Genomic DNA, 55,858 nt, shown 5'->3' with positions numbered 1-55,858 from the left:
GATCCTGACCCTGTCGGGCACCACCAACGGCGAGCTCGCCACCCAGGGTTTCCGGACCCTGGAGCGGCGGGTCGGCAAGCCCCTCGCCGACCTGGCCGAGGGCTCGGAGGAGAAGCGGATCACCTTCGCCCAGACCCAGGCCGCGCCGGTCCCCGTGATCACCTCGCCGGAGTGGTCGGGCTCGGAGACCGGCGGACGCCGCTACGCGCCGTTCACCGTCAACATCGAGCGCCAGAAGCCGTTCCACACCCTGACCGGTCGGATGCACTTCTTCCTCGACCACGACTGGATGCGCGACCTCGGCGAGGCGCTGCCGATCTACCGACCACCCCTCGACATGAACCGCCTCTTCGGGGAGCCACGGCTCGGCGCCGACGGGTCGAGCGAGATCACGGTGCGCTACCTGACGCCGCACTCGAAGTGGTCGATCCACAGCGAGTACCAGGACAACCTGTTCATGCTCTCGCTCTCCCGCGGCGGCACCTCCGCCTGGCTCAGCCCCGCCGATGCGGCGGCGATCTCGGTCGAGGACAACGACTGGATCGAGTGCACCAGCGCCAACGGCGTCTTCGTCGCCCGGGCCATCGTCAGCCACCGGATCCCGGCCGGCGTCACCTTCGTCCACCATGCGCAGGAGCGGACCATCGACGTGCCGAAGTCGGAGGCCACCGGCCGGCGCGGTGGCATCCACAACAGCGTGACGCGGGTGCTGGTCAAGCCCACCCACCTGATCGGCGGGTACGCGCAGCTCTCCTACGCGTTCAACTACCTCGGTCCCACCGGCAACCAGCGCGACGTCGTCGCCACCATCCGGCGCCGCTCGCAGGAGGTGACGTACTGATGAGAGTCATGGCCCAGATGGGCATGGTGATGAACCTCGACAAGTGCATCGGGTGCCACACCTGCTCGGTGACCTGCAAGCAGGCGTGGACCAACCGTGCGGGCACCGAGTACGTCTGGTTCAACAACGTCGAGACCCGGCCCGGGCTGGGCTACCCGCGCCGGCACGAGGACCAGGAGAGGTGGCGCGGCGGCTGGGAGGTCGACAAGTCCGGCCGGCTGCGGCTCAAGGCCGGCGGCCGGCTGAGGAAGCTGCTGACCATCTTCTCCTCCCCGGTCCAGCCCGAGCTCGCCGACTACTACGAACCGTGGACCTACGACTACGCGACGCTCATCGACGCACCGCTCGGCGACGACTTCCCGGTGGCCCGGCCCAAGTCCCTGATCACCGGCGAGGACACGAAGGTCACCTGGTCGGCCAACTGGGACGACAACCTCGGCGGCGCCACCGAGCACGGGCCGAACGACCCGATCGTGCAGAAGCTCCGGGCGGAGTCGAACGAGAGGATCAAGTTCGAGTTCGAGAAGACGTTCATGTTCTACCTGCCGCGGATCTGCGAGCACTGCCTCAACCCCGCGTGCATGGCCTCCTGCCCCTCCGGTGCGATCTACAAGCGCTCGGAGGACGGGATCGTGCTCGTGGACCAGGACAGGTGCCGCGGGTGGCGCCAGTGCATCACCGGCTGCCCGTACAAGAAGATCTACTTCAACCACAAGTCGGGCAAGGCCGAGAAGTGCACCTTCTGCTACCCCCGCGTCGAGGTGGGTCTGCCGACGGTCTGCTCCGAGACCTGCGTGGGCCGCCTCCGCTACCTGGGTCTGTTCCTCTACGACGCCGACGCGGTCACCACGGCCGCGTCCGTGCCCGACGACCGGGACCTCTACGAGGCCCAGATGGACCTGCTGCTCGACCCCGAGGACCCGGCGGTCCTCGCCGCGGCGCGGGAACAGGGGATCCCCGAGGACTGGCTGGACGCCGCCCGGCGTTCACCCGTCTACGCGCTGGCCAAGAAGTACCGGGTGGCCCTGCCGCTGCATCCGGAGTACCGCACGATGCCCATGGTCTGGTACGTCCCGCCGCTCTCGCCGGTCACCGACCTGTTGCGCGACCAGGGCCACGACGCGGAGGGCGTCGACACGCTGTTCGGCGCGATCGAGGCGCTCCGGATCCCGGTGGAGTACCTGGCCGAGCTCTTCACCGCCGGCGACACCGCGGTCGTGGACGGGGTGCTGCGCAAGCTGGCCGCGATGCGCGCCTACCTGCGCGACATCACGCTGGGGCGCGACCCGGACCCGGAGATCCCGGCCCTGGTGGGGATGAGCGGCGAGGACCTGTACGAGATGTACCGGCTGATGGCCCTCGCGAAGTACGACGAGCGCTACGTGATCCCGAAGGCACACGTCGAGCAGGCCCACGACCTGGAGGAGATCGGCTGCTCCCTCGACTACGACGAGGGGCCCGGCATGTACAGCGGCCCGCTCGGCGAGGCGAGCGGACGTCCGGCACCGGTGGCGGTGGAGACCTTCCACGCGCTCAAGCAGCGCCAGGCCAGCGACCAGCCGACGTCGGAGGAGAGCCTGCGGGGTCGGGTGAACCTGCTCAACTGGGACGGGCAGGGCACTCCGGACGGCCTCTTCCCGGAGCACCGGTCATGAGGTCGCGGCGCCCGTCCCGGCGTTCGGATCCGAGGGTCATCCACCAGGCGGCGGCATGGTGCCTGGGCTACCCCGATGCCGCCCTGCTCGAGAGGGTGCCGATGCTGCGCGGTGCGCTCGCCGAACAGCCCGGTGACGACGCCGCCCTGGCGCTGATGCGGTTCGTCGAGCACCTCGCCGCCACGGCCCCCGTCGCGCTGGTCCGCGACTACGTCGACGTCTTCGACCTGTCCAGCAAGCACACGCTCTACCTCTCCTACTGGACCGACGGCGACACGCGCCGGCGCGGGGAGACCCTGGCCGGGTTCAAGCAGCGCTACCGCGATGCCGGGCTGCTGGTGAACACCCACGGCGAGCTGCCCGACTACCTGCCGATGGTGCTGGAGTACGCCGCCCTCGCCGATCCGGAGGCAGGTCGCGCCCTGCTCCAGGAGTACCGGGCCAGCCTCGAGCTGATCCGGCTCTCCCTGGTCGACCGCGGATCGCCGTACGGGGACGTGCTGACCGCGGTCTGCGCGACGCTGCCCGGCGCCTCCCCGCGGGACCGTGCCGCCGCGATGGCGCTGGCCCGCACCGGCCCCCCGACCGAGACGGTCGGTCTCGAGCCGCTCCCCTACCCGGTCCCGCGCGCGGAAGGGGCGATCTGATGGACATCGTGCTCTGGGGCGTGCTGCCCTACCTGGCGTTCGCGGTGCTGGTCACCGGGACGATCTGGCGCTACCGCTACGACCGGTTCGGGTGGACCACCCGGTCCTCCCAGCTCTACGAGTCCCGGCTGCTGCGGATCGGCTCGCCGCTCTTCCACTTCGGGATCCTGGTCGTGATCGTCGGTCACATCGGCGGCCTGGTGATCCCCAAGTCGTGGACCGAGGCGGTCGGGGTGAACGAGGACCTCTACCACTTCAACGCGCTCTTCTTCGGCACCATCGCGGGCATCGCGACGCTGGCCGGGATCGTGATCCTGGTCTTCCGGCGGAGGACGACCGGCCCGGTCTTCATGGCCACCACGAACAACGACAAGCTGATGTACGTCCTGCTGGTCGGCGCGATCGTGCTCGGCCTCTGGACCACGCTGGTCGCGGTCGGTGCCGGCCACGACGCCCACGACTACCGGGAGACCGTCTCCCCCTGGTTCCGATCGCTGTTCCTCCTGCAGCCCGACGTGGACGCGATGGCCGCGGCACCGTTCCAGTTCCACATCCACGTCCTCGTGGCGCTGCTGCTCTTCACGCTGTGGCCCTTCACCCGCCTCGTGCACGCGTTCACCGCGCCGCTGCACTACCTGTTCCGCCCCTACATCGTCTACCGCAGCCGGGACCTCCCCGCCGGCACCGGCGCGCGCGCACCGCGCCGGGGCTGGTCGCCCGTCGGCACCCACCGCGACCAGTGAGCGAGGTACCCATGTCCACCACGAACACCGAGGTCGATCTCTCCGGACAGACGAAGAACCTGATCCTGGCCACGTGGGCCTTCGCGATCAGCTTCTGGGCCTGGAACATGATCGCCCCGCTCGGCGTCCGCTACACCGAGATCCTCGGCCTCTCCTCGACCGAGAAGTCGGTGCTGGTCGCGGTGCCGGTGATCGTCGGCTCGGTCGGCCGGATCGTCACCGGCGCGATGACCGACCGCTACGGCGGGCGGATCATGTTCCCCGCCCTGCTCGTCGTGTCGGCGCCGTTCGTGGTGCTGGTGGCCGTCGCCGGCAAGATGGAGTCGTTCGCGCTGCTGCTGGTCTTCGGCTTCTTCCTCGGCATCGCCGGCACCACGTTCGCGGTCGGCATCCCCTTCGCCAACGCCTGGTACGAGAGGAGCCGCCGCGGGTTCGCCACCGGCGTCTTCGGCGCCGGCATGGGCGGCACGGCGCTGTCGGCGTTCTTCACCCCGAGGATGGTGAACTGGTGGGGCTACACCACCACCCACGTGGTGATCGCGGTCGCGCTGGTCCTGACCGCTGTGCTCGTGTGGTTCACGATGGAGGACTCGCCGGCGTGGACCCCCAACCACGCGCCGGTCGTGCCCAAGCTGGTGGCCGCCAGCAAGCTGGCCGTCACCTGGCAGATGTCCTTCCTCTACGCCGTCGCGTTCGGCGGGTTCGTGGCGTTCTCCACCTACCTGCCGACGTACCTCAAGGACGTGTACGACTACGGGCTGACCGAGGCCGGCACCCGGACGTCGGGCTTCGCGATCGCGGCCGTGGTCTGCCGTCCGCTCGGCGGCGTGCTCGCCGACCGCGTGGGACCGCGCCTGATGGCGGCGATCGCCTTCGCCGGCGCTGCGGTGATGGCCGTCGTGCTCACCTTCCAGCCGCCCACAGAGGTGCCGGCCGGCGTGTCGTTCGTACTGATGGCCGGCTTCCTCGGCATCGGCACCGGTGCTGTGTTCACCTGGGTCGCCCAGCTGTCGCCGCCGGAACGGGTCGGCTCGGTGACCGGCATCGTCGGCGCCTGCGGTGGCCTTGGCGGGTTCTTCCCGCCGCTGGTGATGGGCGCGACCTACAACGAGGCCGACCACTCCTACACCGTCGGTCTGTCGCTGCTGGTGGTCGTGGCAGCGGCCGCGCTGGTCTTCACCCTGTTCGGCATCAAGGGCCGGCGGGCCCCAGCGGCCAGGTCAACCTGACCTCGGCTCCCCCTCCGGGGGCGTCGTCGATCACGACGTCGCCCCCGTGGGCGCGCACCAGGCCGTTGACGATGTAGAGGCCGAGCCCGGAGCCGCCGCCGGTGGCGGAGGTCCAGAACTTCGTGAACGCGCGGGCGCGCAGCGGCTCGGGGATCCCCTCCCCCTCATCGGTGACCACCACCTCGGCCCGGGTGGCGCACTCGGACGACGCGACCCGGACGCGGACGGTGCCCTCACCGTGCCGGACGGCGTTCTCGACGACGTTGGTGATCACCTGGATCACCTTGTCGGGGTCGGCCTCGATGAGCGGCCGATCCTCGACGGTCAGCTCGAGCGTGCGGGAGGTGGCCACGCCGATGGAGGCGACGACGCCCTCGGCCTTCTGGGCCAGGTCGGTCGTGCGGCGGTTCAGCCGGAGGCGCCCGGTGTCGAGCCGGGCGACGTCCAGCAGCTCGGCGATCAGCCTGCTCAACCGGTCCGCGTCGACGCTGGCCGTGGTGAGCATCAGCTTCTTCTGGTCGTCGTTGAGCTTGTCCCAACGGTTCAGCAGGGCGTGCACGAACCCCTTCACACCGGTCAACGGCGAGCGCAGCTCGTGCGCGACCGTGGCGACCAGGTCGGAGCGCTCGCGGTCGAGCCGCTCCCGGCCACGAGCGGAGCGCAGCGCGACGCCGACGGAGGTCACCGGGCCGCCGCGCCGCTCGCGGTGCAGCCGGGCGTTCACCAGCACCTCGGTCCCGTCGGCGAGCAGCCACCGCTGCTCGGGGACCGCCGTGCGGATGGCCAGGCCGCCGAAGGGATCGTGGATCTCGACCCAGCCGTGCCCGCCCTGGTCGGTCAGCGTCAGCGCGGCGGCCAGCGACCGCCCGACGAGCTCGTCGGCGGGCCGACCCAGCATCGCCGCGGCGACGGCGTTGACCGCCCGGACACCCGCGCGGTCGGCGATCACCACGCCGTCGGGCAGCAGGTCGAGTGCGGCGGCGTCCATGTCCGGGATGCTAGCCGCCGCCGCTGGTCGAGGTGCGAGCGCAGCGAGCCTCGGGACCGAGGCGGCCACCGGGACCAGCGACCTCAGGCGCGCTGGGCGCGCGCGCTGGCGTAGAGGCAGACGGCGGCCGCTGTGGCCAGGTTGAGGCTCTCCGCGCGGCCGTGGATCGGGATCCGCACCCGGTGGTCGGCCAGCTCGGCCAGCTCGGGCGGCAGGCCCCAGGCCTCGTTGCCGAACAGCCAGGCGGTGGGCCGGGCCAGCAGCTCGTCGGCCTCGAAGAGGTCCACCTCGCCGGCGCCGTCCGCGGCGAGGACGACCAGGCCGGCCTCGCGGGCGGCGGCAACCGCGGCGGCGGCGTCGCGCTCGATGGCGACGGGCAGGTGGAACAGGCTGCCGACGCTGGCGCGCACCGTCTTGGCGTTATAGGCGTCGACCGAGTCACCGGCCAGCACCACGCCCGCTGCGCCGGCGGCGTCGGCGCAACGGATCACCGTGCCGGCGTTGCCGGGGTCGCGTACGTCGGCACAGATGGCCACCAGTCGCGCCGCCTCGGGCTCGTCCCGGTCGCCAGCGTCCAGCGCGTCGACGCCGGCGCCGAGTGCGACCGGGAGCGGGCGATCCAGGAACCGGCACACCGCGACCACGCCGGCCGGCGTGACGCTGTCGGAGAGGGCGTCCATCGCCCGGTCCTCGACCAGGCTCACGGGCGTGCCGTCAGGTGCGCCGCCGAGCAGGTCGGCGTACTGCCGCGCTGCGTCGACGGTCGCGAAGACCTCGACCACGCAGCCCTCGTGGGCGAGCGCCGACTCGACGGCCTTGGGACCGTCGGCAATGAAACACCGCCGCTCGGCGCGGGCCGAGCGGCGGTGCAGCTTCACCGCGTCCTTGACCCGCGCGTTGGAGCGGGCCAGGACGGTGTGGTCAGGCGTGGGGTTCAGGCCGAGACCTTGGGCGCGTTGACGTCCTCGGGCAGGGCGGCCTTGGCCTGGGCGACCAGCGCGGAGAACGCGGCGGGCTCGTTGACGGCGAGGTCCGCGAGGATCTTGCGGTCGACCTCGACACCGGCCAGGTTCAGGCCCTGGATGAACCGGTTGTAGGTCATGCCCTCGGCGCGGGCGGCCGCGTTGATCCGCTGGATCCACAGGCGGCGGAAGTTGCCCTTGTTCTTCTTGCGGTCGTTGTAGCTGTAGACCAGCGAGTGGGTGACCTGCTCCTTGGCCTTGCGGTACAGACGCGACCGCTGGCCGCGGTAGCCGCTGGCCCGCTCCAGGGTGGTCCGACGCTTCTTCGCAGCGTTCACTGCGCGCTTGACGCGTGCCATTTTCTACTCCTCGAAACTCTGATGCCGAAAGTGGTGCGGGCGCGTCAGCGACCGAGCAGCTTCTTCGCGCGGGGGACGTCGTTCTTCGCAACCTCGGTGGTGCCGGTCATGCGCCGGGTCACCTTCGAGGCCTTCTTCTCCAGGTTGTGGCGCTTGCCGGCCTTCTCCCGAAGGATCTTGCCGGAGCCCGTGACGCGGAAGCGCTTGCTGGCACCGGAGTGGGTCTTGTTCTTCGGCATCTCTACAACTCTCTCGTCTCGCGCACCACCGGGCGCAGCAGCGCCCGGCGGTGTCACGGGGGGTTTCTCTTACAGGTCGATGTCGGGGTCGAGGGCCTCGTTGGCCCGCTTCGCCTTCTTCGTCGCGGCGGGCTGGACCGCGGTGCGCTCGGCGCGCTCCTCGGCCTGCTCGGCAGCCTTCTCGGCGGCGGCCTCCTGCTTGGCGGCCTTCACCTCGGCCTTCGCCTCGGCCTTCTTCTTGTGCGGCCCCAGGACCATGATCATGTTGCGGCCGTCCTGCTTCGGGTTCGACTCCACGAACCCGAGGTCAGCGACGTCCTCGGCCAGCTTCTGCAGCAGCCGGAACCCCAGCTCGGGGCGGTGCTGCTCGCGGCCGCGGAACATGATCGTGATCTTGACCTTGTCGCCGGCCTTGAGGAAGCGAACGACGTGACCCTTCTTGGTCTCGTAGTCGTGCGCGTCGATCTTCGGCCGGAGCTTCATCTCCTTGATGATGACGTTGGTCTGGTTCCGTCGCGCTTCACGGGCCTTCTGGGCGTTCTCGTACTTGAACTTCCCGTAGTCCATGAGCTTGCAGACGGGGGGACGCGCCATCGGCGCGACCTCGACCAGGTCCAGGTCGGCCTCCTGGGCCAGCTTGAGCGCCTGGTCGGTGGGGACGATGCCGACGGTCTCGCCGTTGGGTCCCACGAGCCGGACCTCGGGTACCCGGATCCGCTCGTTGATGCGCAGCTCGGTGCTGATGTGTCCTCCCAACTCGTTCGGTCGGAGGCTCCTGATCGCCGGCTGCGACACCGGCGGAAAAACTGAGAAGGCCTCCGCTGTTCAAGCGGAGGCCAGTCGGGACACCTCGTCGCGCACGCTTCGCGCGCTCCTGTGTGCCAGGGACCGGACCCGACGACCTGGAACTGCTGCGGTCGGTGCGGGTGGGAGTCGATATCTCGCTGACTCCGCTTGTGGATGCGTGCTCCACTCACGTGGATCACTGCATCAGTCAACCAAGATGGTACCGGAGTTGTTCCGCTGCGGGCGAATCCACGACGGGCGCCACGGCACGGCCGTCGCCCTAGGGGGCCTCCTCGGACTGGGCGCCCAGCCAGCCCCAGGTCCCGTCCTCCAGCCGCACCGGTTGCCAGCCGGCGGCGATCCGGGTCAGGTCGTCGCCCTCGAGCACGAAAGGCGACGGTCCGGCGATGTCGACCACGAGCGCAGCGGCGCCCTCCTGGACGGCCGTCGCGGCGGCCAGCGCGGTCGCGACCGGTACCGGTCGCGCCTCCGGGTCCCAGGCCGTCAGCGTCGCAGTGCTGGAGAAGGAGAGCAGCGCCGTTCGCCCGTCGCTCCCGGTCATCAGCACCGCGGCCATGTCGCTGGACTTGTCGCGCGCCAGCCCGTCCTCGCCGTACTCGACCTCGCCGAGGACCGCCACCACCGGCACCAACAGGCGGGCGCCGGCCAGCGCGGCCAGCACCCTCGGGTACGACGCGGAGCTGTCGCCCCAGGCCGCCAGCGCCCGCTCCAGTGCCGGGTCGGCCGACCCGTCGTCGTCCACGTAGGCCGATCCCTGCAGCTGCCGGCCCTCGCCCCGCGGTTCGCTCACCCGCACATCATCGCATCCGTGGAACCATGTCCCCGTGCACCAGGCCCGTCCCCCCGCTCGCCCCGCGGTCGCCGGCCGCGGAACCTCGGTCCCCCCCACCAGCCTCGTGGCGCGCAACCGCCTCGCCGACCGGCTCCGCACCGCGGTCGCCGCCGCCGGCGAGCCGCTGCCGACGCCCGTCTTCGTGGTCGACCTCGACGCCTTCGACGCCAACGCCGACGACCTGGCACGCCGCGCCGCCGGTACCCCGATCCGGGTCGCCTCGAAGTCACTGCGCGTGCCGGCGCTGATCACCCGGGCGCTCGAGCACCCCGGCTTCGCAGGCGTCCTCTGCTACACGCTGGCCGAGGCGCTCTGGCTGGAGGAGCACGACGTCAGCGACGACCTGGTCGTCGCCTACCCCAGCGTCGATCGTGCGGCGCTCGCGCGCCTGGTCGCCTCGCCCCGCGCGGCCTCCCGGATCACGCTGATGATCGACGACCCCGCCCACCTCGACGCCGTCGACGCGCTGCGGGCCTCCACAGCGGTGCCGATCCGGATCGCGATCGACGTCGACGCCGGCCTGCGCTGGGCCGGCCGGGCGATCGGCCCCCAGCGCTCACCCCTCTTCGACCTCGGGTCGGTCGTGGCACTGGCCCGCGCGGTCGTCGACCGCAAGGGCTTCCACCTGGTCGGGCTGATGACCTACGAGGGCCAGGTCGCCGGCGTCCCGGACGCGGTGCCGACGCAGCGCGCGAGGTCCGCGATCGTGCGCCGGATCAAGGAGCGCTCGATCGCCCAGCTCGGTGACCGGCGTGCCGCCGTCGCCGAGGCGCTGGCGGGCCTCGGGGAGCCGCTGGAGTTCTTCAACGCCGGCGGCTCGGGGTCCCTGGAGTCCTCCGCGGCGGACCCGGTCGTCACCGAGGTGACCGCCGGCTCCGGCCTGCTGGTGCCGACGCTGTTCGACCACTACCGAGCCTTCGAGCCGCGCCCCGCCGCCTTCTTCGGGCTGCCGGTCACCCGGATCCCCGGCCCCGGCGTGGTCACCGTCCACGGCGGTGGCCTGATCGCCTCCGGCCCGACCGGCGGCGACCGGGCCCCGACCCCGTGGGCGCCGTCCGGGCTGGAGCTGACCGGCTTCGAGGGCGCCGGCGAGGTGCAGACTCCGCTGACCGGACCGGGCACCGCGCGGCTGGGGATCGGCGACCTGGTCTGGTTCCGGCACGCGAAGTCGGGCGAGCCGTTCGAGCACGGGCTCCACGCCCACCTGCTGCAGGGGGCGGAGCTCGTCGAGGCGGCGCCCACCTACCGGGGGCATGGCCTCGCCTTCTGAGCCCGCCGAGCTCGCCGCCGAGGTCCTGGCGCTCGCCGCCGCGCGGCCGGCGACGCTGGGCCGGGGACGACTGATCTGCCTCGACGGGCTGGCCGGCGCCGGGAAGTCCACCCTCGCCGGCGAGATCGCCCGTCTGCGGCCGGACGCGGCCGTGCTCGCCACCGACGAGATGCTCGCGGGATGGCACGGGCTGCCCGGCCTCGGCGGGACGCTGGACGCGCTGCTGCGCCCCCTGGCGCTCGGGCGGGCGGGTCGCTGGCGGCGGTGGGACTGGCACGCGTCGGACTGGGCGGAGGTCCGCGTCCAGGAACCCGTCGACCTCCTGGTGCTCGAGGGCGTCGGCTCCGCGTCGACGCCGATCGACGACCTGATCACCGTGCGCGTCTGGGTGGAGGCCGACCGCGGCGAACGACTGGAGCGCGGGCTGATCCGCGACGGCGAGGCGATGCGCGCACACTGGCTCACCTGGATGGCCGACGAGGCCGACCACCACCGCGGTCACCGCACGCGGCAGCGCGCCGACCTGCGGTACGACACCGGAACCGCGCGGCGCCCGCGCGACCCGTCCTGGGCCCAGCCTCCTAGCCTGACCCCTGTGATCGCACCCACCGGCACCCAGTACGAGATCGCGGCGGCCGGCTACCGGGCCGTGGTCACCGAGAGCGGGGCCGCGCTGCGCTGCCTGGCCCACGACGGCCGCGCCCTCATCGATGGCTTCGAGGAGTCGGCGATGCCGACGGCCGGCTCGGGCCAGGTGCTGGTGCCGTGGCCCAACCGGATCCGCGACGGCAGGTACGACTTCGACGGCCGCACCCACCAGCTGCCGCTGAGCGAGCCCGCTCGTGCCAACGCCTCCCACGGCCTGGTCCGCTGGGCGGCCTGGAGGCCGAGCGAGCACACCGCCGACGCGATCACGATGGCCTACCGGCTGCCCGCCCAGAGCGGCTACCCGTGGCTGCTCGACCTGACCATCAGCTACGCCCTCGACGGCGACGGTCTCACCGTCACCCAGACGGCCACCAACCGCGGCGACCGCCCGGCGCCGTACGCCGCCGGGCACCACCCCTACCTCCGGGTCGACGGCGAGGGGTGCGACGGCTGGACGCTCGGCCTGCCCGCCGCGACCCGCCTGGAGCGCGACGCCGAGCGCCTGCTGCCGACGGGCCGCAGCGACGTGGCCGAGATCGGCGTCGACTTCCGCGAGCCGCGGCCGATCGGCGACACGGTGCTGGACCACGCCTTCACCGACCTCGAACGCGACGACGCCGGCGTGGCGACGACGACCCTGACCGGGGCCGACGGCCGCGGCGTCGCGCTGTGGGTCGACCACCGGCACCCGTGGCTCCAGGTCTTCACGGCCGACGGCACACCGAAGGACCGCCGCTGCCTCGCGGTGGAGCCGATGACCTCTCCCCCGGACGCCTTCAACTCCGGCGAGGACCTGGTGCGGATCGAGCCGGGCGCCACCTTCGCGGCGGCCTGGGGCATCCGCGCCCTCTGAACGGACCCGGCGGCCTCGGCTCCGAGGCCCGCTGCACTCGCGCCTCAACCAGCGGCCCGCCGCTGGTTGAGGCGCGAGGCCGCCTGCGGCCGAGCCTCGAAACCGAGGCGGCGGGTCAGGCTGACTGCTGCGCGACCACGGCCTTGAGCTCGCGGACCGCGGTCCGTGCCCGGGCGCCGTCGGAGCCGTGGATGCCGAGCATCGAGATCGTGCTGCCGTCGTCGAGGTCCAGCGTCGGCCACGGCGCGCCCTGCGGCATCCGCACCAGCACCACCTGGGCCCAGTCGAAGTGGCGCCGCCGGTAGCCGTTGACCACCGTCAGGCCGTCCTCGTCGGCGGTCACCCGCGAGCGGGCCATCGCGAAGAGCAGGGCCACGCCGGTCAGCACGATGCCGATGACGGTCGCCCGCTCCAGCACGTTGATGGCGTCCTTGGTCTGCTGGTCGAAGCTCAGCCAGAGCCAGACGAACGCTGCGACGAGCACCGTCCCGAAGACGACGGCGGCGATGCGCGGCCCGAAGGGCCGCCAGGTCCGCGGCAACTCGATCGCCCCGCCCTCAGATGCGGGAGGCATGGAGGTCGGTGGTGATGATGCCGCGCGCGCCGATCACGAAGAGCTCGTCCATCACCTTCTGGGCTCGCTTGCGAGGGACCATCGAGCGCACCGCGACCCAGCCCTCGCGATGCAACGGGGAGACGGTCGGGCTCTCGATGCCCGGCGTCAGCGCGACGGCCTCCTCGACCCGCTCGGCGCGGATGTCGTAGTCCATCATCACGTAGGTCCGGGCGACCATGACTCCCTTGAGCCGGCGGGCGAAGACCTCGAAGCCGGGCGGGTCCTCGCCGGGACGGGTGATCATCACGCCCTCGGACTCCGCGATCACCTCTCCGAAGACCTCCAGCCCGGCCGCGCGCAGGGTGCTGCCGGTCTCCACGACGTCGGCGACCACGTCGGCGACGCCCAGCTGGATGCTGATCTCCACGGCGCCGTCGAGCTTGACCACCGTGGCGTCGATCCCGCGGCGGCCCAGGTAGGCGCGGAGCATCCCGTCGTACGACGTGGCGATCCGCTTGCCGACCAGCTCGGTCTCGCTGGTGGCGGTTCCCGGCCGGGCGGCGAACCGGAACGCCGAGCGCCCGAAGCCGAGCTGCAGGGCCTCCTCGGCCTTGGCGCCGGAGTCGACCAGCAGGTCGCGGCCGGTGATGCCGACGTCGAGCGTGCCCTCGCCGACGTAGACCGCGATGTCGCGCGGGCGCAGGTAGAAGAACTCGACCTCGTTCTCGGGGTCGTAGGTGGTCAGCTGCTTGGTGTCGGTGCGCTGCGCGTACCCCGCCTCGCGGAGCATCGTGGTGGCGGCCTCCGACAGCGAGCCCTTGTTCGGGATCGCGACTCTGAGCATGGAACCTCTCCTAGAGGTGGGTGTAGACGTCCTCGAGCGACAGTCCGCTCGCGATCATGAGCACCTGGGCGTGGTAGAGCAGCTGGCTGATCTCCTCGGCCGTCCGCTCCGGGCCCTCGTGCTCGGCGGCCATCCACGACTCGGCGGCCTCCTCGACCAGCTTCTTGCCGATCGAATGGACCCCGGCGTCGAGCCACCGCACGGTGCCCGAGCCGTCGGGCCGCTCCCGCGACACCTGGACCAACTCGGTGAACAGCTCCTCGAACGTCTTCACGGGCCCAAGCGTAGCCAGAGCCGGCGCGCGATGGGGCGCCGGCGGCCACCGGTGGACGCCTGGACCGATGACCGGCGCCCGCTCCGGGGACGGGGATCAGACGTGGCGGCGGTGCCGGCGCAGGAGCTGGGCCGTCTGCAGCGCGGCCGCGGCGGCCTCGTAGCCCTTGTCCTCCGACGAGCCGTCGAGCCCCGCCCGGTCGAGCGCCTGTTGCTCGTTGTCGCAGGTCAGCACGCCGAACCCGACCGGCACGTGAGCGTCGATCGAGACCCGCGTCAGGCCATCGGTGGCGGCGTTGCACACGTACTCGAAGTGCGGGGTGCCGCCGCGGATCACGACGCCGAGCGCCACGATCACGTCGTACGACGGCGCCAGGGTCGCCGCCGTGACCGGCAGCTCGAACGTGCCGGGGACCCGCACCACGACCGGCGCCTCGACCTTGTGGTCGTCGAAGGCGCGCTGCGCGCCGGCCAGCAGGCCGTCCATCACCTCGGTGTGCCAGCTCGAGGCGATCACCACGACCCGCAGGTCGTGGCAGTCGATCGGCTCGATGTCGGGGGCGCCGTGTCCGGCCATGTCAGTTCGCTCCTGTGCTCGGGGAGTCGGCTGCGTTCCCGGGGACCGTACCCGCGACGCCGACCGGGTCGGTCAGGTGGGGCAGGTCGTGGCCCATCCGGTCCCGCTTGGTCAGCAGATAGGTCAGGTTGTGCCCGTTGGGGTGCGGGGTGAGCGGGATCCGCTCGGAGACCTTGATCCCGTAGTCCTCCAGGTCGGCGACCTTGTCCGGGTTGTTGGTCAGCAGTCGCACCTCGCCGATGCCCAGGTCGCGCAGGATCTGGGTGGCCGCGCCGTAGTGGCGGGCGTCGGCCGGCAGGCCCAGGTCGAGGTTGGCGTCCACGGTGTCGCGGCCGCCGTCCTGCAGCTGGTAGGCCTGCAGCTTGGCGACCAGGCCGATGCCGCGGCCCTCGTGCCCGCGCAGGTAGACCACGACACCGCGGCCCTCCTGCACGATCCGGTCCATCGCCTCGTCCAGCTGGGGACCGCAGTCGCAGCGGCTGGAGCCGAAGACGTCGCCGGTCAGGCACTCCGAGTGCACCCGGGTCAGTACCGGGGTGCCGTCGCGGAGCGCCTCGGTGTCGCCGTAGACGAGGGCGACGTGCTCGCTGTCGTCGACGGTGATCCGGTAGCCGTACGCGGTGAAGTCGCCATGGCTCGTGGGCAGCCGGGTCTCCGCCTCCCGGACGACGTGCACCTCGGTGCGGCGGCGGTAGCGGACCAGGTCCTCGATGGAGATCATCGCCAGGTCGTGCTCGTCGGCGAACTCACGCAGCTCCGTGGCACGCTTCATCGTGCCGTCCTCGTTGACCACCTCGACGAGCACGCCGGCCGGGGTGAGGCCGGCGGCACGCGCCAGGTCGACGGCTGCCTCGGTGTGGCCGCGGCGGACCAGCACCCCGCCCTCGCGGTAGCGCAGCGGGAAGACGTGGCCGGGCCGGGTGATCTCCCACGGCTCGGTGGCGGAGTCCGCGAGCACCCGCGCCGTGTGGGCGCGGTCCGCGGCGGAGATGCCGGTGCTGACGCCGTCGCGCGCGTCCACCGAGATCGTGTACGCCGTGCGGTAGGCGTCCTTGTTGTGCGGGGTCATCAGCGGGATCTCGAGCCGGTCCAGCATCTCGCCCGGCATCGGCACGCAGATCACGCCGCTGGAGTGGCGGATCGTGAAGGCCATCAGCTCGGGGGTCGCCTTGGCGGCGGCGAAGATGATGTCGCCCTCGTTCTCGCGGTCCTCGTCGTCGACCACGATGACCGCCTTGCCGGCGGCGATGTCGGCGATGGCCCGCTCGACGGGGTCCAGGCGCACGGACATGTTCAGTTCTCCTTCTGCTGCTGCGTGCTGCTGCGGTCCGCGTCCACGTAGGCGCGGACCAGCTTCTCGACGTGCTTGGCGAGGACGTCGACCTCGAGGTTGACGAGGTCGCCGGGCTGCCGGAACCCGAGGGTGGTGCGGGCGAGCGTCTCGGGGATCAGGCTGACCGTGAAGGCGTCGTCCTTCGCCTCCACCACCGTCAGCGAGGTGCCGTCGACGGTGATCGAGCCCTTGTCCACCAGGTACCGGGAGAGCTCGGCGGGCATCTCGATCTCGACCAGGTCCCAGTGCTCGCTGGGCTGCCGGGACCGGATCCGGCCGACGCCGTCGACATGGCCCTGGACGACGTGGCCGCCGAGCCGCTTCTCCGCGGTGACGGCGCGCTCCAGGTTGACCCGGTCGCCGGCGACCAGCGTGCCGGTGCTGGTCTTGGCCAGCGTCTCGGCCATCACGTCGGCGGTCCAGGAGTCCTCGGTCCGCTCGGCGACGGTCAGGCAGACGCCGTTGACCGCGATCGAGTCGCCCAGCCCGGCGTCGCTCAGCGTGAGGTCCGCGGCGATGGTGACCCGCACCGCGTCGCCCTGGTCCTCGACCGCGCGGACGGTGCCGAGCTCCTCGACGATTCCGGTGAACATCAGTGGTCCTTCCGTTCGGGCCGCGCGGGCCGCGCGAGGAGGCGGACGTTGGCGTCCGGGCCCTCGCCGACCAAGACGGCGTCGACGAGCTCCAGGCGGAGCGCGTCGTCGATGGTGGCGATGCCGAGGTCGGCGACGGCGTTCCGTCCCGCCCCCAACAGGGTGGGTGCGACGTAGGCCACGACCTCGTCGACGAGGCCGGCGGCCAGGAAGGCGGCGGCCAGGGTCGGCCCGCCCTCGAGGAAGACGTGCTGGCGCCCCCGCTGCCAGAGCTCGGCGAGCGCCTTCTCGGGGTCGCGGGTGCGCAGGTGGACGGTCTCGGCATCGTCGTTGAGCACCCTGCTGCCGGACGGGAGGTCGCGCTCCCCCATCACCGCGCGCAGCGGCTGGACCGGCAGCGGCCGGTCCTCGGCGTCCCGGACCGTGAGCAGCGGGTCGTCCTCGACCACGGTGCCGGTGCCCACCAGCATCGTGTCGCACAACGAGCGCAGCCGGTGGCTGTCGCGGCGGGCGGCCGCGCTGGAGACCCAGCGGCTGGTGCCGTCCGCGGCAGCGCTGCGCCCGTCCAGCGTGGTGGCGAACTTCCAGGTGACGAACGGCCGCTGCTCGCGGCGCGCCACGTCGTAGACGTGCGCGAGCGCGGCGGCCTCGTCGGCGAGCAGGCCGGCCTCGACCTCGATCCCGGCCGCGCGCAGGGTTGCGGCGCCGCCGCTGGCGACCTGGTTGGCGTCGCCCTCGGCATAGACGACCCGTCGTACGCCGGCGGCGATGAGGGCCTCGGCGCAGGGGCCCGTGCGGCCGGTGTGGTTGCAGGGCTCGAGGGTGACCACGGCGGTGCTGCCGCGGGCGGCGTCGCCGGCCCGGGCCAGCGCGTCAGCCTCCGCGTGGGCGGTGCCCGGGCCGCGGTGGTAGCCCTCGGCGACCGTGCGACCCTCCTCGTCGAGCAGGACACAGCCGACACGGCGGGTGTCGGCGACCATCGGCACGCCGGGGGTCGCGGCGAGCACGAGGGCGCGGCGCATCGCGCTGCGCTCTGCGCTGGACTGGTCGCCCACCTCGTGTCCTCACGGTTGTCGGTGCGCTCACGACTCCGGGGCGAGGGGACGCACGGCGCGTGGCGGGCCACGTCGCTCGATGCGTGTGCGTGCACTTCCCATCCGGACTTTGACCGTCGGCCCAGGAATCCCACCTGGTCAACCGTCCACTGGCTGTGGACGGGTCGCGGGCTTCTGCACCGAAGCGGATGCTTCGGACCAGTCACCGCCGGCTCGGAGTTTCACCGACCCCAGAGCACGCAAGCTCTTGACTCCATGGTGACATACGCCGAGCGGCCGCTGCGCATCGATGTCGGTGAGCGGACGCCGAGTGCCGTCCCGCCCAGCGACGGCTCCCCGGATCGCGGTCCGGCCTGGGGCAGACTGCCAGCGTGCCACTCACCATCGAGGTCGCGTCCGGGCCGATGCTCGAGGGCTGGCGGGCGATCCACAACGCGATCATCCCGACGCATCCGCTCTCCGCCGACGACGTCGCCGAGCGCGCCACCCGGCACCGGCTCACCGTGGCCCGCGCCGGCGGTGCGCTGGTCGGCAACGCGACGCTGCGGCCGCCGCGGTCCCCGGACCAGGTGGCGACCGTGATCGTGCGGATCCTGCCGGCGTACCGCCGCAACGGGCACGGCACGGAGTACCTCCAGGCGGAGCTGGCCCGCGCCCGTGCCGACGGCGCCGAGCGCATCGAGACGGTGGTGCTGGTCTCCCACGAGGCCGGGCTGGCGTTCGCGCACCGCCACGGCTTCGTCGAGCACGACCGGTACCTGCTGGACGGCGACCTCGTCCCGTACGCGGACCTGCACCTGCCCGCCGGGGCGGACACCGGCGCCGACGGCGGGGCCGACTCCGAGGCCGGGCTCAGCCGCTGACCGCGGCGGCGGCGCGTTCGCGCAGCGCGGTGACCATCGCGTCGGGGTCCTCGGCGGAGTAGACGGCCGACCCGGCGACGAAGACGTCGGCGCCGGCCTCGGCGCAGCGCTCGATGGTCTCCAGCGAGACGCCGCCGTCCACCTGCAGCCAGGTCTCGACGCCGTGCTTGGCCATCAGCGCACGGGCGCGGCGGATCTTGGGCAGCACCAGGTCGAGGAACTTCTGGCCGCCGAAGCCGGGCTCGACGGTCATCAGCAGCAGCATGTCGAGCTCGGCAAGCATGTCCTCGTAGGGCTCGACCGGGGTGGCCGGCCGCAGCGCCATCGAGGCGCGGGCGCCGGCGGCGCGGATCTCCCGCGCCAGGCGGACCGGGGCCTGGGCGGCCTCGACGTGGAAGGTGACCGAGTCGCAGCCGGCCTCGGCGTACGTCACCGCGTGCCGGTCGACGTCGGCGATCATCAGGTGCGCGTCGAGCGGGGTCTCGGTTGACCGGGCGAGCGCCTCGACCATGGTCGGACCGAAGGTCAGGTTCGGCACGAAGTGGTTGTCCATCACGTCGACGTGGATCCAGTCGGCGCTGGGGATCCGGGCGACCTCCTCGCCGAGGCGGGCGAAGTCGGCGTTCAGGATGGATGGCGTGATCTGGATGTCTCCCACGGCCACGAGTCTAGGGAGCGCCCGCCGACCCACGTCGTGCGGTGTCGTCAGCCGTCGAGGCTGCGGTGCACGCTCAACCCGATGACCACGCCGTAGGCCACCACCGCGACCCCGGACAGCAGCGCGCCGAGGACCACCAGCACCAGTCCGACGAAGGAGCCCGGACCGATCCCGATGCCGGCGCACATCAGCAGGACCCCGAAGAACATCGGCGCCCTGATCCGCGACATCCCGGCGTCCGTCGCGTACCTCGCCGACCGCCGTACGTCATCCGTCGTCCCCATGCCGCACACAGTAGGGGCAAGACAGTACCCCCGGGCGCGATCTCAGCCGTCGCCGTCGTCGGCGGACATCCCGTCCTCCCGCTCCTCCCGATCCGCCCACTCCAGCAGCGGCGCGATGTCGAAGACGTGCTCGTCGATGTCGGCGTGCAGGTCCCCCAGCTCGCCGTAGCGCCGCGGCACGGTGCGGATCGTGAAGTCGCGCGGGTCGGCGTCATCGACCTCGTCCCAGCGGATCGGGGTGGAGACCCGGGCGTCGGGCAGCCCGCGCACCGAGTACGCCGCCGCGATGGTGTGGTCGCGAGCGTTCTGGTTGTAGTCCACGAAGACGTGGTGCGGGTCGCGGTTCTTCTTCCACCACGTGGTGGTGACGTCGTCGGGCGCGCGCCGCTCGACCTCGCGGGCGAACGCCCAGGCCGCGCGGCGCACGGTCTTGTGGTCGTGGTCGGGCCGGATCCGGACGTACACATGCAGCCCCTTGCTGCCGCTGGTCTTGGGGTGGCCGACGGCACCGAGCTCGTCGAGCACCTCCTCCACCACGCGCGCCGTGCGCCGTACGGCGTCGTAGCCGGAGAGCGGGCCCGGGTCGAGGTCGATGCGCCACTCGTCGGGCTGCTCCACGTGGCCGCGCCGGCTGTTCCACGGGTGGAACTCGACGGTGGACATCTGCACGGCCCAGATCACCGACCCGAGCTCGGTCACGCACAGCTCGTCGGCGGTGCGCGACCAGCGGGGGAAGAAGAGCTGCACCGTCTCCACCCACGGTGGGGCGCCCGCCGGCAGCCGCTTCTGGTGCACCTTGTCGCCGGCCAGCCCCTTGGGGAACCGGTGCAGCATGCAGGGACGCTCGCGCAGCGCGTTCACGATGCCCGGCCCGACGGCGAGGTAGTAGTGGACGAGGTCGAGCTTGGTCGCGCCGATCTCGGGGAAGTAGATCCGGTCCGGGTTGGAGACCCGGACCGTCCGCTCCTCCCCCTCGGGGTCGAGTGGCGGGACGACGACCTCGGTCGCTGGGCTCGGCATGGGCCGAGCCTAGGGCGTGGCGCCGACCCGCCCGGAACGATCGCCGGAGCGGGACGGCGCCGGGCTCACCGCCAGCCGAGGGCCGGCGCCACCTGCGTGAGCAGCGACTCCAGCACGTGGGCGTTGTAGTCCACCCCGAGCTGGTTGGGCACGGTGAGCAACAGCGTGTCCGCCGCCGCGATCGCCTCGTCCTCCTTGAGCTGCTCGATGAGCACGTCCGGCTCGGCGGCGTAGGAACGCCCGAAGACGGCGCGCATGTTGTCGATCACGCCGACCTGGTCGCGGGAGTCGCCGCCGTCGCCGAAGTACATGTCGTCGAGGTCGGAGACGATCGGGAAGATCGAGCGGCTCACCGAGACCCGTGGCTCGCGCTCCCAGCCGGCCTCGGCCCACGCCTCGCGGAACGCGGCGATCTGCTTGGCCTGCTGGACGTGGAACGGCTCGCCGGTCTCGTCCTCCTTGAGCGTGGAGCTCATCAGGTTCATGCCGAGCCCCGCCGCCCACCGTGCGGTGGCGTCAGAGGCGGCGCCCCACCAGATCCGCTCCCGCAGCCCCTCGGAGTGGGGCTCCAGTCGCAGCAGCCCGGGCGGGTTGGCGAACATCGGTCGCGGGTTGGGCTGCGCGAACCCCTCGCCCTTGAGCACCTCCAGCAGCACCTCGGTGTGCCGGCGGGCCATGTCGGCCTCGGTCTCCCCCTCGGCGGGCCGGTAGCCGAAGTAGCGCCAGCCGTCGATCACCTGCTCCGGGGAGCCGCGCGAGATCCCGAGCTGGAGCCGCCCGGTGGCGATCAGGTCGGCGGCGCCCGCGTTCTCCGCCATCATCAACGGGTTCTCGTAGCGCATGTCGATCACCCCGGTGCCCAGCTCGATCCGGCTGGTGCGGGCGCCCGCCGCCGCCAGCAGCGGGAACGGGCTGCCCAGCTGGGCGGCGAAGTGGTGGACCCGGAAGTAGGCGCCGTCGGCGCCCAGCTCCTCGGCCGCCACGGCGAGGTCGATCGACTGGTGCAGGACGTCGGCCGCGGTCCGCGCGACCGACCCGTGACCCTCCGACCAGTGCCCGAAGGAGAGGAATCCGATCTTCTTCACAGGTGATCCAACTTTCAACCGGATGTGGGCATTCCCGGGCGCCGCGACCGGCTCAGATCCGGCGCAGCAGCGCCAGGAACATGGCGTCGGTGCCGTGCAGGTGCGGCCACAGCTGCACCGTGCCGGGCAACGGCCCTGCGGCGTCGGTCACCCCCGGCACCAGGCCGCTGGCGTCCTCGAGGAGCACGTCGTCGCGCTTGCGGACAACGGAGGCGACCACGTCGCCGGTCTCGCTGCGCACCGGCGAGCAGGTCGAGTACAGCACCACACCGCCCGGGCGCAGCAGCTCCAGCGCCGAGGCCAGCAGCTTGCGCTGCAGCAGCACCAGCTCCAGCAGGTCGTCGGCCGAGCGGCGCCAGCGGGCCTCGGGACGCCGGCGCAGCGCGCCGAGCCCCGAGCAGGGGGCATCCACCAGGATCCGGTCCACCGAGCAGGCGGCCAACGGCGGAGCGGTGCCGTCGGCGTTCACCACGCCGGCCACCCCGCCGGCCAGTCCCGGGGCCGACAGCGAGCGCTGCACCAGGCGGGCCCGGTGCAGGTGCGGCTCCGTGGCCACCAGCCGGGCGCCACGTTGCGCGGCCAGCGCGGCCAGCAGCGCGGCCTTGCCGCCCGGCCCCGCGCACAGGTCCAGCCAGACCTCGTCGCGCCCCTCGACCGGCGCCGTGGCCAGCGCGTGCGCCACCAGCTGCGAGCCCTCGTCCTGGACGCCGGCGCGGCGCTCGGCGACCGCCGGGACGGCGGCCGGGTCACCGCCGCCCTCCAGCACCACGCCGTACGGCGAGTACGGCGTGGGCGAGCCGGGCAGCTCCTCGCGGGTGGCCAGCCCGGGGCGGGCCACCAGGGTGACCCGCGGTGGCAGGTTGTCGGCGGCCAGCAGCGCGTCGAGGTCCGCGCCCGGCGCCGCCAGCTCCAGCTGCTCGACCACCCAACGCGGGTGGCTGTGCACGATCGCCGCGCGGCCGAGGCGCGGCATCGTCGCCGGCGCCACCTCGGCGAGCCAGTCGTCGAGGTCCTTGGTGGCGACCTTGCGGAGCACCGCGTTGCAGAACCCCGCGGCCCCGGGGCCCACCTGGTTGTGGACCAGGTCGACGCTGGTGCTGATCGCGGCGTGCACCGGCACCCGCATCGCCAGCAGCTGGTGGCAGCCCAGCCGCAGCACGTCGAGCACCGCCACCTCGACCTTGCGCAGGCTCCGGTCGATGCAGGTCGCCAGGATCGCGTCGTAGGTGCCCTGCCGCCGGATCGTGCCCGAGGCGAGCTCGGTGGCGAACGCCGCGTCGCGGCCGTCCAGGCCGTGCTCCTTGAGCACCGCCGGCAGCACCAGGTTGGCGTAGGCGTCCTCGGCCCGCACCGCGCGCAGCACCTGCAGCGCCGCGGCCCGCGGGCGGTCCACCGGACGGGCTGGACGGCGGCCCCCGGAGGTCCGGGGGCCGGCGGGCCGTGGGCGCCGACGGGGCGCCGGGCGGGTCACTGGAAGGTCGCTCCGTCCGCCAGGCGGGCGCCCCGCGCCCAGTCGGCCGCACCCATCTCCTTCTTGCCGAACGCCTTCACCCGACCGAGCCGGACCGGCGTGGTCGCGGTGCCGACCAGGACCTCGTTCTTGCCGACCACCAGCACGCCGGGCTTCGGCGCCTCGCCGGCCTCGTCGCTCCAGTCCACGGGGGTCACCGCGCCGAGCTTGACCCGCTCGCCGTCGTACTCGGTCCAGGCGCCGGGGAACGGGCTGCAGGCACGGATCCGACGGTCCACCGCGGTCGCCGGGTCGGTCCAGGCGACCCGAGCGTCCTCGACGCTGATCTTCGGCGCCAGGGTGATGCCGTCGGCCGGCTGCTCCCGGGCCTCCAGCGAGCCGTCGGCGATGCCGTCCAGCGTCGCGACCAGCAACCCGGCGCCGCCGTCTGCCAGCCGGCCGAGCAGGTCACCGGCGGTGTCGGTGGCGCGGATGGTCTCGGTCATCACGCCGAAGGTCGGGCCCGCGTCCAGCGCCTGGACGATCCGGAACGTGGTGGCACCGGTGACCTCGTCGCCGGCCCAGATCGCGTGCTGCACCGGTGCGGCACCGCGCCACGCGGGGAGCAGCGAGAAGTGCAGGTTGACCCAGCCGTGCTCGGGGATGTCGAGCGCGGACTGCGGGATCAGCGCGCCGTAGGCGACCACCGGGCAGCAGTCGGGACGCAGCGCGCGCAGCTGCTCCTGGAACTCCGGGTCCCGCGGGTGCTCCGGCTTCAGGACCGGTACGCCGAGCTCCTCCGCGCGCAGCCCGACGGGGCTCGGGGTCAGCTTCCGGCCGCGACCGGCGGGCGCGTCGGGACGGGTCACGACGCCGACCAGCTCGTGTCCGGACGCGGCGATCGCATCCAGCGCGGGGACGGCGACCTCGGGGGTGCCGGCGAAGACGACGCGCATCAGAATCCGAATCCGTTCGTGCGGTGGGGCGAGACCTTGATCGTGGGCTGCTCCAGCCCGAACCACTCCGACTCCCGGATCTCGCGCATCGCCGCCTTCCGGGCGGCGTCGTCGAGGCGGTCGATGAAGAGCACGCCGTCGAGGTGGTCGGTCTCGTGCTGGATCGCCCGCGCGAGCATCTCCGAGCCCTCGATCCGCACCGGGTCGCCGTACATGTTGAAGCCGCTGGCGACCACCGACAGCGCGCGCAGGCAGTCGTAGGTCAGCTCGGGCAGGGAGAGGCAGCCCTCCGGGCCGTCCTGGGTCTCCTTCGACAGCTCGAGCGAGGGGTTGACCAGGTGGCCGATCTCGCCGTCGACGTTGTAGGTGAAGACCCGCAACCCGACGCCGATCTGGGGCGCGGCCAGGCCGGCGCCCGGGGCGTCCATCATGGTGTCGGTCAGGTCCTGGACGATCTGGCGCAGCTCCGCGTCGAAGTCGACGACCTCGATGGCGGGGCGGCGCAGGATCGGGTCACCGAAGAGTCGGATCGGTCGAATGGCCACGGGGCGAGTCTAGTGTCGCGGCGCTCCGGCGCCGATCCGGGCGTCGCCGAGGCCGCCGCCCCCGCACGCTCACAGGCGGGGTGGGTCGACCTGGATCCGCACCGGCTCGAGGCGCCGCGCGGACCGCGCGCGCTGGGCCTCCCGCAGGGCGCGCGCCAGCGCGGGGCCGTCGGCCTGCGGCACCCGCACCAGCATCCGCTCGACCACCGACGGGGCCGACCGGGCATCGCCGCCAGCCCCCGGAGCGTTCCCGACGCCCGCGCCGCCGGACGGCGGCGGCGCCGGCAGCGGTCCCAGCACCTCCGCGCCCGCCGGCAGCGCGGTCAACGTCAACAGGTCGCCGATCGCGCCGGGGGTGCCGGTCAGCGTGGCCAGGCGTGCGGCCGGTGGCAGCCGCGCCGAGCGCCGCTCCTCGGCCTCGCGGACCGCGAAGCCCTCCGGGTCCCAGCGCACCAGCGTCTGCAGCGCGGGCAGCCCGGGGTCGCCGACGGCCAGCGCCCGTCCACCGGCGCGGACCAGTCCGATCGCGTTCGCCCAGCGGCGGACGGCGTCCTCCGCGGTGCGCAGGCCGTCATGGGCCAGCGCCAGCCAGGTGTCGAGCAGCACCACGACCGCGTAGCCGCCCTCGGCCACCGGCTCCGCCCCCGGGGTGGCGACCACGATCCGCGGGCCGGCGGGCACGGTGTCGCGGATCCGGTCACCGGAGGACGTCACCACCGGGACCCGCGGGAAGATCCGGCCCAGCTCGTCCGCGGTCCGCGCATCGCCGAGCACGGGCGCGCGGAGCCCGTGCCCGCCACAGGTGCCGCACGTCCAGTCGGGGACGACCGTGGCACACCAGCGGCACGCCGGCGGCGTGGTCGGGCCGGTCAGCTGAAGCGGCCCGGTGCACGCGGCGCACCGGGCGGGCGTCCGGCACCGCTCGCAGGCCAGGCGCAGCGCATAGCCGGCCCGCGGCACCTGCACCAGCACGGGACCGTGCTCCAGCCCCCAGCGCACGGCGTCATGCGCCTCCTTGGGGATCCGCGCGCCCGCGGCGTGCGGGTCGCGGCGCAGCGCGTGCTCGCTGGCGCCGCTGACCGCGACCAGCACCCGGTCCCGGCGGCGCTCGCGGGGCAGGCTGATCTCGCGCGCCCAGCCGCCGGCGAGGAGCTGCGCCCCCTCGACGCTGCGGCCGAAGCCGGCGACGATCGCGCCGGCCCCCTCGATCTCGGCCCGCATGCCGAGCACCTCGCGCACGTGCGGGTACGGCGCCCGCGGCTCGGCGTGCAGGTCGTCGCCGTCGTCCCAGACCACCACCAGCCCGAGGTCGCGCACCGGCGCGAACGCGGCGGAGCGGGTGCCGACCACGATCCGTCGGGTGCCCCGGGCGACGGCCAGGAAGTCGCGGTAGCGGGCGGCCGGCCCCGGCTCGGCCCGCAACGTCACGTGGTGCTCCTCGCCCAGCAGCGCCCGGAGCGCGGCATCGACCCGCGCCACGTCGCGGTGGTCGGGCAGGCAGAGCACCGTGCCCCGGCCGCCGGCGAGCGTCGCCGCCGCGGCGACAGCCAGCAGGTGCGGCCAGTCCTCCCCCGGCGCGACGGACCAGACCGCGCGCGGCGCATGACCGGCGCGCAGGTGCTCCAGGAAGGCAGGGGCGGCGGGGTAGGCGTCCCAGGCCCGCGCCGCCTCGGCCGGCAGGTGCAGCGGCGGCTCGGGCGGCGACGGCTCCCGCTCCACCGTCGCGTGGCGCGGCGGGACCGCCAGGCGGCGTACGTCGGCGCTGGCGCCGGCGTAGTGCTCGGCCACCCGGTCGCACAGCGCCCGGACGGCCGGGCTGAGCACCGGCTCCGGACTGACCAGGCGGCGCAACGGCGCCAGCCGCCCGTCGTGGTCGCTGGTCGGGCCGCGCCGGACGACGAAGCCGTCGACGTCCTGCCCGCCGAAGCGGACCTTGACCCGAGCCCCGGGCCGGGCGCCCTCGGCCATCGCCACCGGGACCGCGTAGTCGAACTCGCGGTCCAGGTGCGGCAGCCCGAGGTCGAGCAGCACACCGGCCACCGGGTCGACGTCGGTGATCTCCACCTCCGCCGCCTTGCGGGCCCGGGTGCGGGCCGCCTTGGCGCGCCCCTCCGCGGCGCGGTCGCGGACCAGCCCCGGCAGCTCCAGGGCGGGCTCGTCGGGGGTCATGGGCGCAGTTCTACCAGCGCCGCCGACCCGGCCGACCGCGAGGTGTCAGAGACCGACGGCGGCCTTGAGCGCCTCGGCACGGTCGGTGCGCTCCCAGGTGAACTCCGGCAGCTCGCGGCCGAAGTGACCGTAGGCGGCGGTCTTGGCGTAGATCGGGCGCAGCAGGTCCAGGTCGCGGATGATCGCGGCCGGGCGCAGGTCGAAGACCTCGAGCACGGCCTGCTGGATCCGCTCGTCCGGGACGACGCCGGTGCCGAAGGTCTCCACGAAGACGCCGACCGGGGCCGCCTTGCCGATCGCGTAGGCGACCTGCGCCTCGCAGCGGCGGGCCAGGCCCGCGGCGACGACGTTCTTGGCCACCCAGCGCATCGCGTACGCCGCGGAGCGGTCGACCTTGGACGGGTCCTTGCCGGAGAACGCGCCGCCGCCGTGGCGGGCCATGCCGCCGTAGGTGTCGACGATGATCTTGCGACCGGTCAGGCCGGCGTCGCCCATCGGGCCGCCCACCACGAACCGGCCGGTCGGGTTGACCAGCAGGCGGTAGCCCTCGGAGGGCACCGAGGACCGGAACTGCTCGAGCACCGGCTCGATCACGTGCTTGGTGATGTCGGGGGTCAGCGTCTTGTCGAGGTCGATGTCCTCGGCGTGCTGGGTGGACAGGACGACGGTGTCGATCCGCACCGGGCGGTTCTCCTCGTCGTACTCGATGGTGACCTGGGTCTTCCCGTCGGGGCGCAGGTAGGGCAGCGTGCCGTCCTTGCGGACCGCGGAGAGCCGCTCGGAGAGCGTCTGCGCGATCTTGATCGGCAGCGGGAACAGCTCGGGGGTGTCGTCGCAGGCGTAGCCGAACATCAGGCCCTGGTCGCCGGCGCCCTGCTTGTCGAGCTCGTCGCCCGAGGCCTCGACACGGTCCTCGTAGGCGTCGTCGACGCCCTGGGCGATGTCGGCCGACTGCGCACCGATGGCGACCTGGACGCCGCAGGAGCGCCCGTCGAAGCCCTTCTCGGAGGAGTCGTAGCCGATCTCCAGGATCCGGTCGCGCACCAGCTGCGCCACGGGCGCGTACGCCGACGTGGTGACCTCACCGGCGACGACGACGAGACCGGTGGTCAGCAGCGTCTCCACCGCGACCCGCGAGGACGGGTCGTGGGCGAGCAGGTAGTCGAGCACCGAGTCGCTGATCTGGTCCGCGATCTTGTCCGGGTGCCCCTCGGTCACGGACTCGGAGGTGAAGAGACGTCCAGTCACGGGTTCATTGCTCCTGCGGTTCGGACCCGGCCACGGAGCCTGGTCGTTGATGAAGTCGGTGGTGCGTACCCCAACGATACGTACCGGTGGCAGCGGGATCGGGCCGATCTCACGGGAATCGCGAGGATCGGACCGGTCGGTGGATCAGGAGGATCGCGAGAGCCGCTCGGCGACCCGGTCCCAGATCACGTGCGCCAGCGCCGTTTTGGAGCCGCGGGGCACCTCGGAGGTCGATCCGTCGTCGCCGAGGATCACCGCCTCGTTGTCCTCGGCGCCGAAGACCGCTCCCCCGCCGACGTCGTTGACGACGAGCAGGTCGCAGCCCTTGCGGGCCAGCTTGGCGCGGGCGAGGTCCAGCACGCTGCCCGTGCTGTCCCCCGTCTCGGCCGCGAAGCCGACGACCACCCGCGCGGGACGGGCGGCGGCCAGCTCGGCGAGGATGTCGGGGTTCTGCTCCAGCTCGATCGTCGGCGCGGAGCCGTCGGCCGCCTTCTTGATCTTGACGGTCGACTCACCGGTGGGCCGGAAGTCGGCCGGTGCCGCGGCCATCACGACCGCGTCGGCGCCGGTCGCGGCCGACAGGACGGCCGCCCGCAGCTCGGCGGTGGTCTCCACACGCTCGACCTTGACCCCGGCCGGGTCGGGCAGCGTCACGTTGGCGGCGACGAGGGTGACCTCGGCGCCGCGAGCGGCGGCCGCGCGCGCCAGTGCGTAGCCCTGGCGCCCCGACGACCGGTTCCCGAGGAACCGGACCGGGTCCAGCCGCTCCCGCGTGCCTCCGGCGGAGACCACCACGCGACGGCCGCGCAGGTCCGGCGTGAGCGCACCGCGGGCGAGCACCTCGACGCAGAGGTCGAAGATCTCGGCCGGGTCCGGCAGGCGACCCTTGCCGGTGTCCGCGCCGGTGAGGCGGCCCTCCGCTGGCTCCACGACCACCGTCCCCCGCTGACGCAGGGTGGCGACGTTCGCGACCGTCGCGGGGTGCTCCCACATCTCGGTGTGCATCGCGGGGGCGAGCACGACCGGGCAACGCGCCGTCAGCAGCGTGTTGGTGAGCAGGTCGTCGGCGAGCCCGTGGGCGGCCTTGGCCATCAGGTCGGCCGTCGCCGGCGCGACGACGACCAGGTCCGCGGACTGCCCGAGGCGCACGTGCGGCACCTCGTGGACGCCCGACCACACGTCGGCCGCGACGGGCTTGCCCGACAGCGCGGCCCAGGTGGGCGCGCCGACGAACTCCAGTGCGGCCGACGTGGGCACGACGGTCACGTCGTGGCCGGACTCGGTGAACCGCCGCAGCAGCTCGCACGCCTTGTAGGCGGCGATGCCGCCGGACACACCGAGGACGACCCTCGGCCGGTCCGGCGCCCGCTCGGCCTCGTCGACCGGAGCGCCGGCCGGGTGGGAGGACACGGGAAGTGCCCTCAGCTCACTCGCTGAGCTCGGGCTCGGCGGCCGCAGCCTGCTCCGCGGCGAGCTCGGCCGGGTCGATGTCCTCGCAGGTCAGCAGGTCCTCGTTGATCTCGCGGAGCGCGATCGACAGCGGCTTCTCCTGCACGTGGGTCTCCACCAGGGGACCGACGTACTCCAGGAGGCCCTCACCCAGCTGGGAGTAGTAGGCGTTGATCTGCCGCGCCCGCTTGGCACCGTAGAGGACCAGCTTGTACTTGCTGTCCGTCTTGGAGAGCAGGTCGTCGATCGGCGGGTTGGTGACGCCGACGGCGTTGATGTTGGGGGCAGACACGCGCAGTAGCCTCACAAGTCGTTGATGGGTGAACCCATCAAGGCTACCAACTCCTCGGCCGCGTCGTGAACTTCGTGGTTCACGATGGTCCGATCGAACTCCGCCTCAGCGGCGAGCTCGCGGCGCGCGGTCTCCAGCCGACGCTCCCGCTCGGCCTCGTCCTCGGTGCCGCGCCCGACGAGACGGCGCACGAGCTCCTCCCACGACGGCGGCGCGAGGAACACGAACAGTGCCTCCGGCATGGTCTCCCGGACCTGACGCGCGCCCTGCAGGTCGATCTCGAGCATCGCGGGCCGTCCGGCCGCGAGCGCCTCCTGGACGGGACCACGCGGGGTGCCGTAGCGGTGCCGGCCGTGCACCACGGCCCACTCCAGCAGACGGCCCTCGGCGACCATCGCGTCGAACTCGTCCTCGTCGACGAACAGGTAGTGCACGCCGTGGACCTCGCCGGGCCTCGGCGCCCGAGTGGTCGCCGAGACCGAGATCCACACCTCGGGATGCTGCTCACGAACCGCGGCGGCGACGGTGCCCTTGCCGACCGCGGTGGGTCCTGCCAGCACCACCAGTCGTCGCGGGGTCTCCACGGTGACGTCGGTGGTGCGGTCAGTCACCAGCGAACTCGCGCTCCAGGGCGGCGATCTGCTTCACGCCCAGCCCACGGACGCGTCGCGACTCGGCGATACCGAGCTTCTCCATCATCTGGCGGGCCTTGACCTTGCCGAGACCGGGAACGGACTGCAGCAGGTCGGCCACCTTCATCTTGCCGATGACCTCGTTGGTCTGGCCCTGCGCCAGCACCTCGGAGATCGAGGCGCCGGAGTTCTTCAGACGGTTCTTCACCTCCGCGCGCTCACGACGGGCGGCGGCGGCCTTCTCCAGGGCAGCCTGTCGCTGTTCCGGAGTCAAGGGAGGCGGAGGCAGTGCCACGGGCGGGTCCTTCTGTGTGAGGGTGCGACGGCAACATCGCCGACGGGCACACTTAACCAGACCGCCAGATCACGGGCAACGCATGGCCGTCCAATGGTTCCCGGCGGGTCGCGCAGGGCGTCGCACGGGGCCCCGGGGCCGACTCCCCGGAAGCCGTCGTGGCGGGCGCCCCGGGCGGCCACCCCGGGCCTCGGTCACAGGCTCAGCGGGGACCGGCAGACGTCGCGGGCCTGCTGCTCCACGGCGGCCATCGCGGCCTGGGTGCCCGGGGCGCCCAGCGCCGCCGCGGCGGCGTCGATCGCCGCCCGGTCGGCGCGGCTCAGCCCCACCGGCGGATCGTCACGCCGGTACGTCGACGGGTCCACCCCGGCGTCGTCGAGCGCGTCGACCAGGTCGCCGACCGCGCCGTTGACCCGGGCCCACTCGTCCGCGATGTCGGCGGGCGCGGCGGCCTCCAGGCGCTCGAAGCTGGGCAACGCACGGATCAGGCCGGTGGTCGGTCCGGCCGCCAGCGCCTGTCCGACCGCCGCCCGTTGCTCGGCCACCGTCGCGCAGTAGCCGTCGATCGCGTCAGCGTCGTCGGTGACGGCCGCGTGGACGACCGAGCCCACCCCGACCGCGACCACCGCGAGCGCCGCGGCGCGGGTCCACGGCGAGCGCAGCGTCCGGTGGAGCATCGGGGTCGTCGGGCGCGGCGGCGGGCTCACCCGACCAGGACCCGCAGCTCGTCGTTGGCGCGCCGCGCGGCGTCGGAGAGCCCGCGGGCGTCGGGGCCGTGCCGGAGGATGCCGCGCGAGGAGGTGGCCAGGACCCGGGGTGCCGCGGCACCGAAGATCCGGGAGAGGTCGGCCACGGTGCCACCCTGCGCGCCGTAGCCCGGGGCCAGGATCGGTCCGCCGAAGTCCAGGTCGAGGCCGCCGGCGATGGCCTCGGGATCGATGGTGGCTCCGACGACGGCGCCGAAGGAGCCGAGCCGATCGGCACCCTCGTTCAGCCGGGCCAGGTGGGCCAGCACGGTCGCGGCCACCGAGCCGCCGCCGTACGCCGGCGTGGTGACGGCGTGCTGCACCTCCGGGCCCTCCGGGTTCGAGGTCGCGGCGAGCACGAACAGCCCGGCGTCGAACCGGCGAGCGGTGTCGACGAACGGCTGCAACGACCCGAAGCCCAGGTAGGGGCTGACCGTCACCGCATCCGAGGAGAGCGGGGAGGCCGGGTCGAGGTAGGCGTCGGCGTAGGCCTGCGAGGTCGAGCCGATGTCACCGCGCTTGACGTCGAGCACGACCAGGGCGCCGGCCGCGCGCGTCTCCGCGATCACGCGCTCCAGCACGGCCACACCGCGGCTGCCGAACCGCTCGTAGAACGCCGACTGCGGCTTGATGGCGCTGACGTACGGCGCGAGCGCCTCGACGGCGCCGAGCGCGAACCGCTCCAGCCCGGAGACGTCGTCGCCGTAGCCCCACTCGGCCAGCAGGCCCGCGTGCGGGTCGATGCCGACGCAGAGCTGGCCGCGCTCGGCGATCGCGGCGGCGAGTCGGGAGCCGAAGGTCGTCGCGGCGGTCATCGAGCGGTCCTCTCCAGGTCGTGCAGGATCCGGCGCGGCCAGGCGGGCCCGCCGTAGATGAAGCCGGTGTAGGCCTGCAGCAGGGTCGCCCCGGCGGCCAGCCGCTCGGCGGCGTCCGCCGCGGTCGCGATGCCGCCCACGCCGATCAGCGTCAGCTCCGGACCGACCCGCTCGCGCAGCAGCCGGAGCACGTCGGTGGCCCGCTCGCGCACGGGCGCCCCGGAGAGCCCGCCAGCGCCGATCGCGGCCACCGCGGCCGGGGCGGAGACCAGGCCCTCACGGCTGATCGTGGTGTTGGTCGCGATGATCCCGTCCAGCCCGAGCGCGAGCGCCATGTCGGCCACCGCAAGCACGTCCTCGTCGGCCAGGTCGGGGGCGATCTTGACCAGCAGCGGCACCCGCCGATCGGCCGTGCTCTCGTCCGCGACGCGGCGGACGTGCGACAGCAGCGGGGCCAGCTTCTCCACCGACTGCAGGTTCCGCAGACCGGGCGTGTTCGGCGAGCTGACGTTGACCACCAGGTAGTCCGCGAACCGGGCCAGCTGGCGGGTGGAGGTCTCGTAGTCGGCCTCGACCGCGGCCTGGTCCTCGTCGGGGACCACCTTGGACTTGCCGATGTTGATCCCCAGCACCGGCCGCCCGGGGGTGCCGACCGGGCCCGAGCCGACCGGGCCCCGGGACTCGGCGAGCCGCCGGGAGACCGCGTGGGCGCCATCGTTGTTGAAGCCCATCCGGTTCACGATCGCCCGGTCCTCGGGGAGCCGGAACATCCGCGGCTGCGGGTTGCCGGGCTGGGCCAGCGCGGTGACGGTGCCGATCTCGACATGGCCGAAGCCGAGGCCGGCCAGTGCCGCGTAGGCCAACCCCTGCTTGTCGAACCCGGCGGCCAGGCCGAGCACGTTGGGGAACGTCAGCCCCAACGCCTCCACCGGCGCGCCGGGCAGCGTCATCCGACGCAGCACCGGGCCCGCGGCGCGGATCGCGCCGAAGCCCAGGTGGTGCGCCTTCTCGGGGTCGACGTGGACGAAGCCGTGCCGGAAGAGCGCGTCGTAGACGGCTCCGCTCACCGGGCGGCCTCGCGCGCCCGGCTCCAGTCCTGCAGGGATCGCACGCCGATCTCCCCCGCTCGCAGGGCGGAGATCCCCTGGACCGCGGCCGCGGCACCCTGCACGGTGGTGATGCAGGGGGTGCCGGTCAGCACCGCGGCGGCGCGGATGTCGTACCCGTCGTGGCGCCCGTCGGCCGAGGAGCCGTTCGGGGTGTTGACGATCAGGTCGATCTCGCCGTCCTGGATCATGCCCACGATGGTCCGCTCGCCATCGGGGCCGGGGCCCGAGGAGTGCTTGCGCACCACGGTCGAGGGGATGCCGTTGCGCCGCAGCACCTCGGCCGTGCCCTCGGTGGCCAGCAGGTCGAAGCCGTAGTCGGCCAGGACGCGGGCGGGGAAGACCATGGTCCGCTTGTCGCGGTTGGCGATCGAGATGAAGACCTTGCCGCCGAGCGGCAGCGGCCCGAACGCTCCGGCCTCGGCCTTGGCGAACGCCGTGCCGAAGTGCGCGTCGAAGCCCATCACCTCGCCGGTCGACTTCATCTCCGGACCCAGGACGCTGTCGACGAACTGCCCCTGCTTGGTCCGGAACCGGTTGAACGGGAGCACGGCCTCCTTGACCGCGATCGGCGCGTCGGCCGGCAGCAGCCCGCCGTCGCCGGTCGCCGGGAGCAGGCCCTCGGCCCGCAGCTCGGCGATCGTGGCGCCGAGCATCACCCGGGACGCGGCCTTGGCCAGCGAGGTCCCGGTGGCCTTGGAGACGAACGGCACCGTGCGGCTGGCGCGCGGGTTGGCCTCGATCACGTAGAGCACGTCGGCGCCCAGGGCGAACTGGATGTTGATCAGCCCGCGCACGCCGACGCCCTCGGCGATCGCCTCGGTGGCGGTGCGGATCCGCTCGATCTCGCTCCGGCCCAGGGTGATCGGCGGCAGGGCGCACGAGGAGTCACCGGAGTGGATGCCGGCCTCCTCGATGTGCTCCATGACGCCGCCGAGGAAGAGCTCCTCGCCGTCGTACAGGGCGTCGACGTCGATCTCGACCGCGTCGTCGACGAACCGGTCGATCAGGACCGGGCGGTCCTCGCTGATCAGCTCGGTCGCCGCCTCGAGGTAGGTCTCCAGCATCTCGTCGGAGTAGACGATCTGCATGCCGCGGCCGCCGAGGACGTACGACGGGCGCACCAGCACCGGGTAGCCGATCGAGTGCGCGATCTCGCGGGCGTCCTCGAACGAGACCGCCGTGCCGTGCTTCGGGGCGACCAGGCCGGCGTCGGCCAGGATCCGACCGAAGGCACCGCGCTCCTCGGCCAGGTGGATCGCCTCGGGACTCGTGCCCACGATCGGGATCCCGGCGTCCTGCAGCCCCTGGGCCAGGCCCAGCGGGGTCTGGCCGCCGAGGGTGGCGATCACGCCGGCGATCGGCCCCGCGGCCCGCTCGGCCTCGACGATCTCGAGGACGTCCTCGAGCGTCAGCGGCTCGAAGTAGAGCCGGTCGGAGGTGTCGTAGTCGGTGGACACGGTCTCCGGGTTGCAGTTGACCATGATCGTGTCGTAGCCGGCCTTCGACAGCTCCTGCGAGGCGTGCACGCAGGAGTAGTCGAACTCGATGCCCTGACCGATGCGGTTCGGACCCGAGCCGAGGATGATGACGGCCTCGCGCTCACGCGGGACGACCTCGGTCTCCTCGTCGTAGGACGAGTAGTAGTACGGCGTCCGCGCCTCGAACTCGGCGGCGCAGGTGTCGACGGTCTTGAAGACCGGCCGGATCCCGGTCGCGTGGCGCACGGCGCGGACCTCGGACTCGCTGAGGCCGCGGATCTCGCCGATCTGGATGTCGGAGAAGCCGTGCCGCTTGGCGAGCCGCAGCGTCCGCTCGTCGAGCTCGGCGGCGTCGCCCACCGTCGTGGCGACCTCGTTGAGCAGGAAGAGCTGGTCGACGTACCAGGGGTCGATCCTGGTGGCCTCGAAGATCTCCTCGGGCGTGGCACCCGCGCGGATGGCGAGCATCAGCTTCTGGATCCGACCGTCGTGCGGACGCTTGACCTCCGCGAGGAGGGCGTCCTTGTCACCGCACTCGCCGGCCCAGGTGAAGGCCGAGCCCTTCGACTCCATCGAGCGCAGCGCCTTGTTGAGCGCCTCGGAGAAGTTGCGGCCGATCGACATCGCCTCGCCGACGGACTTCATGTGGGTGGTCAGCGTGGAGTCGGCGGTCGGGAACTTCTCGAACGCGAAGCGGGGAACCTTGACCACCACGTAGTCCAGGGTCGGCTCGAACGAGGCCGCGGTGGAGCCCAGCGGGCCGGCGGTGATGTCGTTCTCGATCTCGTCGAGGGTGTAGCCGATGGCCACCTTGGCGGCGATCTTCGCGATCGGGTAGCCGGTCGCCTTCGAGGCCAGCGCGGAGGAGCGGGAGACGCGCGGGTTCATCTCGATGACGATGACGCGGCCGTTCTCCGGGTTGACGGCGTACTGGATGTTGCAGCCACCGGTGTCGACGCCGACCTCGCGGATCACGCCGATGGCCAGGTTGCGCAGGTGCTGGTACTCACGGTCGGTGAGCGTCATCGCCGGCGCGACGGTGATCGAGTCGCCGGTGTGCACGCCGACCGGGTCGAAGTTCTCGATGGAGCAGATGATGACGACGTTGTCGTTCTTGTCGCGCATCACCTCCAGCTCGTACTCCTTCCAGCCGAGGATCGACTCCTCGATGAGCACCTCGGTGGTCGGCGAGGCCGAGAGCCCGGCGCCGGCGATGCGGCGCAGGTCCTCGGCGTCGAACGCGATGCCCGAGCCCAGGCCGCCCATGGTGAACGAGGGCCGGATGACGACAGGGAAGCCGAGCTCCTCGGTGGCCTTCTCGACCTCGTCCATGCTGTGGCAGATGAACGAGCGGCAGACCTCGCCACCGACCTTGCGGACGATGTCGTTGAACAGCTCTCGGTTCTCGCCGCGGTGGATCGCCTCGAAGGAGGCACCGATCATCTCGACGCCGTACTTCTCCAGTACGCCGTTCTCGTGGAGGGCCGTGGCGGTGTTGAGCGCGGTCTGACCGCCCAGGGTCGGGAGGATCGCGTCGGGGCGCTCCTTGGCGATCACCTTCTCGACGAACTCGGGGGTGATCGGCTCGACGTAGGTGGCGTCGGCGAACTCCGGGTCGGTCATGATCGTCGCCGGGTTGGAGTTGACCAGGATGACCCGCAGGCCCTCCTCCTTGAGGATCCGGCAGGCCTGGGTGCCGGAGTAGTCGAACTCGCAGGCCTGGCCGATGACGATCGGGCCGGACCCGATCACCAGGACGGACTTGATGTCCTCGCGCTTGGGCATGTCAGGCCTTTCCGTCCATCAGGTCGACGAACCGGTCGAAGAGGTACGCCGCGTCGTGCGGGCCGGCGGCGGCCTCGGGGTGGTACTGGACGGAGAAGGCCTTCAGCCCTCCGTCGGGGTCACGGAGCTCGAGGCCCTCGACCACGTCGTCGTTGAGGCAGACGTGGCTGACGGTCGCCTCGCCGTACGGCGTGGTGGTCGAGCCCTCGAGCGGGGCGTCCACGGCGAAGCCGTGGTTATGCGCGGTCACCTCGACCTTGCCGGTGGTGCGGTCGATCACCGGCTGGTTGATGCCGCGGTGGCCGTACTTGAGCTTGTACGTGCCGAAGCCGAGGGCCCGACCGAAGAGCTGGTTGCCGAAGCAGATCCCGAAGTAGGGGATCCCGGCGGCCAGCGCGCCGCGGAGCAGCTCGACCTGGCCGGTGGTCGCGGCCGGGTCGCCGGGGCCGTTGGAGAAGAACAGACCGTCGGGGGCGACCGCCTGCACCTCCTCGAGGGTGGCGGTGGCGGGCAGCACGTGCACCTCGATGCCGCGCTCGGCCATCCGGTAGGGCGTCATCGCCTTGATGCCGAGGTCGAGGGCGACGACGGTGTGCCGCTTCTCCCCCTGTGCCGGCACCACGTAGGCCTCGCCCGTGGAGACCTCTCCGGAGAGCTCGGCGCCGGCCATCTGGGCGGACGCCTTGACCCGCTCGAGCAGGGCCTGCGGGTCGGTCTCGGTGCTGGAGATGCCGGCCCGCATCGCGCCGCGCTCGCGCAGGTGGCGGGTGAGCGCGCGGGTGTCGATGCCGCTGATGCCGACGATCCCCTGGGCGACCAGCTCCTCGTCGAGGCTGCGCTCGCTGCGCCAGTTGCTGGCCCGGCGGGCGGGGTCGCGGACGACGTAGCCGGAGACCCAGATGCGGGCCGACTCGGGGTCCTCGTCGTTGACGCCGGTGTTGCCGATGTGCGGAGCGGTCATCACCACGATCTGGCGGTGGTAGGAGGGGTCGGTCAGGGTCTCCTGGTAGCCGGTCATGCCGGTGTTGAAGACGGCCTCGCCGAACGTCTCGCCGGTCGCGCCGTAGGCCTCGCCGCGGAAGACGCGGCCGTCCTCGAGGACGAGCAGCGCCTCGCCGGTGGGGGTGCCGGTCATGCCAGGTCTCCTTCCAGCACGGTCGGTACGCCGCGCAGCAGGGTCGAGTGGACGGCACCCGTGAGGGAGCGGCCGTGCCAGGGGTTGTTGCGGGACAGGGAGACCGATCGGTCGCGGTCGACGGTCACCTCCGCCGCCGGGTCGACCAGGGTCAGGTTGGCGGGCTCGCCGACCGCGATCGGCCGCCCGTGGCCGGCCAGCCCGGCGATCCGGGCCGGGGTGGTGCTCATCGCGGCAGCGACGTCGGCCCAGCCCATCTGGCCGCTCTCGACCATCACGGTGGCGACCACCGGCAGGGCGGTCTCCAGGCCGAGCATGCCGAAGGCGGCGTCGACGAAGGCGTGCTCCTTGTCGTGCCGGGCGTGCGGCGCGTGGTCGGTGGCGACGGCGTCGATGGTGCCGTCGGCCAGCGCGGCGCGCAGCGCCTGCACGTCCTCGTCGGGCCGCAGCGGCGGGTTGACCTTGAACGTCGGGTCGTAGCCGGTGAGCAGGTCCGTGGTGAGCAGCAGGTGGTGCGGCGTGACCTCGGCCGTGACGTCGATGCCCTGCGCCTTGGCCCAGCGGATCACCTCGACGCTGCCGGCGGTGGAGACGTGCGCGACGTGGACGCGGCTGCCGGTGTGCCGGGCCAGCATCACGTCGCGCGCGACGATGACCTCCTCGGCGACGCCGGGCCAGCCGGGCAGGCCGAGCCGGCCGGAGAGCTCACCCTCGTGGCAGCAGGCGCTGGGGCCGGCGAGGTCCGGGTCCTGGCTGTGCTGGCTGATCACGCCGCCGAACGCCTTGACGTACTCCAGCGCGCGGCGCATCACGCGGGCGTCGTGGACGCACTTGCCGTCGTCGGAGAAGACGCGCACCTGGGCGCGCGAGCGGGCCATCAGCCCGAGCTCCGCGAGCTCCTCGCCCGCCAGTGCCTTGGTCACCGCGCCGACCGGCTGCACGTCGACCAGGCCGACGGAGCGGCCCAGGTCGTAGACGCGCTCGGCCGCCTCGGCGGTGTCGGTGACCGGGTTGGTGTTGGCCATCGCCAGCACCGCGGTGAAGCCACCCACGGCGGCGGCGCGGGAGCCGGTCAGCACCGTCTCGGCGTCCTCGCGGCCCGGCTCGCGCAGGTGGGTGTGCAGGTCGACGAGGCCGGGCAGCAGGACCAGGCCGTCGGCGTCGATGGTCCGCGTCTCCGCGTCGGCGCTCAGCGTGCCGATCTCGCGGATCACGCCGTCGGCCACGAGCACGTCCGCGGCGTCGGCGCCGAGCAGGCGGGCGCCCTTGATCAAGTAGGGGCTGTGCTTCTCGACAGGCTGGGCACTCATGCGCTCTCCTCCCCGGTGAGCAGGTGGTACAGGACGGACATCCGGACGGCGACGCCGGCCGAGACCTGGTCGAGGACGACCGAGCGGCCCACCGCGTCGGCGGCGTCGGCCGAGATCTCCAGCCCGCGGTTCATCGGGCCGGGGTGCAGGATCGGGGTGTCGGGGCCGAGCAGCGCGAGGCGGTCGCGGGTCAGGCCGTAGCCGACGGTGTACTCCCGGGCGGTCGGGAAGTAGCCGCCGCTCATCCGCTCGCGCTGGACGCGCAGCATCATCACGGCGTCGGCCGTGGGCAGCACGCTGTCGAGGTCGTAGGAGAGGTCGAACCCGACCGACTTCGACCAGTCGCCGACACCGGCCGGCATCAGGGTCGGCGGCGCGACCACGGTGACGCTGGCGCCGAGCTTGAGCAGGCTCTTGATGTTGCTGCGGAACACCCGGCTGTGCGTCAGGTCGCCGACCAGGACGACGTGGCGGCCCTCCAGCGAGCCGAGCCGCCGGGTCAGCGTGTAGGCGTCGAGCAGCGCCTGGGTGGGGTGCTCGTGCATGCCGTCGCCGGCATTGATCACGGGCACGTCGATCCACTGGCTGATCTGGTGCGCGGCTCCGCTGGCGGAGTGGCGCACCACCAGGCCGTCGATGCCCATCGCGGTGACGGTGAGCACGGTGTCGCGCAGGCTCTCGCCCTTGCTCGCGCTGCTGCCCTTGGCGGACAGGTTGATCACGTCGGCGGAGAGCCACTTGCCGGCGATCTCGAAGCTGGACCGGGTCCGGGTGGAGTCCTCGAAGAACAGGTTGATGACCGTGCGGCCCCGCAGCGCGGGGAGCTTCTTCACGGCGCGACGCTGGACGTCGTGCATCTCGGCGGCGGTCTCGAAGATCTCCTCGATCCCGGCCGCATCCAGGTCGTCGATGCTGAGCAGGTGCCGGGTCACGCGTCTCCCCCAGTCTCCGCCGCGCGGGTCTCACCGGCGGGCTGGCCGGCGGCGATGTCGTAGATGCGGACCTCGTCGGCCCCGTCGGTCTCGTGCAGCCGCAGCCCGACCCGCTCGCTGCGGGCGGTGGGCAGGTTCTTGCCGACGAAGTCGGCGCGGATCGGGAGCTCGCGGTGACCGCGGTCGACCAGCACCGCCAGCCGGACGACGGCCGGCCGGCCCAGGTCGCTCAGCGCGTCCAGCGCGGCGCGGATGGTGCGCCCGGAGTAGAGCACGTCGTCGACGAGCACCACGGTCCTGCCGTCGATCCCGGAGGCGGGCAGGTCGGTCTTGTGCGGGGCCCGGGTCGGGTGGGAGCGGAGGTCGTCGCGGTACATCGTGACGTCCAGCGACCCGGTCGGGACCGTCGCGCCCTCGACCTCGGCGATGCGCTCGGCCAGGCGCTGGGCGAGCGGGACGCCGCGCGTGTGCAGGCCGAGGAGCAGGAGGTTCTCGGCGCCCTTGTTGCGCTCGAGGATCTCGTGCGAGATGCGGGTCAGTGCCCGGGAGATGTCACCGGCGTCGAGGACGACGCGCCCGGTGTCGAGCTGATCATGGACCTGCGGCTGGGTAGGCATGCGCCTGCCTGACCTCCTTCTCCGCCTCACGGGACGGCTCGTTAAAGGATGTCTGAACGACTCCAGACACTACCGGTTGCGGGGAGCGCGGGGCCAAACGGGCGCGCTCGCGCGTCGCGTTTCGAGGCGTGGCTCACAGCTCCGCCAGCGCGCTCTCGATCGCCCGGTGGAACGTCGGGTACGCGTAGATCATGGTGCGCAGCGTCTCGATCGGCACCTGGGCGTGCACGGCCGCCACCAGGAGGCCGATCATCTCCCCGCCGCTGGGCCCCGCGGTGGTGGCACCGACCAGCACCCCACGCCCGGCGTCGGCGACCAGCTTCACCAGGCCGCTGTTGGCGGTGCCGTCCGGTCCCGGCCCGTGGATCCAGCCGCGCGAGGACGCGGTGAGGTCGGTGCGGCCGACGGCCACCTCGAGGCCGGCGGCGCGGGCCTGCGCCTCCGTCAGGCCGACCGCACCCACCTCGGGGTCGGTGAACGTCACCCGGCTGACCGCGCGGTAGTCGGCCCACGGCCCGTCCTCGCCGCGCAGGTCCCGCAGCGCCACCGCTGCCTGGTACATCGACATGTGCGTGAAGGCGCCCTCGCCGGTGATGTCGCCGATCGCCCACAGGCCCTCGCCCGCGCGCATCCGCTCGTCGACCGTCAGGAACCGCGCGGCCGGGTCCAGCCCGACCGACTCCAGGCCCAGGTCGGCGAGGTTGCTGCGCCGCCCCGCCGCCACCAGGAGCGCCTCGCACGCCACCGTGTCGCCGTCGGTCTCGACCGAGAACACCCCGTCGGCGTGGCTGACCCGGGTCACCGTCGTACCGGCCCGGACGGTGATGCCGTCTGCGGAGAGCGCCGCGGCGACGACCTCGGCGGCCTCCGGCTCCTCCGGGCCGAGGATCCGCGGTCCGGCCTCGAGCACGGTGACCTCGACGCCGAAGCGGGCGAAGGCCTGCGCCAGCTCGCAGCCGATCGCTCCCCCGCCCAGCACGGTGAGGCGGGCCGGCAGGTCGCGGACCCGCATCGCGTCCCGGTTGGTCCAGTACGGCGTCGCGGCCAGCCCCTCGATCGGCGGCACCGCGGGATCGGTGCCGGTGTTGAGCACCACCCCGCGCCGGGCGCGCAGCGTCACCGGGCCGCGGCCGGTCTCGACGACGACCTCACCGGGGCCGGTCAGGCGCGCGGTGCCGCGGACGAACCGCGCGCCGGCCGACTCGAGCCGTTCGACGGCGACCCGGTCGTCCCAGTCGTCCGTCGCCTCCTCGCGGATCCGGCGGGCGACCGGCGCCCAGTCCGGAGCGACCTCGGCCGTGCCGGCCGTGCCGGCCACGCGACGAGCCTCGGCCAGCGTGTTGGCGGCGCGGATCATGATCTTCGACGGTATGCACCCGAAGTAGGGACACTCGCCGCCGACGAGGCGGCGGTCCACGGCGACGACCTCCAGGCCGTCCCGGGCGAGCTCGCCGGCGAGGTGCTCACCGCCCGGTCCGGTGCCGATCACGACCACGTCGACGGTCTGGGCGGGCGCCGCCGGGTCCGGGCTGTCGGGCATGACACGACAGTACGGATCGGCGATGACTCAGGCCAGAGGCGCCGAGGTGAAGCGAGGTTGGCCGTTCGTGGCGCGGCCAGCGCACCTAGTTGCCGCTGCCGGGCAGCCGGGGCAGGTGGTTCGGCGGCGCCGCCGGGGCCTTCCGCGGCTCCTCCCGCCGGGTGGCGGCCACGGTCGGGAGCACGTTGCCGGGCCGGGTGGCGCCGGTCGTCGGCACCCGCGTCGGCGTCGTCGTGGCGGTCGTGGCGGTCGTCGGCGGCGTGGTGCCGGTCGTGGCGGTCGTCGTGCCGGACGTCGGCCCCGTCGTCGGCGGGGTGATCGGCTCCGTGGTCGGCTCGGTCGTCGGCCCGGTCGTCGGCTCGGTCGTCGGCTCGGTCGTCGGCTCCGTCGTCGGCGGAGTGACCGGCTCCGTCGTCGGCTCGGTCGTCGGCTCGGTCGTCGGCGGAGTGACCGGCTCCGTCGTCGGCTCCGTCGTCGGCTCGGTCGTCGGCTCCGTGGTGACCGTGGACTCGGTCGGCGTGACCTCCTCGCACACCTCGTACTGCATGAACCACTGCCCGTTGCCGGAGCCGCCCTGCGAGACGAAGTAGGGCTCGTCGACCGCGTGCCCGCCGTGCACGGGCCCCTGAGGCTGGCCGTTCGTGAAGTTCCAGCCGTCGGCGTCCGGGGAGGGCGGCTGGTCGGTGGGGCCGCCGGTCCAGACGGCCAGGTAGACCGTGCACACCTCCTCGGCCGCCGCCGTGGGCAGGCTCCCCCGCGGGCCCACCGCACCGAGGAGCGCCGCGCCCAGCGCGACGACCACCGCGACGACGGCCGCGAGTGTGATCAGGATCCGCCTACCCACGCCCTGATACTGACCGCTCGCCGCCCGGCCGTCTACACCGTCGGCGCCGGACGGCCGGAGCGACCGGCCGCGGCATGCCGAAGCCCCGCCCGCCGGGTGGCGGACGGGGCTTCGTGACCGTGACGGGCGTCAGCCCGGGCCGGTGCTCAGACCAGGCTCTCCTTGCCGCGCTGGATCGCGCCCAGCACGCCGTTGACGAAGGCCGGCGACTCGTCGGTCGACAGGTCGGTGACCAGGCTCATCGCCTCGCTGACCGCGACCGCGTCGGGCACGTCCTCGGCGTACAGCAGCTCCCAGACACCGAGCCGGAGAACGTTGCGGTCGACCGCGGGCATCCGCTCGAGGGACCAGCCCTGCGCGAACTGGCGCAGCACCTCGTCGATCCGGGCCTGGTGGGCCACCACGCCCCGCACCAGCACCGCGGTGTAGGGGTTGGTCGGGGCGTTGCCCTCGGCGACCGCCCGCTCGAGGCCGTCCACCCCGCTCTCGCCGCGCAGGTCGGCGGCGAAGAGGAGGTCCAAGGCCCGCTTGCGGGCCTTCGTACGTGCGCTCATCGGGTCCGATCAGCCCTTGACGCGGCCGAGGTAGGAGGAGTCGCGGGTGTCGACCTTGACCTTCTCGCCCTGCTCGACGAAGAGCGGCACCTGGATCTCGTGGCCGGTCTCGACGGTGGCGGGCTTGGTGCGGCCGGTGGCGGAGTCGCCGACCACGCCGGGCTCGGTGTAGGTGATCACGAGCTCGACGGAGGCGGGGAGCTCGATGAAGAGGACGCGGCCCTCGTTCATCGCCACGATCGCCTCGGCGTTCTCCAGCAGGAAGTTCTTCGCGTCGCCGACGATCTCGGGGGTGACCTCGATCTGGTCGTAGGTGTCGGTGTCCATGAAGACGTAGTTCGTACCGTCGTTGTAGAGGTACTGGTACGTGCGGCGGTCGACCGTGGCGGTCTCGACCTTGGTGCCGGCGTTGAAGGTCTTGTCGACGTTCTTGCCCGACTCCACGTTCTTGATCTTGGTGCGCACGAACGCCGGGCCCTTGCCGGGCTTCACGTGCTGGAACTCGACCACCTGCCAGAGCTGGCCGTCGATCTTCAGCACCATGCCGTTCTTCAGGTCGTTCGTGGTTGCCATGCGTTCGTCTTCTCCGATGCAGGGATGGGCGATGTCAAAGGTGCGTGCCGCACGGGGTCGGGCCCGGGGCGCGCGCGTGGGCCCGCACGCGAGCCAGCGAGCAAGTCTAGTCCGCTGAACCTGGATCCACCGATTCTCGGCTGCTACGCGGCGATCGGTGGATCCGGGCGGGGCCGGGATCCACCGGTTCGCCGGCCCCGGTCAGCCGGCCGCGAGGAACTCGAGCGCCTGCCGGTAGCCGTCGATGCCCTGCCCCGCGATCACGGTCGCCGCGTGCGGGGTGACCACCGAGGTGTGCCGGAACACCTCGGGACGCTGCCCCGGGTCGGAGATGTGCACCTCGACCAGCGGCGCGACGAGCTGCGCGCAGGCGTCGTAGAGGGCGTAGGAGTAGTGCGTCCAGGCGGCGGCGTTGAGCACCACCGGCGTCTGCTCGTCGGCGGCGTCGTTGAGCCAGTCCAGGAGGTCGCCCTCGTGGTTGGTCTGCCGGACCTCGACCTCGAGCCCGAGCTCGGCGCCCCAGCCCTCGCAGAGCTCGGCGAGCTCGTCGTACGTCGTGGCACCGTAGATCTCCGGCTGGCGCCGGCCCAGGCGACCCAGGTTGGGACCGTTGAGCACCAGCACCCGGGTCACCGGGACACCGCCTCGAACGCGGCCCGGAGGTCGTCCTCCGACGGCCCGGCGAGCACGACCGGACGGGCGAGGTCCTCGAGGACCACGAACCGGATCACCGATCCGCGGGCCTTCTTGTCGACCGCCATCGCGGACAGCAGCTCCTCGAACGTCGCCTCCCCGCCGTACGACGTGGGCAGGCCCACGCGGGCCAGCACGCTGCGGTGCCGCTCGACCACGGCGGCGTCCAGTCCGCCGGTGCGGGCGGCCAGCTCGGCGACGTAGACGCACCCGATCGCCACAGCCTCGCCGTGGCGCAGCGCGTAGCCGGAGGCCCGCTCGATGGCGTGCCCGAGCGTGTGCCCGTAGTTGAGCGTCTCGCGCCCCGGGTGGGCCGCGCCGGCGGCTCCAGCGGTCTCCTTCAGGTCGCCGGCGACGACGTCGGCCTTGACCCGGATGGCGCGCTCGACCAGCTCGCGCAGCGCCGGGGAGTCGGCGGTGAGGTCGGCTGGATCGGTCGCCTCGACCAGGTCGAGGATCGCGGGATCGGCGATGAAGCCGGCCTTGATCACCTCGGCCAGTCCGGAGACGAGCTCCTCACGCGGGAGCGTGTCCAGCAGGGCGAGGTCGCAGAGCACGCCGACGGGCTCGTGGAAGGAGCCGACCAGGTTCTTGCCGACATCGGTGTTGATGCCGGTCTTGCCGCCGACCGCGGCGTCGACCATCGCGAGCAGCGTGGTCGGCACGTGCACCACGGCGACCCCGCGCAGCCAGGTGGCCGCCACGAAGCCGCCCAGGTCGGTGGTGGCACCCCCGCCGAGGGTGACCACCACGTCGGAGCGGGTGAACCCCTCCTCGCCGAGCGCGTCCCAGCAGGCCGAGGCCGTCTCGGCGGTCTTGGCCTCCTCCCCGTCGGGGATCTGCAGCACCGTGACGTCGTACTCCTCGGCGAGCGCCGGATAGGCGTCCAGCACCCGGTCGAGCAGGCCCTCGAGCGACTCCGGGCAGACGACGGCGACGCGCTGCGCGCCGGCAGGCAGCAGCGCGGGCAGCCGGTCGAGCGCGCCGTGACCGACCAGCACGTCGTACGGCGCGGCGGTGGCGACGGTGATGGTGGTCGGCGCGGGGTGGGTGCTCACCGGGCGATCAGCTCCTGGATCTCGCGGGCCACGTCCTGCGGATCGCGGCCGTCGGTGTCGACGGTGTGGGAGGCGACGGAGTCGTAGACCGGGGTGCGCTCCTCGAGCAGCGCCTTGATCCGGCCACGGACGTTGCCGAGCAGCAGCGGCCGGGAGGTGCCCAGGCCGACCCGCTTCACCGCGTCGGCCAGGCCGACCCGGAGGAACACCACGGCTCCGCCGGCGGCACGGTAGTCGGCGAGCAGCGCCCGGGTGCCGGGGTCGAGCACCGCTCCCCCGCCGAGCGAGAGAACGCCGTCGTGGTCGGCGAGCGCGGTCGCGACGGCAGCGCGCTCGAGCTCGCGGAACCGCTCCTCGCCGTCGCTGACGAAGATGTCGGCGACGCTCCGGCCGGCGCTCGTCTCTACGTCGGTGTCGGTGTCGCGGCCGGTGACGCCGAACGCCGAGGCGAGCAGCGCGCCGACGGTCGACTTGCCGGCGCCCATCGGGCCGACCAGGACGACCAGCGGCTGTCGGCCGGCCTGGCTCACCGGTACCTCAGCGCGTCCAGGTACCCCTGGGCGTTTCGCCGCGTCTCGGCCACCGAGTCGCCGCCGAACTTCTCGATCACCGCGTCGGCCAGGACCAGGGCGACCATCGCCTCGGCCACGATGCCGGCCGCCGGGACCGCGCAGACATCCGAGCGCTGGTGGTGCGCGACGGACTCCTCGCCGGTGGCCAGGTCCACGGTGCGCAGGGCGCGCGGCACCGTGGCGATGGGCTTCATGGCGGCCCGGACCCGCAGCACCTCGCCGGTGGTCATGCCGCCCTCGGTGCCGCCGGAGCGGCCGGAGACCCGGCGCAGCCCCTCGTCGGTGGGGACGATCTCGTCGTGGGCCAGCGAGCCGGGCGTGGCGGCGAGCTCGAAGCCGTCGCCGACCTCGACCCCCTTGATCGCCTGGATGCCCATCAGCGCGCCGGCCAGGCGGGCGTCGAGGCGCCGGTCCCAGTGCACGTGCGAGCCGAGACCCGGCGGAAGGCCGTGCACGACGACCTCGACGACGCCGCCGAGGGTGTCGCCGTCCTTGTGGGCCTGGTCGATCCGCTCGACCATCGCCTTCGAACCGTCGGCGTCGAAGCAGCGCACCGGGTCCTCGTCGAGCCGCGCGACGTCGTCGAGGGTGGGCAGCTCGGTGCCCGGGGTGCGCACCCCGCCGATCTCCAGCACGTGCGAGACGACCGTGGCGCCCACGGTCTGCGCCAGGAAGTTGCTGGCCACCCGACCGAGGGCGACCCGGGCGGCGGTCTCGCGGGCGGAGGCGCGCTCCAGGATCGGGCGGGCGTCCTCGAAGTCGTACTTCTGCATGCCGGCGAGGTCCGCGTGGCCGGGCCGGGGCCGGGTCAGCGGGGCGTTGCGGGCCAGCGAGGCCAGCTCCTCGGGGTCGACCGGGTCGGCGGCCATCACCTTCTCCCAGCGGGGCCACTCGGTGTTGCCGACCTCGATGGCGACCGGGCCGCCCTGGGACTCGCCGTGGCGGACGCCGCCGATGATCCGGACCTCGTCGGCCTCGAACTTCATCCGGGCGCCGCGTCCGTAGCCGAGGCGTCGGCGGGCGAGGGAGTCGGCGATGTCATCGGTCGTGATCTCCACGTGGGCCGGGAGGCCCTCCAGGATCGCGACGAGCGAGGGTCCGTGGGACTCCCCGGCAGTCAACCAGCGCAGCATGGGAGGAGTCTCCCACGGTGTCAGCCGGGGATCGGGACCTGTCCCAGGAGCACGCCGGCGAGCGCGCCCAGCGCGAGGAACGGACCGAACGGGATGTGGCGCCTGATGGCGTTGCCCGCGCGACGCAGCGGCAGCAGCGCCACCGCGCCGAGCACCGCCGCCGCGAGCACCGACGCCACCACCGTCGGTACGCCGAACGGCCCGAGACCCAGCCCGAGCAGCGCGCCGAGGCGAACGTCGCCGAACGCCATGATCCGCGGGCTGGCCAGCCACAGCAGGCCGTAGTAGCCGCCCAGGCCGAGGAACCCCACCGCCCCGGCGACCAGCACCTCGGGCCGTCCGACGGCGGCGGCGCCCACCGCGACCAGGACCGCGACGATCGCGGCGGTGGGCCAGATCAGGCGCGAGGGGAGGTACCAGGTCACGTAGTCGACGACGGCCAGGGCACAGCAGACCGGCACCAGGACCAGCAGCCAGGTCAAGGCCCAGCTCCACCCGACGACGCCGCCGAGGAGCCCCGCGGCGAGCGTGCACGCGGCCGCGCAACCCCACGCCAGCCGTGGGCGCGAGGCGAGCTCGGCGTAGGGCACCTTGGCCGGGAAGTCGCCGGGATCCTCGTCCGGATCCGGCTCGGGCTCCGGCAGCGCGGCGATCATCCGCGGGACCAGCGTCCCACCGAACGTCCCCGCGGCGGCGCAGAGGGCCGCGGCCCCCAGGTGCCACTCCACGCCCGGCAACCTACTGTGCCGCGGCGCGGCCCGCGGCCCGTTCGGCGAGAGCGCTCTCGCCGGCGGCGCGCATCGCGGCGCGCGGCGCGGCCCGCCCGGTGAAGGCCTCGAACTGCAGGTAGGCCTGGTGCAGCAGCAGGTCCAGGCCCGAGACCAGCGCGCCGCCGGCCGCCGCGGCCAACGGCGTCGGCCACGGGTCGTAGAGCACCTCGAAGAGCACCGGCGCGTCCGCGAACCGCGCGACCAGGGCCGGCTCCTGCGCCGCCGCCGGGATGGTGGAGACCACCACCTCGGCGGCGCCCCGGTCGCACCCGGCGAGGTCGGCGTGGGTCACCTCGGGGCGCCCCGGGTGCGCCGCGATGGCGGCCAGCGTCGGCGTGGCACGCCCGGCGTCACGGGCGGCCACCACGATCCGGCGAGCGCCGAGCTCGGCCAGCGCCAGGCCGGTGGAGGCCGCGGTCGCTCCCGCGCCGAGGATCACCGCGGTGTGCACCGGGCCGTCGTAGCGCTCGCGGATCGCAGCCACCGCGCCGGGCAGGTCGGTGTTGTCGGCTGCCCAGTCGGTCCCGTCGATGCGGAGCAGCGTGTTGGCGCCGCCGGCCAGCCGCGCCCGGTCGGTGCTGCTCGCGGCCAGCTCGAGCGCCTCGCGCTTGAGCGGCGCGGTGACCGACAGGCCACGCCAGTCGGGTCCGAGGCCGGCGAGCACCGCGGCCAGACCGCCCGCGGGCACCCGCACCGCGTCGTACGACGCGGAGAGGCCGAGGGCGGCGTAGCCGGCGCGGTGCAGGGTCGGCGACAGCGAGTGCGCGACCGGGTCCCCCAGCACCGCGCAGCGCGGAACGACCGGTCCGCCCCCGCGCTCCGCCCCGGGGTCCGACACGGGGTCAGGCGCCGGCATCAGCAGTCGTCACTGGTCTGGCAGTACTCCTGGACCCGCGCGACGTTGGCCTGGTGCTCGGAGTAGCTGGTCGCGAACAGCGTGCCGCCGTTCTCGAAGTCCGCCACGAAGTAGAGCCAGTCGCCGTCGGCGGGTCGCAGCGCGGCACGGATCGTCTGCCGTCCGGGCGAGCCGATCGGTCCCGGCGGCAGGCCCGGGTGCTGGTAGGTGTTGTAGAGCGAGTCACTCGCCCGCTCCTCGGCGGTCGTCCACGGGTCGCCGTCGCGCTTGCTGACGTAGGCCACCGTGGAGTCCATCTGGAGCGGCATGCCCATCTCCAGGCGGTTGTAGATCACCCGGGCCACCTTGGGGTAGTCCTGAGCCCGGTTGACCTCGAGCTCGAGGATGCTGGCCACCGTCATCAGCTCGTGCGCGCTCAGGCCGAGCGCACGCGCACCGGCGGGCACCTCCAGCTCCTTCTCCACCGACGCGGTCAGGTCGACCATCTCGCTGAGCAGCGCCCGCGGCGTGAGGTCGTCGGGCAGCTCGTAGGTCGCCGGGAAGAGGTAGCCCTCGGGGTTGCCCTCCGCCTCGGCCGGCAGCCCGATCTTCGACGGGGACTTCAGCAGCGCGGTGAGCTGGGACTTCTTGAAGTCGGACTTGGCGACGATCGCGTCGACGATCTGGCTGAGGCGGGAGCCCTCGGGGATCGTGACGGTCTTGGTGGCCCGCATGTTGCCGGGGTCCACCAGGTAGGCGACGGCGTCCGCGGCCGCCATCTGCTTCCTCATCACGTAGGTGCCGGCCTGGATGCCCTGCGCCTTGGAGTTCTCCGCGGCGGCGTCGACGAACGCGTCGCCGGAGGCCACCACGTCGAGGTCCGCGAGCTCGGAGCCCATCGAGCGGAGGGTCTGGCCGGGGTCGATCACCACGGTGACCTTGCCGCTGCCCGGACCGGGGTAGTCCTCCGGGCCGGCGAACATCGACCGGACCGAGTCGAAGGCGCGCGGCAGGAAGATCGCCGCCAGCAGCGCGAACACCGCGGTCACCACGAGGATCGGCACGCAGCCGGAGCGGCCGCGCCCGGCGAAGCCGCCGCGGCGCGGGGACCGGACAGCCCGCCGCCCGCCGCGCTCGGCCCGGCGTCCGCCAGGGGCCGTCGGCACCGCCGCCGGCGCCGCCCCCGACGGGAAGGTCGACGGGGAGGCGGGCGGGGAGGCGGGCGGGAGGGCCGGCGCCGGGGCGCCGTCTGCGTCACTCATGGGTCTCCTCGGAGTCGCCGGTCCTCCCGGCAGGGCTGTCGTCTCGCTCGCCGTCCGGGTCCGAGTGTCCCGGCGTTGCGACCAGCTCCCCCGGAGGGTTCCCGGTCGCGCGCTCGGTGTCCAGCGCGTGCTGCAGGATCACGACCGCGGCCGCCTGGTCGATGATCGCGCGCCGCTTCTGTCCCTTGCGCTGGTCGCGCAGCATAGCCTCGGCGGTGACCGTGGTGAGCCGCTCGTCGACCAAGCGGACCGCCACCGGCGCGATGCGCGCCGCGAGCCGAGCCGCCAGCTCGCGGACCTTGACGGCTGCGGGCCCCTCGGCACCGGAGAGCGACCGGGGAAGCCCGACGACGACCTCCACGGCCTCCTCGCTCGCCACCAGCTGGGCGATCCGGCGCAGGTCGCCCTTCCCGCGGCGCACCGTCTCGACCGGGGTCGCGATCATCCCGGAGGGGTCGCAGCGGGCCACGCCGATCCGGGCGTCGCCCGGATCGACGCCGAGGCGTACGCCGTACCTCACCTGCGCTCGATCCCGTGCTCAGACGCCCGCGACGGCGGCCGTCACCGCGGCCAGGGCCTCGTCGATCCGGGAGACGTCGGAGCCACCGCCCTGGGCCATGTCGGCCTTGCCGCCGCCGCGACCGTCGATGAACGGCGCCACCGCACGGACCAGCTCGCCGGCGGCCAGGCCGCGGGCCTGGGCCGCCTCGTTCAGGGCCGCCACCACGGCGGCCTTGCCGTCGGCGACGCCGATCAGGACCACCACGGCGGGTGCGTCCCCGGGGAGCCGGCCCCGGACGTCGGTCGCGAGCGTGCGCACGTCGCCGCCGGCGGCGCCGTCGAGGCGCTGGGCCACGACCTGCACGCCGTTGACGTCGACCGCACCCGCGGCCAGCCCGGCGCCGCCGGAGAGCAGTTGCGCCAGCCGGATCCTCTCCAGCTCCTTCTCGGTCTGCTTGAGCCGGTCGAGCAGGTCGCCCACGCGGCCGACGAGGTCACCGGACTGGACCTTGAGCAGCGTGTTGAGCTGGTTCACCACGTCCCGCTCGCGGGCCAGGTAGGCGAAGCCCTCCACGCCGGTGAGCGCCTCGATCCGGCGGTTGCCGGAGCCGACGCTGGCCTCGCCGGTCACCACGATGGTGCCGATCTGGCTGGAGTGCTCGACGTGGGTGCCGCCGCAGAGCTCGCGCGACCAGGGGCCGCCGATCTCGACGACGCGGACCTTCGACTCGTCGTACGTCTCGCCGAAGAGTGCGATCGCGCCCCACTCCTTGGCCTCGGGCAGGGTCATGTAGTCCCAGGAGACGGCGAGGTCGGCCCGCAGGGCGTTGTTGGCGACCTCCTCGATCTCCTTGACCTGGCCCTCGGGGAGCGCCTGCGTCCAGCCGAAGTCGAGACGCAGGTAGCCGGGGCGGTTGTAGGAACCCGCCTGGAGCGCGGTGGGGCCGAGCACCTCGCGCAGGGCCGCGTGCACCACGTGGGTGCCGGAGTGCGCCTGGCGGGCGCCGAGGCGCCACTGCGGGTCGACCCGGGCGTGCAGCAGCGACGCATCCGCGGGCAGCTCGCCGTCGACGACCCGGACCTGGTGGACCACGAGCCCGCGGACCGGGCGCTGGACGTCGAGCACCTCGAGCGTGCCGCCGGCGAACTCGATGACGCCGGCGTCGGCGGCCTGGCCGCCGGACTCGGCGTAGAAGGGGGTGCGGTCCAGCACCAGCTCGCCGATCTCGCCGCCGGCGAGCACCGGCACCGCAACACCCTCCTTGAGCAGCGCGAGCGGCGTGGACTCGGTCTCCAGCGTCTCGTAGGCCAGCCACTGGGTGGGGCCGTTGGCGTCCAGGATCCCGCGGTAGACGCCCGTGTCGGCGTGCTGCCCCTTCTTGGCGCGGGCGTCGGCCTTGGCCCGCTCGCGCTGCTCGGTCATCAGCTGCCGGAAGCCGGCCTCGTCGACGTCGAGCCCCGCCTCCGAGGCCATCTCCAGCGTCAGGTCGATCGGGAAGCCGTAGGTGTCGTGCAGCGCGAACGCCTTCTCACCGGGGATGGTGGCGGCGCCGGCCTTCTTCACCTCGCCCGCGGCGAGGTCGAAGATCTGCGTGCCCGAGGCGAGCGTCTTGCGGAACGCGTCCTCCTCGGCGAACGCGACCCGCGCGATCCGGTCCCAGTCGGTGTGCAGGTCGGTGTAGGTCTCGCCCATCCTGTCGCGCGAGACCGGCATCAGCTCGGGCAGCGCGCGGTCGCCGTACCCGAGCAGGCGCATGTTGCGGATCGCGCGGCGCAGCAGGCGGCGCAGCACGTAGCCGCGGCCCTCGTTGCCGGGCGTGACGCCGTCGCTGATCAGCATCATCGACGAGCGCACGTGGTCGGCCACGACGCGGAACCGGACGTCGTCGGGGTAGGCGGCGCCGTACTTCTTGCCCGACAGCTCCTCGGCCTTCTCGATGACCGGGTACATCACGTCGGTCTCGTACATGTTCGCCTTGCCCTGGAGCAGGTAGGCGACGCGCTCGAGGCCCATGCCGGTGTCGATGTTCTTCTTGGGGAGCTGGCCGGCGATGTCGAAGTCCGACTTCGATCGGACCGCGGAGAGCTCGTCCTGCATGAAGACGAGGTTCCAGAACTCGAGGTAGCGGTCGCCCGCGTCCCAGTCACGGTCGGCGCCGAACTCGGGGCCGCGGTCGATCAGGATCTCCGAGCACGGGCCGCCCGGTCCGGGGATGCCCATCGACCAGTAGTTCTCCTTGGCCGGCAGCCGGACGATCCGGTCGTCGGGCAGGCCGGTGACCTTCTTCCAGATCGCCACCGCCTCGTCGTCGCCGTCCAGGACGCTCGGGTAGAGGACCGACTCGTCGAAGCCGAAGCCGCCCTGGTCCTGGGAGCGCGTGACCAGCTCCCAGGCGAACTCGACGGCGCCCTCCTTGAAGTAGTCGCCGAAGGAGAAGTTGCCGCACATCTCGAAGAAGGTGCCGTGCCGGGTGGTCTTGCCGACCTCCTCGATGTCCGGCGTGCGGATGCACTTCTGAACGCTGGTGGCGCGCGCGTACGGCGGCGTCTCCTGACCCAGGAAGTAGGGCTTGAAGGGCACCATGCCGGCGTTGACGAACAACAGGTTGGGGTCGTCGAGCAGCAGGGAGGCGGAGGGAACGACCGTGTGCCCCCGCTCCTCGAAGTGGGCGAGGAACCGCCGGCGGATCTCGGCGGTGCTCAGGTAGCCCGTCATCAGTCGTTGCCTCTCTCAGGTGCTTCGTTGGGTCGTGCCAGTGCTGGGGTGGGGTGCGGTGCCGCGGTCAGCTCGCCCGGCCCGTCGGCCCCGGCGCTCGCGAGCCGGTAGCGCTCGCGCAGGTCCGCCTCGGCGTGCACGCGGCCCTGCTCCAGCTCCTCGCGGAACATCCGGGCCCCCACGAAGGCGGCGCCGACACGGTCGCGCATCCCGTCGACCGTGAACGCCTCGAGGACGCGGCGGACACGGACCACGCCGTAGACGCCGGCGGCCACACCGGCGCCGAACCAGATCCCACGGCCCATCATGTCGGCTCCATCCCCGCCCGCTGCCGGGCCTCGTACTCGCGGCGGGCCTGCCGCAGGTCGGTGCGTCGCTGCTTCCGGGCCCGCTTGACCTCGCGCCTCATCTCGAAGCGGATCCGGTTGCGGACCTCCGGCGAGAGCGCCCGTCGCAGGCCGGCGGCCAGCGCGGCGGTCTTGATCACCGACTCGCGCAGCACGATGTCGGCGAAGACCGGAGCGGGCACCACCGGCGCCGGCTCGCGGTGCTCCTGGCCGAGCGCGGTGATCAGGTACTCCCGGTCGTCCGCGACGGCCGGCACCTGGCCGCCATCGGCTGCGGCCCGGGTCGCCCGCTCGGCCCGCGCCGTCTGGGCCCCCAGCTGTTCCTCGATCCGGACCAGCTGGCGCCGCAGCTCCTCGGCGTCGGCTGCCGCCTGCGCGAGCAGCTCGGTGGTCCTCCTCCGCTCCCGCCCGATCCCACGCGCCAACACGCTCACGGCGAGGGCCAGGCCGACGAGGGCGAGCAGCGCCAGGGCGGCCAGCCAGTACGGCAGCGAGAGGTCGGGGGTCACGGGGGACAAGACTATCGGCCGCGAATGATGGAGCGGATCCGCTCCCACCGCTGCTTGATCTGCGCCTCCGCACCGAGCTCGGTCGGACGGTAGTAGCGGGCGTCGGCGACCGCGTCGGGCGCGTACTGCTGGGTGGCGATCCCGTACGGCGCGTCGTGGCTGTACCGGTACCCCTCACCGTGGCCGATCTTCTTGGCGCCGGCGTAGTGGGCGTCGCGCAGGTGCGGCGGCACGGCGCCGATCTTCCCGGCCCGCACGTCGCGCAGCGCCTCGTCGACCGCCAGGTACACCGCGTTCGACTTGGGCGCCACCGCGAGCGCGACCACGGCCTGGGCCAGGGTGATCCGCCCCTCGGGCAGTCCGATGAGCTGGACCGCCTGGGCGGCGGCGACGGCGGTCTGCAACGCCGTCGGGTCGGCCAGTCCGATGTCCTCGCTGGCCGAGATGATCAGCCGGCGCGCGATGAACCGGGGGTCCTCCCCCGCCTCGAGCATCCGCGCCAGATAGTGCAGGGCGGCGTCGGCGTCCGAGCCGCGGATCGACTTGATGAACGCGCTGATCACGTCGTAGTGCTGGTCGCCGTCGCGGTCGTAGCGGACCGCGGCCTGGTCGGCGGCGGCCTCCGCGGTGGACAGGTCGATCACCACCCGGCCGTCCCCGTCCGTGTCGCCGGCCAACGAGGCGGCGCCGGCGGCCGCCTCGAGATAGGTCAGCGAGCGGCGCGCGTCGCCGCCGGCGAGTCGGACCAGGTGGTCGCGGGCCTCGTCGTCGAGGCGGTAGGCGTCCGCCAGGCCGCGCGGGTCGCTGACCGCGTTCGCCAGCACCGCCCGGATCCCGTCGTCGTCCAGCGACTCCAGGCGCAGCAGCAGGCTGCGCGAGAGCAGCGGCGAGATGACGCTGAAGGACGGGTTCTCGGTGGTCGCGGCGACCAGGGTCACCCAGCGGTTCTCCACGCCCGGCAGCAGCGCGTCCTGCTGGGCCTTCGAGAAGCGGTGCACCTCGTCGACGAAGAGGACCGTCTCCTCGCCCGTCGCGACCAGCGTGGCGCGGGCCGAGTCGATGGCGGCCCGGACCTCCTTGACGCCGGCCTGCACCGCGGAGATCTCCACGAAGCGACGGCCGGTCTGCCGGCTGACGATGGAGGCGATGGTCGTCTTGCCGGTGCCGGGCGGCCCCCAGAGCAGCAGCGACAAGGAGCGGTCCCCGTCGACCAGCTGCCGTAGCGGCGAGCCCGGGGCGCGCAGCTGCGGCTGCCCGACCAGCTCGTCCAGGGAACGCGGACGCATCCGCACCGCCAGCGGTGCGGATGCGTGGGTGGCGTCGCTCAGCGAACCGCCCGTGCCGGCGCGACGGCCTCCGGCGATCTCCTCGCCGAAGAGGCCGTCGCTCGCGTCAGCCTCGGCCACTCAGTCAACCAACCCGTCAGCCTCGGCCGATCGTCTTCGCGTCCAGGTCGAACCAGGTGTCGGCGTAGCCGGGCCCGTCGACCAGGTCCGAGCTCGGGGTAGCACCCGGGTCCGGCTGGCCGTGGGCGTCGACGCCCAGCAGCCGCGCGGTCACCGGCTGCTGCGGTGCCTCGCCGAGCCGCGCCGGGAAGTGGCACGCGACCTTGTGGCGCTTGCCGATCTGCAGCAGAGGCGGCTCGTGCTTGGCGCAGATCTCCTGGGCGATCGGGCACCGGGTCCGGAACCGGCAGCCCGAGGGCGGGTCGATCGGGCTGGGGACGTCGCCGGTGAGCTGGATCCGCTCGCGCCGACCACCGGTGACCGCCTGG

59 protein-coding genes and 1 riboswitch (1 of these 60 cut by a window edge) are annotated in these 55,858 nt (G+C 73.1%); of the genes, 8 read left to right on the top strand and 51 right to left on the bottom strand.

Going from position 1 to position 55,858, the window contains the following annotated elements:
* The 5 genes in view from E8D34_RS19450 to E8D34_RS19430 are tightly spaced (at most 11 nt apart) and all read left to right on the top strand, a layout consistent with a single transcriptional unit that may run on beyond the window.
* A protein-coding gene (locus tag E8D34_RS19450) for a nitrate reductase subunit alpha (RefSeq protein ID WP_206056770.1) crosses the window boundary here: on the top strand, positions 1 to 841 show its 3' end. It extends 2,873 nt beyond the left edge of the window; 841 of the gene's 3,714 nt are visible here — the last part of the coding sequence; the start codon falls outside the window, past its left edge; it ends in the stop codon at positions 839 to 841.
* Complete coding sequence (narH, locus tag E8D34_RS19445) at positions 841 to 2,496, top strand: nitrate reductase subunit beta (protein WP_136595765.1); 1,656 nt, start codon at positions 841 to 843, stop codon at positions 2,494 to 2,496. The genes E8D34_RS19450 and narH overlap by 1 nt, the downstream gene beginning before the upstream one ends.
* Positions 2,493 to 3,143, top strand: a complete 651-nt coding sequence (gene narJ, locus E8D34_RS19440; protein ID WP_136595766.1) for a nitrate reductase molybdenum cofactor assembly chaperone — start codon at positions 2,493 to 2,495, stop codon at positions 3,141 to 3,143. Before narH ends, narJ begins: the two co-directional genes overlap by 4 nt.
* The gene (narI, locus tag E8D34_RS19435; protein WP_136595767.1) at positions 3,143 to 3,886 is read left to right on the top strand and encodes a respiratory nitrate reductase subunit gamma; all 744 of its coding nucleotides are present in this window, start codon (positions 3,143 to 3,145) and stop codon (positions 3,884 to 3,886) included. Before narJ ends, narI begins: the two co-directional genes overlap by 1 nt.
* 11 nt (positions 3,887 to 3,897) lie before the next feature.
* Entirely contained in the window at positions 3,898 to 5,115 is a 1,218-nt protein-coding gene (locus E8D34_RS19430) for an MFS transporter (protein WP_136595768.1), read from the top strand.
* On the opposite strand, the gene E8D34_RS19425 is transcribed toward E8D34_RS19430, so the two are convergent.
* The 6 genes from E8D34_RS19425 to E8D34_RS19400 all read right to left on the bottom strand — a co-directional run bounded on the left by E8D34_RS19425 (position 5,078) and on the right by E8D34_RS19400 (position 9,260).
* Entirely contained in the window at positions 5,078 to 6,103 is a 1,026-nt protein-coding gene (locus E8D34_RS19425; protein ID WP_136595769.1) for a HAMP domain-containing sensor histidine kinase, read from the bottom strand. The two genes, E8D34_RS19430 and E8D34_RS19425, sit on opposite strands and share 38 nt — an antisense overlap.
* Before the next feature lie 83 nt (positions 6,104 to 6,186).
* The gene (locus E8D34_RS19420; protein WP_346763614.1) at positions 6,187 to 6,981 is read right to left on the bottom strand and encodes an RNA methyltransferase; all 795 of its coding nucleotides are present in this window, start codon (positions 6,979 to 6,981) and stop codon (positions 6,187 to 6,189) included.
* A 56-nt stretch (positions 6,982 to 7,037) separates the two neighbouring features.
* Positions 7,038 to 7,424, bottom strand: coding sequence for a 50S ribosomal protein L20 (rplT, locus tag E8D34_RS19415; RefSeq protein WP_136595770.1), 387 nt, complete (start codon positions 7,422 to 7,424; stop codon positions 7,038 to 7,040).
* Between the two features lie 44 nt (positions 7,425 to 7,468).
* Complete coding sequence (gene rpmI, locus E8D34_RS19410; protein ID WP_136595771.1) at positions 7,469 to 7,663, bottom strand: 50S ribosomal protein L35; 195 nt, start codon at positions 7,661 to 7,663, stop codon at positions 7,469 to 7,471.
* A 69-nt stretch (positions 7,664 to 7,732) separates the two neighbouring features.
* Positions 7,733 to 8,419 carry a translation initiation factor IF-3 gene (infC, locus tag E8D34_RS19405; RefSeq protein WP_240771413.1) on the bottom strand — a complete coding sequence of 229 codons (687 nt, stop codon included), beginning with the start codon at positions 8,417 to 8,419 and terminating at the stop codon, positions 7,733 to 7,735.
* A gap of 310 nt (positions 8,420 to 8,729) precedes the next feature.
* A complete protein-coding gene (locus E8D34_RS19400; protein WP_240771414.1) occupies positions 8,730 to 9,260 on the bottom strand; it encodes an SseB family protein in 531 nt (176 codons plus the stop codon).
* Between the two features lie 106 nt (positions 9,261 to 9,366).
* Here E8D34_RS19400 and E8D34_RS19395 point away from each other — a divergent pair, with 106 nt between their 5' ends.
* Positions 9,367 to 10,572, top strand: coding sequence for an amino acid deaminase/aldolase (locus tag E8D34_RS19395; RefSeq protein ID WP_168929482.1), 1,206 nt, complete (start codon positions 9,367 to 9,369; stop codon positions 10,570 to 10,572).
* Complete coding sequence (locus E8D34_RS21455) at positions 10,556 to 12,073, top strand: hypothetical protein (RefSeq protein ID WP_240771415.1); 1,518 nt, start codon at positions 10,556 to 10,558, stop codon at positions 12,071 to 12,073. Before E8D34_RS19395 ends, E8D34_RS21455 begins: the two co-directional genes overlap by 17 nt.
* 115 nt (positions 12,074 to 12,188) lie before the next feature.
* Here E8D34_RS21455 and E8D34_RS19385 read toward each other — a convergent pair whose 3' ends face one another.
* The 7 genes from E8D34_RS19385 to ribD form a co-directional block, all read right to left on the bottom strand.
* Positions 12,189 to 12,647, bottom strand: coding sequence for a PH domain-containing protein (locus E8D34_RS19385; RefSeq protein WP_136595774.1), 459 nt, complete (start codon positions 12,645 to 12,647; stop codon positions 12,189 to 12,191).
* Positions 12,631 to 13,473: an ATP phosphoribosyltransferase gene (gene hisG / locus E8D34_RS19380; RefSeq protein WP_136595775.1), complete on the bottom strand. Its 843-nt coding sequence runs from the start codon at positions 13,471 to 13,473 to the stop codon at positions 12,631 to 12,633. Before hisG ends, E8D34_RS19385 begins: the two co-directional genes overlap by 17 nt.
* Positions 13,474 to 13,483: 10 nt before the next feature.
* Positions 13,484 to 13,747 (bottom strand): phosphoribosyl-ATP diphosphatase, encoded by a 264-nt coding sequence (locus E8D34_RS19375; RefSeq protein WP_136595776.1) that lies wholly within the window; start codon positions 13,745 to 13,747, stop codon positions 13,484 to 13,486.
* A gap of 96 nt (positions 13,748 to 13,843) precedes the next feature.
* Positions 13,844 to 14,323 (bottom strand): 6,7-dimethyl-8-ribityllumazine synthase, encoded by a 480-nt coding sequence (gene ribH / locus E8D34_RS19370; protein ID WP_136595777.1) that lies wholly within the window; start codon positions 14,321 to 14,323, stop codon positions 13,844 to 13,846.
* A gap of 1 nt (position 14,324) precedes the next feature.
* Positions 14,325 to 15,614 (bottom strand): bifunctional 3,4-dihydroxy-2-butanone-4-phosphate synthase/GTP cyclohydrolase II, encoded by a 1,290-nt coding sequence (locus tag E8D34_RS19365; RefSeq protein ID WP_168929483.1) that lies wholly within the window; start codon positions 15,612 to 15,614, stop codon positions 14,325 to 14,327.
* A gap of 2 nt (positions 15,615 to 15,616) precedes the next feature.
* Positions 15,617 to 16,249 carry a riboflavin synthase gene (locus tag E8D34_RS19360; RefSeq protein WP_136595778.1) on the bottom strand — a complete coding sequence of 211 codons (633 nt, stop codon included), beginning with the start codon at positions 16,247 to 16,249 and terminating at the stop codon, positions 15,617 to 15,619.
* Positions 16,249 to 17,304 carry a bifunctional diaminohydroxyphosphoribosylaminopyrimidine deaminase/5-amino-6-(5-phosphoribosylamino)uracil reductase RibD gene (gene ribD / locus E8D34_RS19355; RefSeq protein WP_240771417.1) on the bottom strand — a complete coding sequence of 352 codons (1,056 nt, stop codon included), beginning with the start codon at positions 17,302 to 17,304 and terminating at the stop codon, positions 16,249 to 16,251. Before ribD ends, E8D34_RS19360 begins: the two co-directional genes overlap by 1 nt.
* Before the next feature lie 85 nt (positions 17,305 to 17,389).
* Positions 17,390 to 17,547: riboswitch (FMN riboswitch) on the bottom strand.
* A 128-nt stretch (positions 17,548 to 17,675) separates the two neighbouring features.
* Here ribD and E8D34_RS19350 point away from each other — a divergent pair.
* Complete coding sequence (locus E8D34_RS19350) at positions 17,676 to 18,167, top strand: GNAT family N-acetyltransferase (RefSeq protein WP_240771418.1); 492 nt, start codon at positions 17,676 to 17,678, stop codon at positions 18,165 to 18,167.
* On the opposite strand, the gene rpe is transcribed toward E8D34_RS19350, so the two are convergent.
* The 38 genes from rpe to E8D34_RS19155 all read right to left on the bottom strand — a co-directional run.
* On the bottom strand, positions 18,157 to 18,825 hold the full coding sequence (gene rpe, locus E8D34_RS19345; RefSeq protein ID WP_136595779.1) for a ribulose-phosphate 3-epimerase: 669 nt from the start codon (positions 18,823 to 18,825) through the stop codon (positions 18,157 to 18,159). The genes E8D34_RS19350 and rpe overlap by 11 nt on opposite strands.
* Positions 18,826 to 18,872: 47 nt before the next feature.
* Positions 18,873 to 19,109: a hypothetical protein gene (locus E8D34_RS19340; protein ID WP_136595780.1), complete on the bottom strand. Its 237-nt coding sequence runs from the start codon at positions 19,107 to 19,109 to the stop codon at positions 18,873 to 18,875.
* Positions 19,110 to 19,151: 42 nt separating this feature from the next.
* Positions 19,152 to 20,129: a non-homologous end-joining DNA ligase gene (gene ligD, locus E8D34_RS19335; protein ID WP_136595781.1), complete on the bottom strand. Its 978-nt coding sequence runs from the start codon at positions 20,127 to 20,129 to the stop codon at positions 19,152 to 19,154.
* Positions 20,130 to 20,194: 65 nt separating this feature from the next.
* Positions 20,195 to 21,214, bottom strand: a complete 1,020-nt coding sequence (locus tag E8D34_RS19330) for an LLM class flavin-dependent oxidoreductase (protein WP_136595782.1) — start codon at positions 21,212 to 21,214, stop codon at positions 20,195 to 20,197.
* A 52-nt stretch (positions 21,215 to 21,266) separates the two neighbouring features.
* Positions 21,267 to 22,607: a transcription antitermination factor NusB gene (locus tag E8D34_RS19325; protein ID WP_206056771.1), complete on the bottom strand. Its 1,341-nt coding sequence runs from the start codon at positions 22,605 to 22,607 to the stop codon at positions 21,267 to 21,269.
* A gap of 74 nt (positions 22,608 to 22,681) precedes the next feature.
* Positions 22,682 to 23,620 carry a methionyl-tRNA formyltransferase gene (gene fmt / locus E8D34_RS19320; protein WP_136595784.1) on the bottom strand — a complete coding sequence of 313 codons (939 nt, stop codon included), beginning with the start codon at positions 23,618 to 23,620 and terminating at the stop codon, positions 22,682 to 22,684.
* Positions 23,620 to 24,165 (bottom strand): peptide deformylase, encoded by a 546-nt coding sequence (gene def / locus E8D34_RS19315; protein ID WP_136595785.1) that lies wholly within the window; start codon positions 24,163 to 24,165, stop codon positions 23,620 to 23,622. Before def ends, fmt begins: the two co-directional genes overlap by 1 nt.
* Positions 24,166 to 24,234: 69 nt before the next feature.
* Positions 24,235 to 26,334: a primosomal protein N' gene (locus E8D34_RS19310; RefSeq protein ID WP_168929484.1), complete on the bottom strand. Its 2,100-nt coding sequence runs from the start codon at positions 26,332 to 26,334 to the stop codon at positions 24,235 to 24,237.
* A gap of 45 nt (positions 26,335 to 26,379) precedes the next feature.
* Positions 26,380 to 27,582, bottom strand: a complete 1,203-nt coding sequence (metK, locus tag E8D34_RS19305; protein ID WP_136595786.1) for a methionine adenosyltransferase — start codon at positions 27,580 to 27,582, stop codon at positions 26,380 to 26,382.
* A 144-nt stretch (positions 27,583 to 27,726) separates the two neighbouring features.
* Complete coding sequence (gene coaBC / locus E8D34_RS19300; protein WP_136595787.1) at positions 27,727 to 28,992, bottom strand: bifunctional phosphopantothenoylcysteine decarboxylase/phosphopantothenate--cysteine ligase CoaBC; 1,266 nt, start codon at positions 28,990 to 28,992, stop codon at positions 27,727 to 27,729.
* A 16-nt stretch (positions 28,993 to 29,008) separates the two neighbouring features.
* Positions 29,009 to 29,323, bottom strand: coding sequence for a DNA-directed RNA polymerase subunit omega (rpoZ, locus tag E8D34_RS19295; RefSeq protein ID WP_136595788.1), 315 nt, complete (start codon positions 29,321 to 29,323; stop codon positions 29,009 to 29,011).
* An 11-nt stretch (positions 29,324 to 29,334) separates the two neighbouring features.
* Positions 29,335 to 29,934, bottom strand: a complete 600-nt coding sequence (gene gmk, locus E8D34_RS19290; protein WP_240771419.1) for a guanylate kinase — start codon at positions 29,932 to 29,934, stop codon at positions 29,335 to 29,337.
* Positions 29,927 to 30,244: an integration host factor, actinobacterial type gene (gene mihF, locus E8D34_RS19285; RefSeq protein ID WP_136595850.1), complete on the bottom strand. Its 318-nt coding sequence runs from the start codon at positions 30,242 to 30,244 to the stop codon at positions 29,927 to 29,929. The genes gmk and mihF overlap by 8 nt, the downstream gene beginning before the upstream one ends.
* 200 nt (positions 30,245 to 30,444) lie before the next feature.
* On the bottom strand, positions 30,445 to 30,927 hold the full coding sequence (locus E8D34_RS19280; protein WP_136595789.1) for a hypothetical protein: 483 nt from the start codon (positions 30,925 to 30,927) through the stop codon (positions 30,445 to 30,447).
* A gap of 26 nt (positions 30,928 to 30,953) precedes the next feature.
* Entirely contained in the window at positions 30,954 to 31,811 is an 858-nt protein-coding gene (gene pyrF / locus E8D34_RS19275; RefSeq protein ID WP_136595790.1) for an orotidine-5'-phosphate decarboxylase, read from the bottom strand.
* Positions 31,808 to 32,878, bottom strand: a complete 1,071-nt coding sequence (locus E8D34_RS19270; protein ID WP_136595791.1) for a quinone-dependent dihydroorotate dehydrogenase — start codon at positions 32,876 to 32,878, stop codon at positions 31,808 to 31,810. Before E8D34_RS19270 ends, pyrF begins: the two co-directional genes overlap by 4 nt.
* Entirely contained in the window at positions 32,875 to 36,183 is a 3,309-nt protein-coding gene (gene carB, locus E8D34_RS19265) for a carbamoyl-phosphate synthase large subunit (RefSeq protein ID WP_136595792.1), read from the bottom strand. Before carB ends, E8D34_RS19270 begins: the two co-directional genes overlap by 4 nt.
* A gap of 1 nt (position 36,184) precedes the next feature.
* Positions 36,185 to 37,318: a glutamine-hydrolyzing carbamoyl-phosphate synthase small subunit gene (gene carA, locus E8D34_RS19260; protein WP_136595793.1), complete on the bottom strand. Its 1,134-nt coding sequence runs from the start codon at positions 37,316 to 37,318 to the stop codon at positions 36,185 to 36,187.
* Positions 37,315 to 38,628: a dihydroorotase gene (locus E8D34_RS19255; protein ID WP_136595794.1), complete on the bottom strand. Its 1,314-nt coding sequence runs from the start codon at positions 38,626 to 38,628 to the stop codon at positions 37,315 to 37,317. The genes carA and E8D34_RS19255 overlap by 4 nt, the downstream gene beginning before the upstream one ends.
* The gene (locus E8D34_RS19250) at positions 38,625 to 39,560 is read right to left on the bottom strand and encodes an aspartate carbamoyltransferase catalytic subunit (RefSeq protein WP_136595795.1); all 936 of its coding nucleotides are present in this window, start codon (positions 39,558 to 39,560) and stop codon (positions 38,625 to 38,627) included. Before E8D34_RS19250 ends, E8D34_RS19255 begins: the two co-directional genes overlap by 4 nt.
* Complete coding sequence (gene pyrR, locus E8D34_RS19245) at positions 39,557 to 40,177, bottom strand: bifunctional pyr operon transcriptional regulator/uracil phosphoribosyltransferase PyrR (RefSeq protein WP_136595796.1); 621 nt, start codon at positions 40,175 to 40,177, stop codon at positions 39,557 to 39,559. The genes E8D34_RS19250 and pyrR overlap by 4 nt, the downstream gene beginning before the upstream one ends.
* Positions 40,178 to 40,310: 133 nt before the next feature.
* The gene (locus tag E8D34_RS19240) at positions 40,311 to 41,717 is read right to left on the bottom strand and encodes an NAD(P)/FAD-dependent oxidoreductase (protein ID WP_136595797.1); all 1,407 of its coding nucleotides are present in this window, start codon (positions 41,715 to 41,717) and stop codon (positions 40,311 to 40,313) included.
* 85 nt (positions 41,718 to 41,802) lie between these two features.
* A complete protein-coding gene (locus E8D34_RS21180) occupies positions 41,803 to 42,561 on the bottom strand; it encodes a hypothetical protein (protein WP_206056772.1) in 759 nt (252 codons plus the stop codon).
* Positions 42,562 to 42,707: 146 nt separating this feature from the next.
* Positions 42,708 to 43,115 carry a transcription antitermination factor NusB gene (gene nusB / locus E8D34_RS19230; protein ID WP_136595798.1) on the bottom strand — a complete coding sequence of 136 codons (408 nt, stop codon included), beginning with the start codon at positions 43,113 to 43,115 and terminating at the stop codon, positions 42,708 to 42,710.
* A 9-nt stretch (positions 43,116 to 43,124) separates the two neighbouring features.
* Entirely contained in the window at positions 43,125 to 43,688 is a 564-nt protein-coding gene (gene efp / locus E8D34_RS19225; protein WP_136595799.1) for an elongation factor P, read from the bottom strand.
* A 201-nt stretch (positions 43,689 to 43,889) separates the two neighbouring features.
* Positions 43,890 to 44,321 (bottom strand): type II 3-dehydroquinate dehydratase, encoded by a 432-nt coding sequence (locus E8D34_RS19220; RefSeq protein WP_136595800.1) that lies wholly within the window; start codon positions 44,319 to 44,321, stop codon positions 43,890 to 43,892.
* Positions 44,318 to 45,439, bottom strand: coding sequence for a 3-dehydroquinate synthase (aroB, locus tag E8D34_RS19215; RefSeq protein WP_136595801.1), 1,122 nt, complete (start codon positions 45,437 to 45,439; stop codon positions 44,318 to 44,320). Before aroB ends, E8D34_RS19220 begins: the two co-directional genes overlap by 4 nt.
* Positions 45,436 to 45,924: a shikimate kinase gene (locus tag E8D34_RS19210; protein WP_136595851.1), complete on the bottom strand. Its 489-nt coding sequence runs from the start codon at positions 45,922 to 45,924 to the stop codon at positions 45,436 to 45,438. Before E8D34_RS19210 ends, aroB begins: the two co-directional genes overlap by 4 nt.
* Positions 45,925 to 45,965: 41 nt before the next feature.
* Positions 45,966 to 47,144: a chorismate synthase gene (aroC, locus tag E8D34_RS19205; protein ID WP_136595802.1), complete on the bottom strand. Its 1,179-nt coding sequence runs from the start codon at positions 47,142 to 47,144 to the stop codon at positions 45,966 to 45,968.
* Positions 47,145 to 47,164: 20 nt separating this feature from the next.
* Entirely contained in the window at positions 47,165 to 47,872 is a 708-nt protein-coding gene (locus E8D34_RS19200) for a prepilin peptidase (protein WP_136595803.1), read from the bottom strand.
* Between the two features lie 10 nt (positions 47,873 to 47,882).
* Positions 47,883 to 48,770, bottom strand: a complete 888-nt coding sequence (locus tag E8D34_RS19195; protein WP_136595804.1) for a shikimate dehydrogenase — start codon at positions 48,768 to 48,770, stop codon at positions 47,883 to 47,885.
* Positions 48,770 to 50,011: an endolytic transglycosylase MltG gene (gene mltG / locus E8D34_RS19190; protein WP_168929485.1), complete on the bottom strand. Its 1,242-nt coding sequence runs from the start codon at positions 50,009 to 50,011 to the stop codon at positions 48,770 to 48,772. The genes E8D34_RS19195 and mltG overlap by 1 nt, the downstream gene beginning before the upstream one ends.
* Positions 50,004 to 50,531 carry a Holliday junction resolvase RuvX gene (gene ruvX, locus E8D34_RS19180; RefSeq protein WP_136595807.1) on the bottom strand — a complete coding sequence of 176 codons (528 nt, stop codon included), beginning with the start codon at positions 50,529 to 50,531 and terminating at the stop codon, positions 50,004 to 50,006. Before ruvX ends, mltG begins: the two co-directional genes overlap by 8 nt.
* Positions 50,532 to 50,549: 18 nt before the next feature.
* Complete coding sequence (gene alaS, locus E8D34_RS19175) at positions 50,550 to 53,228, bottom strand: alanine--tRNA ligase (protein WP_136595808.1); 2,679 nt, start codon at positions 53,226 to 53,228, stop codon at positions 50,550 to 50,552.
* Positions 53,228 to 53,536, bottom strand: a complete 309-nt coding sequence (locus E8D34_RS19170) for a DUF6167 family protein (protein WP_136595809.1) — start codon at positions 53,534 to 53,536, stop codon at positions 53,228 to 53,230. The genes alaS and E8D34_RS19170 overlap by 1 nt, the downstream gene beginning before the upstream one ends.
* Positions 53,533 to 54,084: a hypothetical protein gene (locus E8D34_RS19165; RefSeq protein WP_136595810.1), complete on the bottom strand. Its 552-nt coding sequence runs from the start codon at positions 54,082 to 54,084 to the stop codon at positions 53,533 to 53,535. Before E8D34_RS19165 ends, E8D34_RS19170 begins: the two co-directional genes overlap by 4 nt.
* 11 nt (positions 54,085 to 54,095) lie before the next feature.
* Positions 54,096 to 55,448: a replication-associated recombination protein A gene (locus E8D34_RS19160; RefSeq protein ID WP_240771420.1), complete on the bottom strand. Its 1,353-nt coding sequence runs from the start codon at positions 55,446 to 55,448 to the stop codon at positions 54,096 to 54,098.
* A 58-nt stretch (positions 55,449 to 55,506) separates the two neighbouring features.
* Positions 55,507 to 55,858 (bottom strand): oligopeptide/dipeptide ABC transporter ATP-binding protein (locus E8D34_RS19155; protein ID WP_346763616.1); only part of this gene is annotated, 352 nt, incomplete at its 5' end.

Origin of the sequence: Nocardioides sp. GY 10113, from assembly GCF_004919105.1 — a bacterium.
Lineage (GTDB): Bacteria > Actinomycetota > Actinomycetes > Propionibacteriales > Nocardioidaceae > Nocardioides.
The sequence above is the reverse complement of the archived record's forward strand: the minus strand, read 5'-3'. Positions and strand labels throughout refer to the sequence as shown.

Excerpts from the sequence above, each read along its gene's own strand:
- ribH (WP_136595777.1), bottom strand. The coding sequence starts at position 14,323 with ATGGCCGGACACGGCGCCCCCGACATCGAGCCGATCGACTGCCACGAC.
- carA (WP_136595793.1), bottom strand. The coding sequence starts at position 37,318 with ATGACCGGCACCCCCACCGGCGAGGCGCTGCTCGTCCTCGAGGACGGC.
- E8D34_RS21455 (WP_240771415.1), top strand. The coding sequence starts at position 10,556 with ATGGCCTCGCCTTCTGAGCCCGCCGAGCTCGCCGCCGAGGTCCTGGCG.
- aroC (WP_136595802.1), bottom strand. The coding sequence starts at position 47,144 with ATGCTGCGCTGGTTGACTGCCGGGGAGTCCCACGGACCCTCGCTCGTC.
- mltG (WP_168929485.1), bottom strand. The coding sequence starts at position 50,011 with ATGAGTGACGCAGACGGCGCCCCGGCGCCGGCCCTCCCGCCCGCCTCC.
- ligD (WP_136595781.1), bottom strand. The coding sequence starts at position 20,129 with ATGCCGAGCCCAGCGACCGAGGTCGTCGTCCCGCCACTCGACCCCGAG.
- E8D34_RS19170 (WP_136595809.1), bottom strand. The coding sequence starts at position 53,536 with ATGATGGGCCGTGGGATCTGGTTCGGCGCCGGTGTGGCCGCCGGCGTC.
- rplT (WP_136595770.1), bottom strand. The coding sequence starts at position 7,424 with ATGGCACGCGTCAAGCGCGCAGTGAACGCTGCGAAGAAGCGTCGGACC.
- E8D34_RS19365 (WP_168929483.1), bottom strand. The coding sequence starts at position 15,614 with ATGTCCGTGCGCCTGGACCCCGTCGAGCGGGCCATCGCCGACATCGCC.
- fmt (WP_136595784.1), bottom strand. The coding sequence starts at position 23,620 with ATGCGCGTCGTCTTCGCCGGCACCCCCGAGGTCGCCGTCCCCGCGCTG.
- pyrR (WP_136595796.1), bottom strand. The coding sequence starts at position 40,177 with ATGCCTACCCAGCCGCAGGTCCATGATCAGCTCGACACCGGGCGCGTC.
- E8D34_RS19385 (WP_136595774.1), bottom strand. The coding sequence starts at position 12,647 with ATGCCTCCCGCATCTGAGGGCGGGGCGATCGAGTTGCCGCGGACCTGG.
- efp (WP_136595799.1), bottom strand. The coding sequence starts at position 43,688 with ATGGCAACCACGAACGACCTGAAGAACGGCATGGTGCTGAAGATCGAC.
- E8D34_RS19210 (WP_136595851.1), bottom strand. The coding sequence starts at position 45,924 with ATGGGCGCCGGCAAGTCGACCGTCGGCGCGCTGCTCGCCTCGGCGTTC.
- E8D34_RS19195 (WP_136595804.1), bottom strand. The coding sequence starts at position 48,770 with ATGCCGGCGCCTGACCCCGTGTCGGACCCCGGGGCGGAGCGCGGGGGC.
- carB (WP_136595792.1), bottom strand. The coding sequence starts at position 36,183 with ATGCCCAAGCGCGAGGACATCAAGTCCGTCCTGGTGATCGGGTCCGGC.
- E8D34_RS19340 (WP_136595780.1), bottom strand. The coding sequence starts at position 19,109 with ATGGGGACGACGGATGACGTACGGCGGTCGGCGAGGTACGCGACGGAC.
- E8D34_RS19430 (WP_136595768.1), top strand. The coding sequence starts at position 3,898 with ATGTCCACCACGAACACCGAGGTCGATCTCTCCGGACAGACGAAGAAC.
- E8D34_RS19255 (WP_136595794.1), bottom strand. The coding sequence starts at position 38,628 with ATGAGTGCCCAGCCTGTCGAGAAGCACAGCCCCTACTTGATCAAGGGC.
- E8D34_RS19360 (WP_136595778.1), bottom strand. The coding sequence starts at position 16,249 with ATGTTCACCGGAATCGTCGAGGAGCTCGGCACCGTCCGCGCGGTCGAG.
- E8D34_RS19425 (WP_136595769.1), bottom strand. The coding sequence starts at position 6,103 with ATGGACGCCGCCGCACTCGACCTGCTGCCCGACGGCGTGGTGATCGCC.
- hisG (WP_136595775.1), bottom strand. The coding sequence starts at position 13,473 with ATGCTCAGAGTCGCGATCCCGAACAAGGGCTCGCTGTCGGAGGCCGCC.
- E8D34_RS19240 (WP_136595797.1), bottom strand. The coding sequence starts at position 41,717 with ATGCCCGACAGCCCGGACCCGGCGGCGCCCGCCCAGACCGTCGACGTG.
- rpmI (WP_136595771.1), bottom strand. The coding sequence starts at position 7,663 with ATGCCGAAGAACAAGACCCACTCCGGTGCCAGCAAGCGCTTCCGCGTC.
- pyrF (WP_136595790.1), bottom strand. The coding sequence starts at position 31,811 with ATGACCGCCGCGACGACCTTCGGCTCCCGACTCGCCGCCGCGATCGCC.
- alaS (WP_136595808.1), bottom strand. The coding sequence starts at position 53,228 with ATGACGGGCTACCTGAGCACCGCCGAGATCCGCCGGCGGTTCCTCGCC.
- narJ (WP_136595766.1), top strand. The coding sequence starts at position 2,493 with ATGAGGTCGCGGCGCCCGTCCCGGCGTTCGGATCCGAGGGTCATCCAC.
- nusB (WP_136595798.1), bottom strand. The coding sequence starts at position 43,115 with ATGAGCGCACGTACGAAGGCCCGCAAGCGGGCCTTGGACCTCCTCTTC.
- E8D34_RS19280 (WP_136595789.1), bottom strand. The coding sequence starts at position 30,927 with ATGCTCCACCGGACGCTGCGCTCGCCGTGGACCCGCGCCGCGGCGCTC.
- E8D34_RS19310 (WP_168929484.1), bottom strand. The coding sequence starts at position 26,334 with ATGACCCCCGACGAGCCCGCCCTGGAGCTGCCGGGGCTGGTCCGCGAC.
- narI (WP_136595767.1), top strand. The coding sequence starts at position 3,143 with ATGGACATCGTGCTCTGGGGCGTGCTGCCCTACCTGGCGTTCGCGGTG.
- narH (WP_136595765.1), top strand. The coding sequence starts at position 841 with ATGAGAGTCATGGCCCAGATGGGCATGGTGATGAACCTCGACAAGTGC.